The organism is Paraburkholderia fungorum, assembly GCF_046027605.1.
In the GTDB taxonomy this organism is placed as follows: Bacteria; Pseudomonadota; Gammaproteobacteria; order Burkholderiales; family Burkholderiaceae; genus Paraburkholderia; species Paraburkholderia fungorum_F.
The window spans coordinates 57,672-115,342 of the sequence record NZ_JAQQEF010000021.1 but is presented as its reverse complement, the minus strand read 5'-3'; the positions used below and the strand labels follow the sequence as shown (position 1 = coordinate 115,342).

Genomic DNA, 57,671 nt, shown 5'->3' with positions numbered 1-57,671 from the left:
CGCGCCTTCTCATCGGCGTGACGTGGATGCCTCGCTCTGGTACCTGGAACGCTTCATCGAAGACGGTACGGGTGCGTTCGCCGTGCACCTTTCGCCGCCAGTGCAAACGGAGTCAATCGACCATGCATGACCATAACGCAGCGCAACTGCTTGCCAAAGTTATGGACTGGCGCGATCTTGATGCCCCGCCGCTTTTTCTGCCAACGTTGCAGTTGCTCGCAGACTATAAATACGATCACTACCAGCGGTTTGGGCCGGGGCGTCGTTTTATCGAGAGCCTGGCACTTTGGCTCGACCAGTTCAGTCCTGAAGATCGCGAAGCGGCGCTTGAACTCGTGACTTGCAGGTTGGTGTACTTCTCAGACGCGGAATTCACTCATCTGGTCAGCACTGCATACCCCGACCTGATTGTTCAAGAGCGCATGCGTCTCGTCGCCGAAGAGCACGACATTTCCGCGCACCTTGTGGGGACGATTTCACGCCACCCTCGCTTCAACGAGCTTCGCCTCAAATCCCTCTATCTGGGGTTGAGCGACGGCGCTCGTACCAACGAGTTGCGGCGCGCGAGCGGTGGCGACATCACGAACGAACAGATATGGCAGGCTTATGAACTGAGCGATGAAAAGGCTGACGACATGCTCAAGGAATTGAAGGCCACTCTTACGGATTCCGGATTCAAGCTCGAGCAACCCCGTTTCAACTTGATCTGGCTACTTGATGATTTTTCTGGCAGTGGCAACACCTACATCCGGTACGACAGCGAAAAGCGAACTTTCAAAGGGAAAATCAAGAAGATATTCGAACGCCTTCATCGAGGCGATCTTGTGGACCCATCCCACTACGAAGTCTTTCTCCTCCTCTATACCGCTACTCGCCAGGCCATCGACCACATCGAATACTGGTCTGAACGCTTCACCTCAGAAAAGGGATATAAGCCGCTGCAGGTGCGGGTGCTATGTCCCATCGAGCCGGAAATCTCACTTAAGCGCGAGCCGGAGCCAAAAATCCGTGCGCTTCTGGAAAAAACCAACTACTACGACACTAGAGCGACCGATAAGCACATTGAAGTAGGCGGAACGTCTGACGCCCGCATGGGCTTCGCCGGTTGCGCGTTGCCCGTCGTGCTTTCGCACAACACCCCGAATAACTCAATCTACATGCTGTGGGGACCGGAGTCGTACAGGCCATTCGGTCTATTTCCTCGCGTCAGCCGGCATCGAGAATTCTGATGGCCTATCACACCAATCCATTCTTGGAACGCATGTCGGAGCGCACGACATCGGATCTTGACTTCGTTCAACTCTTCTCGCCGAAGATTTTGGAGAAGCTGGCCGAAGACGCCTTCAAGGGCGGCCTTCACATCTTCAGAAGTGCCCCCGGTGCAGGGAAAACCACGCTCCTGCGTGCATTCACGCCCACAGCGCTGCGCGCATTCTGGACAGCGCGACGCTCACCAGAGTTGGCTGAGTCTTTCCAGAAGCTGGTCTCGAGAGGGGTACTGGACGATCAAGATCGACCCCAGTTCCTTGGCGTGTTGCTCTCCTGTGCTTCAGGCTATGCAGACCTACCGCCAGGCGCAGATATCAAACAGGAGGGGTTATTTCGTGCGCTGCTCGACTGTCGGGTGGTCCTGAGAACGCTTCGTAGCGTCGGTGCACTGCTTGGCTTCAGCACACCCGAGCAGTTCGACACCATTCGGTTGGAGTATGCGGAACAGGCAAATGACCTGAAAGGTATTCCACGCCTCGCCAGCGCTCGGGAACTTGCCGATTGGGCAGAGCAGCATGAGCAGCGCGTCTATGCCCAGCTCGATGCCTTCGTTGGACAGAACACGGCGGACATGCCCTCCCACCTTCAGTTCGAGGGTGCTCTGTGGCTCCAGACAGTGCAATTTTTTGTCGATGGACGGCAAGTTGCATCAAAACGATTGCTGATGATCGACGATCTTCACAAGCTTCGTCGAAAGCAACGCGTGTTACTGATCGACGAGCTTGCCGTTCAGCGTTCAACCATCCCCATTTGGCTCGCCGAGCGATCCATTGCGCTCGGAGACGGTCTGCTCTCGCAGGGTGTTCGACAAGGCAGAGACATACACGAGTACACCTTGGAAGAAATGTGGAGTGGGCCAAAAGGCCCTCACCAGTTTGCAACATTTGCGCAAAGCATCTTGGATCGGCGGATGTTGATACAGAATGTCGTCGCATCCAACTCGTTCTCGCAGTGCCTGCGCGGAGAACTGGTTCTTGACGAAATTCGGACAGAGGTAGACAAAGGCATCCGGGCATTTCGCGACGATGTCCAACGGCACGAGAGCAATGTTCGATATAGCGAGTGGCTGGCGCGAGCAGAACAGCGCAGTGCTGAAGCCAGCATAGAGTCCCTAGTCGAACTCTATGTCACGCGTATCCTGCTTGCGCGAGACGAATCGAAACGTCAGATGACCTTGGACATGGCCCTGTCAGCGGAAGAGTTGGATGACCGCGACAACTCACAGGTTCGAGGTGCCGCAGAAATCTTCATGCACGACGAGTTGAAGATTCCGTATTACTTCGGCCTTGATCGATTGTGTGTGATGGCGAGTGCCAACGTCGAGGAGCTGCTTTCGCTGGCGGCAGCACTCTACATCGGCATGCAGAACAAGCAGGTGCTACGCAAGCCCGAGCCGACCCTTACCCCGGTCGAGCAAGAGAAGCTGCTAAAGGACGCTGCGAAGCGAAAACGGGAGTTCATTCCTAAAAGTCACACTGAGGGCTTGCGAGCACAGCGGCTTCTAGATTCCGTTGGAGTTTTCTGCCGCGAGAGAACATTCGCGCCTAATGCCCCGTATGCACCGGGTGTTACCGGCGTGCGCCTTTCACAGAGTGAGTTGAACAAACTCGGGTCGGCGACGAAAGCGCTGGCCGAGAAAAGTACGCTGCTGATTCGCGTTCTGGCCGAATGCGCTGCGGAGAATCTGTTGCTGGCTAAACCCAGTGCCGCTAGTACGTCCCGGGAAAGCGGTACGGTTTTCTATCTAAACAGAACGCTTTGCTCTCACTACGATCTGCCTTTACAGCAAGGCGGATGGCAGGATGTCACAGCGGCCGAGATGATAGATTGGATGGAGCGTGGCCTTGTCCCCAGCCGCCGCCGCCGTCTGGAGATGAACTGATGATGCTTTGGGATCACTATGTCTTTCGCAGAGGAAACGGTGTCCACGAAATGTGGGATCGGCTTTTCGTCAATCGCCCGGTGCGTCTGCTCTACATTGCGGGCCGCGGCTTTGACGTTCGCGCCCAATATGTTATGCAGGAGATGGTCAACAGCCTGAAAGCGTCCGGCCGAAATATCGAGAGTGCTCAGTTGCTACTGGTCGGCTTTACAGATTACGAACTCGAAGAGGACATCGCCCAACTCACCGAGGAAAATGCTGCGCGCCTGGAGTCGATCTTTGCGCCGCTCGGAGCAGTAAAGAACATCCCTATCGGCTCATCCTCGAATGGTGAAGACGACATTAGTGCAAGCACTGCACTCGGCATCGGAATTAGGGGGGTGCTCGAAGAAGTCACCGATCAAACTGACATCGTTCTCGACGTCAGTTCGCTGCCGCGGGTTGCCTACCTGGCGCTGCTAACCAGCCTGCTCAACAAGCTCGTTCCAAACAAAACCATCGTCAAGGATGGTCTGCATCCGCTGGCGGCGAACGGTGTCAATTTTCAGGTTCTTGTAGCGGAAGACGCCCGATTGGACGGGAACATTCGCGCAGAAGATCCAAGCAATGACCTTGTTCTGATCCCGGGGTTCACTGGTGCCATGCATGCAGAGAGCGTGCGAGATTGGCCGCTCGTTTGGTTTCCTATCTTGGGCGAGAACAGGGTAAGTCAGTTGCAAAAGCTGATGGCACTCGCTGAAATTCCTGACTCGGCGGAGATCTGCCCCGTGTTACCACACCCATCCCTGAATCCTCGGCGCGCCGATGACCTATTGGTGGAGTATGCGACGCCGCTGTTTGCAAGCCGCCGGACTCCGACGACCAACATCTTGCACGTACACGAGTCAAACCCGTTCGAGGCTTATCGCCAACTGGTGAAAGCAATGCAGCGGTACAAGGAAAGTATGAAAATCCTCGGCGGATGTCGGATTGTCGTGACCCCGCTTGGAAGCAAGTTGGTGACGCTAGGCGCGGGTCTGGCCTGTTTTGAGATGCGGCCAGCTGATCTTAACGCAAAATACGGCGTGGCCATCCCGCATGCCGAGCCCAAGCGATACATAGCGACGATTAGTGATCTCAAAGGATCGAAGCCGGAGATATCTGCGTTGCTCCTGACCGGCGAGGCCTATTCCTGATTTGTCGTCGGCCGCCGAGATCGGCGTTTCGACGTAGGGAGAGAATCCGACCAGTCGAGATACGAGGCAGCTAGCAAAGTGAAGCGCGATGCGCTGTATGCACGTGATTAGCACACCCTCTGAAAGCAGGCCGTTGGGAGCAGATCTAATGCTGTATATGTCTCGACGCAGATGGTGTAATTGACTTCGCAAGCATTGTCCGAGCTGTCCGCGGCGACAACGCTACGGTCCAATTTAGCAACCCTGCGACCGTTGCATGGAAGCATGAACGCTGGCAACGCTTCTGGCTACCAGTCGAACGAGGGTTTTCCCTGGAAAAAGTGTTCGCGCATCTAATTGTTGTGCGCTGATTCTCTAAATGCCCCTCCGAGCCTGATCCGATGACGCTCCGCGGGCATGTGCGCTAGGTGCGTAAGCTTTTGTTTTAAAAGGAAATTAAGTAACGTAATCGGGTTTTTTCTGCGCCGCAGGGTTCAGGGTTAAATGAACAAAGTTCAAAGTTAAGCGAATCTCGACAGGAAAGTTGGACCGATCTTGCCGTCCAAAGCCGGATCCCTTCTTGAATTTGTCACCACCCGTCCATATAATTAGCACTCGCTGCACGAGAGTGCTAACAACATCGCCGGCTGGCTCAGCCAGCCGGGTTTTCTCAGCGTTCTTCAGTCTCAATCAAGAGAGGAGTATGTATGAACCTTCGTCCTTTGCATGATCGCGTGATCGTCAAACGTCTGGATCAAGAAACCAAGACTGCGTCGGGCATCGTGATCCCCGAAGCCGCAGCAGAAAAGCCGGATCAAGGCGAAATTCTGGCAGTCGGCCCGGGCAAGCGTGACGACAAGGGTGCACAAATCGCGCTCGACGTGAAAGTTGGTGACCGCGTCCTGTTCGGCAAGTACGCAGGCCAGACCGTCAAGGTCGACGGCAACGAACTGCTGGTAATGCGCGAAGAAGACATCATGGCCGTGGTGCAGAAGTAAGCGCAAAGTCGCTACTTTTCCCGGTCATATCCCAGAGAATTCAAGGAGTTAGAAGATGGCAGCTAAAGACGTCGTATTCGGTGATTCCGCCCGTGCCAAGATGGTTGAAGGCGTGAACATCCTCGCGAACGCTGTGAAGGTCACGCTGGGCCCGAAGGGTCGCAACGTTGTCCTGGAACGCAGCTTCGGCGGCCCGACGGTCACGAAGGATGGTGTTTCGGTCGCGAAAGAGATCGAACTGAAAGACAAGCTCCAGAACATGGGCGCTCAAATGGTCAAGGAAGTCGCTTCCAAGACCAGCGACAACGCAGGTGACGGCACCACGACCGCAACGGTTCTGGCTCAGTCGATCGTCCGCGAAGGCATGAAGTACGTTGCATCGGGCATGAACCCGATGGACCTGAAGCGCGGTATCGACAAGGCTGTGACGGCCGCGATCGAAGAACTGCGCAAGATCAGCAAGCCGTGCACGACCAACAAGGAAATCGCTCAAGTTGGCGCGATTTCGGCAAACAGCGATTCGTCGATCGGCGATCGTATTGCTGAAGCAATGGACAAGGTCGGCAAGGAAGGCGTCATCACGGTTGAAGACGGCAAGTCGCTGCAAGACGAGCTGGACGTGGTTGAAGGTATGCAATTCGACCGCGGCTATCTGTCGCCGTATTTCATCAACAACCCCGACAAGCAAGTTGCCGTGCTCGAAAACCCGTTCGTGCTGCTGCACGACAAGAAGGTTTCGAACATCCGTGATCTGCTCCCGGTACTGGAACAAGTTGCCAAGGCTGGCCGTCCGCTGCTGATCATCGCAGAAGACGTCGAAGGCGAAGCACTGGCTACGCTGGTTGTGAACAACATCCGCGGCATCCTGAAGACGGTTGCTGTCAAGGCTCCGGGCTTCGGCGATCGTCGTAAGGCCATGCTGGAAGACATCGCGATCCTGACCGGCGGTCAAGTCATCGCTGAAGAAACCGGTCTGACGCTCGAAAAGGCAACGCTGGCTGAACTGGGCCAGGCGAAGCGCATCGAAGTGGCGAAGGAAAACACCACGATCATCGACGGCGCAGGCGAAGCTGCAACCATCGAAGCACGTGTGAAGCAAGTTCGCACGCAAATCGAAGAAGCTACGTCGGACTACGACCGTGAAAAGCTGCAAGAACGCGTGGCCAAGCTGGCCGGCGGTGTTGCAGTGATCAAGGTCGGCGCTGCGACCGAAGTCGAAATGAAGGAAAAGAAGGCACGTGTCGAAGACGCACTGCACGCAACGCGCGCAGCTGTGGAAGAAGGCATCGTGGCGGGCGGCGGCGTTGCACTGATCCGTGCACGTACGGCAATCGCTGGTCTGAAGGGCGCTAACGCCGATCAGGACGCAGGTATCAAGATCGTGCTGCGCGCGATGGAAGAGCCGCTGCGCCAGATCGTCACGAACGGTGGCGAAGAAGCCAGCGTCGTGGTGGCAGCTGTTGCTGCTGGCCAAGGCAACTACGGCTACAACGCAGCAACCGGCGAGTACGTCGACCTGGTTGACGCAGGTGTCGTGGACCCGACGAAGGTGACGCGCACGGCGCTGCAAAACGCAGCTTCGGTCGCTGGCCTGCTGTTGACCACCGACGCAGCTGTCTGCGAACTGCCGAAGGAAGATGCTCCGATGGGCGGCGGTATGCCCGGCGGCATGGGCGGCATGGGCATGGACATGTAATTTCGGTTGGGCCTCTCTTATTGGAGGCTCAGTTCGAAACACATGGGGGAGCGCGCCGCGAGGCGCGCTTTCCAAAAGAAAAAACCCGCAGAGATGCGGGTTTTTTTATGGGCGCCGTTTAGGGTGCTATTTACCTTACGCCCCAATTCTCAATGCCGGGCTTCGCCTGGCGCCGCGTCTTTGCCGGCAGTCGGCGGCGTTTCATCGTCGCTGCTGCGGGCCCAGAAGAAGCGGTCCGGCATATACGCGCCCATTCCTGGCCGGAACGCGTTGCGCACCGCCTGATACAGATACTCCTGCGCTTCACGCACGGCTTCCGCCGGCTCCTGACCATTCGCCAGCAACGCGGCAATCGCGGCGCCGAGCGTATCCGTGATGCCCATGATCCGATGGCTGCCGCGGTCCCACATATCCTGGCGCAGCTGGCCGTCTTCGCTGAACAGCGTATTGACGAGCCGGTGCGTGCCGGTTTCCGTCGACAGAATGTATTCGCAGCCTTGCGACAGCAGATGCGAGATCGCCGCGTCGAGGCTCGGCGCTTCGGCGTCGCCATCCGGCTGGGCGAGCGCGAGCAGGGTGGCCGAATCGGCAACCAGCAAGGTGGTTTGCGGCGCCAGCAGGTCGGCGATCGCTTCGCGCAGTTCGTCGGCGGCGAGCACGTGTTCGTCGTCGAGCGTGAAATCGGGGGCGAGGATCAGCGGGATGTCGTCGTAATCGGCGACGACCTCCGCAATCGCGCTCACTACTTCCGCGCGCGTGCAGGCGCCGACCTTGAACGCGGCGATCGGCATATCTTCGAGCAGCATTCGAGCTTGAGTCGCGACGACTTCAGGGTCGAGCCCGGTGACTTCGTCGCAGCTTGCCGAGTCACGCACGGTATAGCCCGTTAGCACGGAGACGCCATGGCAGCCCATGCTGGCAAGGGTCAACAGGTCGGCTTGCAGGCCGGAGCCACCGGTGGGATCGGAAAGGCCGAAGGTGAGGACGATCGGAGGCGTGTCGCTGGGCATGAAAATTTACAAAAAGGAGCTGTATTTAGGCGCAGAGGGTGCGCAATCGGCTCAATTATGCGGCCTAAACCATTATGAGGGCGGTTTTTCGCATTCTCCGGAGCGTGGCTGCAAGCAAGACCCGTGTCACTGGCAGTGGCGGGTCGGCATGTGCGGCCGCCATTGGCAAAAAAAGCGCCAGGCTCGCTGCGAGCGCGCGCGCGAGCGGATCAGCCACGCCGCGGCACGGCGCCGCAAGCACGGCGCAAACCGACGCAGCCCGCATCGCCCGAGGCCGCTGCACGTTGCGATTGGGCGTTTCTGATTGCTAGGCATTGGGGCGGCAACACGGTACCATCATGGCTCCCGTTTCCACGGACTCTACGACGCGACACAAGAATGGAATATCAAAGCTGGATGTGCCTGATTTGCGGCTGGATTTACGACGAAGAAGCCGGTTTGCCGGACGAAGGTATTGCGCCGGGCACCCGCTGGGAGGACGTTCCCATTAACTGGACCTGCCCGGAATGCGGCGCGCGCAAGGAAGACTTCGAGATGGTCCAGATCTAAGGTTCCTGGGGCAACGGGCGCGATCCGGCCGGTCGTCTGCCGGGTGCCTGCGGCGCGGCATTTCGCAGGCGGCGTCCGCCGTATCGAACGCTGCATGCGCCCGGAACGCAGCCCCAACGCGTCGACGCGGAACGTCCAGGTTGCGCCGTGTCGCAGCGGTAGTCTGTCATTGTCCTGTCGCTAGTTCGCGCGTTAGTCGATCAGTCTCTCGTGCGACCTTGAGCGGCGGCCCGTCAGCTTCCTGTCGCCTGCCCATGACTCTTCGATCCGCTGCACCCGATTCCTTCGACGCCTTGCCGAATCCGCGCGGCGGCGCCGTCCGTCCGGCGGAGTTGGCGCTGGCCGAGGCGCTATTAGCGTTCGAGCAGCACAGCGAGAGCGCCTCGGCGTTGCTGCGTGCGTCGCATGCATTGCGCGAGGCCGGCTGGCTGAGCGCGCAGCGCTTTGCGGACGCGCTGGTGCGGCTGTCGCCTTTGGCCGAGGGCGATCCGGTTGCCGGGGAGAGTGCCCGGCCCGTATTCGGCGCGGCTCTGCTTGATTTCCGCACAGCGCTCGAGCGCCACAATCTGCGCGAGCTGTCCTGCTCGCCCACGCTGTTCAATCACTACCGCGCGCTCTGCATCCATCTGTCGGAGCACACGCCCGGCACGACCGTCGCGTTCGAAGACCTCGCACTCAATGCTCGCCCGGTGCCCCCGGTGTCGCTGCATGGCCAATCCGCGGATCGACTGGCCCATTTGCGGGCGCGTTATGAACGCGCGCTGTTGCCGGTGTTGCGCTCGCAGCCCGATAGCAGCGGCGCCGCGCTCGCTTTCACGAACGCTGCGCTGGATGAACTGGACGCCGTTCTCACCGAACTCTCCGGGCCTGATCCCTACGATTTCTGGCGGCTCGCCAAAGCCTGTACCAAGGCGCTGCGCGTCAGCGGCCGCGCCACCGGAGAAGCCGACGCGCGGCGTTTCTATGCGCGCTGCAATCTCACCCTGGCGGATCACGCGCGCGGCATCGAGCGCGCGCCGCGTTCGCTGGTGCGCGCGACGCTGGCGCTCCTGTGGCGCGACTACGCGTTGTTCGGCGCGGCGGCGGAAGATGCCGATCAGGTCGAGGTGCTGCACGACTATGGTTTGACGGTCGATTGGCACGTCGCGGGCAACCAGGCATCGGAAATGCTTTGGGAAGCCGGCGCCGTGGAGGCGCAAGCGATCAGCGCGACACGCATCGCCCTGACGCGCGAACTCGGCGTGCTGACGGTCAATGCGCACGCCTATGAGGATTTCCTGCAAACCGCGGATGCCTCGATTTCGGCGTTGACTGACCATGCCCGCGCGGCCGATCAGCCCGAGAAAGCGGATCCGAGCGAAGCGTTGCAGGCGGGCGACGCGGCCTACCGGCTCGGCGCCGCCGCCTGCGCGCTGGGCCTCGGTCATATAGCGCTGGTTGCCGATGCGCTCGGGCTGGCGTGGCGCCGCCGCGCGCACGCCGGCGTATCGACGCCGGCGGTGCGCTCCCACGTGATCGTCGGCGCACCGGCGGCGAGTACGCTCGAGCAGGCGGCGGAAGCCTTGCGCGCGATGTTGCACAAAGTGGCGGCGGGCGTCTCGCCGGCGGGGAGCGGCGCCGCGCTGGCCGCATTGACGCGGTCGATCGAACAGGGCGGCCCCTGATCTCCCGCGGCATTGGCTGCATGCGGCTGCGTATGGCTGCAGGTGCCGTCCGCCGGTAAGCATCCTCATGCCGGCAGGACCGAGGATCAAGGGTACGAAGCCGGAGGCACGCGATATGCGTGTCGTAAAACACGCTCACCGGCACGGTGGCCAAGGCCTGCGTGCGTGATAGAGTGGAACTTGATTCGCCGTCGATGGCTCGCGGCGCACCTCATCGCGCACATCGCGGTCCCCGCGCTCAAAGCCCGCCATCCTGCATCGTCTTTGCTAAAATCCGAACTATGTCCAAGAGTACCGATCGCATCAATCTGACCAACCAGTTCCTGATCGCCATGCCGAACATGGCCGATCCCACGTTTTCAGGAACGGTGGTCTACCTTTGCGATCACAGTGAGCGCGGCGCGCTCGGCCTCGTGATCAACCGGCCGACCGATATCGACCTGGAAGCGCTCTTCAGTCGCATCGATCTCAAGCTCGAGATCGAACCCCTTCTTCATGTGCCCGTGTATTTCGGCGGCCCGGTGCAAACCGAGCGCGGCTTTGTGCTGCACGATCCGAAAGACGGCAATGCCTATACGTCGTCCATGTCGGTGCCGGGTGGGCTCGAGATGACCACCTCGAAAGACGTGCTCGAAGCCGTCGCGAGCGGCACCGGGCCGGAGCGCTTCCTGCTCACGCTCGGCCATGCCGGCTGGGGCGCGGGTCAGCTCGAAGAAGAGATTTCAAAGAACGGCTGGCTCACGGTTGAAGCCGACCCGAAGATCGTTTTCGACGTGCCCGCCGAAGAGCGCCTGGAAGCCGCGCTCGCGCTGCTCGGCATTTCACTGTCGATGCTGTCGGGCGAGGCAGGTCACGCATGAAAGGTGACGCATGAGCCTGCCGGCCGGACGTGAGGCGACGCTGCTTGCGTTCGACTATGGTGAAAAGCGGATCGGCGTGGCGGTGGGCAATTCGCTCACGCGCAGCGCACGGCCGCTCGTGATCGTGCAGAACCGCAGCCGCGAATACCGTTTCGAGGCGGTCGGCAAGCTGATCGCGGAGTGGAAGCCGAACGCGCTGGTCGTCGGCCTGCCACTGCATCCGGACGGTACGCCGCACGAGATGACTCAACTCGCGAAGCGCTTCGGCAATCAGCTGAATGGCCGCTTCAATCTGCCGGTAACGTGGATCGACGAGCGCTATTCGTCGGTCGAGGCGAAGGCGGAAATCCGCGCCGGCAACGGCCGCGCCGACATGCTCGACGCCGAAGCCGCCAGCATCATCCTCCAGCAATATCTAGACGGACTTTCCGACGATCATGAGTTCCAATGACGCCGAAGCGCTTTATCGCGCCGTGCTCGAACAGATACGCGAGGCTTATGGCGACGCGTTCAGCGCTGCCGATGGCCCCGTGCTGGCCGGCATCTACAGCGGCGGCGCGTGGCTCGCCGAGCGCCTCGCTCGCGATCTGAAAGCGCCGGGCTTCGGCGTGGTGAATGTCGCGCTGCATCGCGACGATTACGCGAAGAAAGGCCTGCACTCGCAGGCAAGCCCGACCTCGCTGCCGTTCTCCGTCGACCAGCGCCGCATCGTGTTAGTGGACGACGTGCTGTACACCGGCCGTACGGTTCGCGCGGCGTTGAATGAGCTCTACGACTACGGTCGTCCGGCGTCGGTGGAACTGGCCGTGCTCGCCGATCGCGGTGGCCGCGAGCTGCCGGTGGCGGCGCGCTTCGTTGGCGGCGTGGTGGACGTGCCGGCCGACGCGACGCTCGTGCTCGCCCGCGAAGAAGGGGGCGCCGAAGGCACTCCGCGTTTCACCTTTCATACTGAAGCCCGCGTCGATTGAACGCGGCTTTGCGCATCAAGCATCAAGCAAGAAGCAGGTACACCATGAACACCGCTACCCAGGCCTCCCAGGATTCTGCCGATAGCGCCGCTGAGCGCTTCCGTTACGGTTTCCTGAAGGGCAATCCGCAGCTCACGAAAAACGGCGAGCTCAAACATCTGTTGTCGATCGAGGGCTTGCCGAAGGCGATCGTCAATCACATTCTCGACACCGCTGATCAATTTGTCAGCGTGACCGATCGTGAAGTGAAGAAGGTGCCGCTGTTGCGCGGCAAGTCGGTGTTCAATCTGTTCTTCGAGAACTCGACACGTACTCGCACCACCTTCGAGATCGCCGCGACGCGTTTGTCGGCGGACGTGCTGAATCTGAACATCAATGCGTCGTCGACGAGCAAGGGCGAGTCGCTGCTCGACACGATCAACAATCTGTCGGCGATGCATGCCGATATGTTTGTCGTGCGCCATGCATCGAGCGGCGCGCCGTATCTGATCGCCCAGCACTGCGCGCCCCATGTGCACGTGATCAACGCCGGCGACGGCCGCCACGCACACCCGACCCAAGGTCTGCTCGACATGTACACGATCCGCCACTACAAGAAGGACTTCACGAATCTGCGCGTGGCGATCGTCGGCGACATTCTGCATTCGCGGGTCGCGCGTTCGGACATTCACGCGCTGACCACGCTCGGTGTGCCGGAAGTGCGCGCGATCGGTCCGCGCACGCTGTTGCCGGGCGGTCTCGAGCAAATGGGCGTGCGTGTCTTCCACAATCTCGACGAAGGCCTGAAAGACGTCGACGTGATCATCATGCTGCGTTTGCAGAACGAGCGGATGAGCGGCGCGTTGCTGCCGTCGGCGCAGGAGTATTTCAAGAGCTGGGGTTTGACGCCGGAGCGCCTTGCGCTCGCCCAACCCGACGCGATCGTGATGCACCCCGGACCGATGAACCGCGGCGTCGAAATCGATTCGCAAGTGGCCGATGGTCCGCAATCGGTGATTCTGAATCAGGTGACATTCGGTATTGCGGTGCGCATGGCGGTGATGGGAATCGTCGCGGGCAATCACGGCTAAACATTAAGGCAGCGCATGAAGATTCATATTCAAGGCGGCACGCTGATCGATCCGGCGGCGGGCACCGAACAGCAGCAGGACATGTTTATCGCAGCGGGCAAGGTTGTCGCGATCGGCAACGCGAATGCGCCTGCTGATTTCAATGCAGAAAAGACGATTGACGCCAAAGGCCTGCATATCGCGCCGGGCCTGGTCGACCTGTCCGCGCGCTTGCGCGAGCCGGGCTACGAACACAAGGCGACGCTCGAATCCGAAATGGCCGCGGCGCTCGCGGGCGGCGTGACGAGTCTCGTGTGTCCGCCGGATACCGATCCGACGCTCGATGAACCGGGCCTCGTCGAGATGCTCAAGTTCCGCGCGCGCAATCTGAACCAGGCGCATGTCTATCCGCTCGGCGCGTTGACGGTTGGTCTGAAAGGCCAGGTCATCACGGAGATGGTCGAGCTGACCGAAGCGGGCTGTATCGGTTTTTCACAAGCCGACGTGCCGGTGGTCGACACGCAGGTCCTGATGCGTGCGCTGCAGTACGCGAGGACCTACGACTACACCGTGTGGCTGCGTCCGGTCGATGCGTATCTCGGCCGTGGCGGCGTGGCCGCGAGCGGTGCGCTGGCGTCACGGCTTGGACTGTCGGGCGTGCCGGTGTCGGCTGAGACGATCGCGCTGCATACGATCTTCGAGCTGGTCCGGGTGACGGGGGCGCGGGTGCATCTGTCGCATGTCTCGTCGGCGGCGGGCATTGCGTTGATGCGCGCGGCCAAGGCCGAAGGCTTGCCGGTGTCGTGCGACGTCACCGTGAACCATGTGCACCTGATCGACCTCGACATCGGCTACTTCGACGCGCAATTCCGGCTCGATCCGCCGCTGCGTCAGCAGCGCGACCGCGAAGCGATCCGCGCGGGTCTCGTCGACGGTACGATCGACGCGATCTGCTCCGACCACACGCCGGTCGACGACGACGAAAAGCTCTTGCCGTTCGCCGAAGCCACGCCTGGCGCGACGGGCCTCGAGTTATTTCTGTCTCTGACGGTGAAATGGGCCGACGAAGCGGGCGTGCCGTTGGCCAAGGCGCTGAACCGCATCACCACGGCACCGGCTGAGGTGCTGAACCTTGAAACGGCCGGCCGCCTCGCCGTGGGTGCCGTCGCCGATCTCTGCGTGTTCGACCGCAACGCTTACTGGCGCGTCGAGCCGCGCGCACTCAAGAGCCAGGGGCACAACACGCCGTTCCTCGGCTATGAACTGCCGGCGCGCGTGCGGGCGACCATCGTGTCCGGTCACGTCGCCTTCGAACAGCGCTAATATTCGCGGCATCGCCCAGTTACGGAAAGCTCCGACAATGAAGCTCGCGTTACGCAAGGCCCGTCTCATCGCGCATCTGCTGCACGGCATGTGGACCGTCGCGACCCGTTTTCCGAAGGCCGGCGCAGAGGGGCGCCAGACGCTCAACCGCGAATGGTCGTTGAAAATGCTGCGTTTGTGCGGCATGCAACTCGTCGTGCATAACGGCAGCGCGCGGCTCGACCGCGGCGCGCTGGTGGTCGCCAATCACATCTCGTGGGTCGACATCTACGTGATCAATGCGTGGCGGCCTACGCCGTTCGTCTCCAAGGCCGAGATCCGGCAGTGGCCGGTGGTCGGCTGGCTGGCGCAGCAACTGGATACCGTGTTCATCCAGCGCGAGAAGCGCAGCGATGCGAAGCGGATCATGCACGAACTGTCCGAGCGCCTGAGCGCGGGCGAATTGATGTGTGTGTTTCCTGAAGGCACGACGTCAAACGGTCTGGCGCTGCTGCCGTTTCACGCGAATATGTTCCAGGCCGCCGTGTCGGCCTCGGCGCCGGTTCAGCCGCTGTGCATCATGTACGAAGACGCGCAGGGCCGGCAATCCACCGCGCCGGCGTATATCGACGATCTGACGCTGGCTGAATCGCTGAACATGCTGTTGCGCGGTGGCCCGCTGACGGCGCACGTGTATGTCGGCGCGCCGCTGGCGCCGGGCGCGGACAGGCGCACGCTGGCGGCGGAAGCGGAAGGGGTGATTGCCGCGGCATTGCGGGAGATGCAGACGGGAACGGCGAGCGCTGGTGCCGCGATCGCGGCATCGATCGCATCGGCGGCGTCGCTCAATGCGTTCGATCCCGTCGATGCCTCCAACGCGTCGCGCGCGCTGATCGAGCCGGCCGATCCGTCCGGCCGGTCGGCCTAGCGCCGAGGGCTTAGAGCTTAGGGCTTAGCGCGGATCTGGCGCGACGCGGCTTAGTTGCCGCCGCCTGGGGCGCGACAACTCTCACAGTCGACTTGTGTCAGCGTGCGCTCCGCGGGATTTTGCGCGAGACGCACGGCGGAGAGTTTTTCGCCCCATACGCACCCCGAATCGAGGCCGATCAGGTTGTCGCGCAACATCAAGCCGAGCGCGGCCCAATGGCCGAACACCACGGTGACGTCCGCGGTCTTGCGCGACGGCACGTCGAACCACGGCACGCTGCCCGGCGGCGCGGAATTCAGGCCGCCGCTGCTGCTGAAATCCATCGCACCTTGCGCATTGCAGAAGCGGATACGTGTCAATGCGCTGCACGTGAGGCGCAGCCGCTCGATGCCCTTGATGCCGGGCGTCCAGCGATTCGGCTCGTTGCCGTACAGTCCCGCGAGCGTCTCCTTCCAGTTCGGTGCGCGCAGCGCCCGCTGCAATTCCTCGGCGAGTTCCATGGTCAGGGCGGCGTCCCATTGCGGCAGCACACCTGCGTGCACCATCAGCATGCCGTTGTCGAAATGCGCGAGCGGACGGTGGCGGACCCATTCGAGCAGGTCGGCGGCATCCGGCGCGGCGAGAATGTCGTCGATCGTGTCGCCTTTTTTCGACTTGCGAATCCCCGCCGACACCGACAGCAGATGCAGATCGTGGTTGCCCAGCACCGGCACCGCGCGCTTGCCCAGCGCGATGATGTCGCGCAGCGTGGCGAGCGATTCGGACCCGCGGTTGATCAGGTCGCCCGCAAACCACAGCGGCGTGTCCGCGGGCGGCGCGGCCTTGGCCAGCAACTGCTGGAACGGCTTGCGGCAGCCTTGCAGGTCGCCGAAAGCGAGAGGTAGCGGGTGCGGCTGCGTCACAGCATGGGAAGCGGCACTTGAAGCGGCAGTAGGGGCGGCGGTGGAGGATGTCATCGAGAAATCGGTGCGGTTCGATACACGCGGTTACGAGCGAGACGTGCCGCGTTGGCGGTGCAACATGTTAGCGTGACATAATAGCCCGTTTGATGCACGAATATCGCGGGGGGCGCCGTCAGAAGCCGTTAGCAACGGTTACGGCAAAAGGCGCACGCGATATTGCAATACAACAGGATGACCCTCGTGAACGCAGAAAGCATGTCGTCTTCTCATGCGAAGCAACCGATCCGCACGCTCGTTACCGGGGCAAGTGGCTTCACCGGGCGCTATCTGGTCGACAATCTGCGCCGCCGCGGCCATACCGTGATCGAAACGGTGGGGCGCGACGAGCCTGAAACGCCGACGCGCCTCAGGCTCGACATCACCTCGCCCGACGCCTGCCGGCGCGTGATCGAAGCCGCGCGGCCCGACTACATTGTGCATCTCGCGGCGATCAGTTTCGTGGGCCATAACGATCCGCTCGACTTTTATCGCGTCAATGTGATCGGCACGCTGAATCTGCTGGAGGCCTGCGCGGCCGTTGGCCATACGCCGCGCAAGCTGTTGATCGCGAGCAGCGCGAACGTCTACGGCAATGTCACGAGCGACGCGATCGACGAAACCTTCCCGGTCACGCCCGTCAACCACTATGCAGCCAGCAAGGCGGCCATGGAAACGATGGTGCGGACCTGGTTCGACCGCCTGCCCATCCTGATCGTGCGGCCGTTCAACTACACCGGCCGTGGCCAGGCATCGAACTTCCTCGTGCCGAAGATCGTCGAGCATTTCGCGCGACGCGAACCGGCGATCGAGCTGGGCAATATCGACGTGGCCCGCGATTTCTCGGACGTGCGCTATGTGGCGAGCGCCTATGAGGCTTTGCTCGACTCAGCGGCTGCGGCGGAGACGGTCAATGTCTGTACCGGCACGCCATTCACACTGCGGGAGATTCTGTCGGCGGCGAGCGAGCTGACCGGGCATGAGCTGGAGATCCAGATCAATCCGGCATTCGTGCGCCAAACCGACGTGAAGATGCTGGCGGGCTCGCCGGCCAAGCTGCGCTCGCTGGTGCCGGAGGTCCAGGCGATTCCGTTCATGGATACACTGCGCTGGATGTTGGCGGCGTAGCAGCTGCAACCCACGGTATCTGCGGCTATCTACCGCTATCTTGTGCTGGACGGGCGCATGGCATGCGCCCGGGCCAGTCGTCAACGGGCGGGGCGCGGCCTCAGGCTTCCTAACTGCATGGCGCCACGGTCGAAACCCGACTATCCGCTTGCGGTGGGTTCGGCGTCCTTGCGCACGCGCCCTCTGGTGGCCGCGCTTGCGTCCAAATCACTTCCTCGAAAGTCAATAGAAACCAAACTTGTCAAGCTGTTTCAAGTTGTTAGGGTTCTAGTTTTTGCTCCGCGCGGCTTTATAATCAGGGCTTCATAAGATTGGCGTTTAAGCGCCCGCCTGCTGTGCGCGAGGCGGCGCTGGGCGTTGACAAGAATCGGACACCACAACGCAGGGCGTGCGGATCGGCGAACCGATTCCGATCTGCCGCCAACATCTAGAAGGGAATTTCATGATCCTGGTAACGGGCGGTGCCGGCTTTATCGGCGCCAATTTCGTGCTCGACTGGCTCGCTACGTCGGACGAAGCGGTGTTGAATGTGGACAAGCTGACCTACGCCGGCAATCTGGGCACGCTCAAGTCGCAACAGGCCAATCCGCGGCATGTCTTCGTGCGCGCCGATATCTGCGATCGCGCCGCGCTCGACGCGCTGTTCGCCGAGCACAAGCCGCGTGCCGTGCTGCACTTTGCCGCTGAAAGCCATGTCGACCGTTCGATTCACGGCCCCGCTGATTTCGTGCAGACCAACGTGGTCGGCACCTTCACGTTACTCGAAGCCACCCGTCAGTACTGGAATGCGCTCGGCGAGGCCGACAAGGCCGCGTTCCGCTTCCTGCACGTCTCGACCGACGAAGTATTCGGTTCGCTGTCCGCTACCGACCCACAGTTCTCCGAAACCACGCCGTACGCGCCGAATAGCCCCTATTCGGCCACCAAGGCCGGCTCCGACCATCTGGTGCGCGCTTACCATCACACGTATGGCCTGCCGGTGCTCACCACGAACTGCTCGAACAACTACGGCCCGTACCAGTTCCCCGAAAAGCTGATTCCGCTGATGATCGCCAACGCACTCGGCGGCAAGGCACTGCCGGTTTACGGCGACGGTCAGAACGTGCGCGACTGGTTGTATGTCGGCGACCATTGCAGCGCGATCCGCGAAGTGCTCGCGCGTGGCACGCCGGGCGAGACGTACAACATCGGCGGCTGGAACGAGAAGAAAAACCTCGACGTCGTGCATACGCTGTGCGATCTGCTCGATCAATTGCGCCCGAAGGCGGGCGCCTCGTACCGCGACCAGATCACTTACGTGAAGGATCGTCCCGGCCACGACCGCCGTTATGCGATCGACGCCCGCAAGCTCGAGCGCGAGCTCGGCTGGAAGCCGGCTGAGACGTTCGAGACCGGCCTCGCCAAAACGGTTCAGTGGTATCTGGACAATCAGGCGTGGTCGGACGAAGTTGCTTCGGGCGAGTATCGGAAGTGGGTTGAGACCAACTACGCGCAGCGCGCGTAAGGGCACGGCAATGGCGCGCAAAGGCATTATTCTCGCGGGCGGATCGGGCACGCGCCTGTATCCGATCACACACGTCGTCTCCAAGCAGTTGCTGCCGGTGTACGACAAACCGATGATCTATTACCCGCTGTCCACGCTGATGGTGGCGGGTATTCGCGACGTACTGATCATCTCCACGCCGCAGGACACGCCGCGTTTCGAAGCCATGCTCGGCGACGGCAGCCAGTGGGGCATGAATATTCAGTACGCGGTTCAGCCTTCGCCGGATGGTCTCGCGCAGGCGTTCATCATCGGCCGTGACTTTGTGGGCAATGATCCGTCGGCACTGATTCTCGGCGACAACATCTTCTACGGGCACGATCTCGCGAAGCAGCTGGAACGCGCCGATACCCGCACCGGTGGCGCGACGGTGTTCGCCTACCACGTGCACGACCCCGAACGCTATGGCGTCGTGGAGTTCGACCGGTCGTTCCGGGCGCTCTCCATCGAGGAGAAGCCCGTCAAGCCGCGTTCGAACTACGCCGTCACGGGCCTGTACTTCTACGACAGCCAAGTCTGCGACATTGCTGCCGACATCAAGCCGTCCCCGCGCGGCGAGTTGGAGATCACCGATGTGAACTCGCGGTATCTGTCGCTGCAGATGCTCAATGTCGAGATCATGGGCCGCGGCTACGCGTGGCTCGATACTGGCACGCACGAATCGCTAATTGAAGCAGCCACGTTCATCGCGACGCTGCAAAAGCGGCAAGGGCTCGTCGTGGCCTGTCCCGAAGAGATCGCGTATCGCCAGAACTGGATTGGCGACGAGCAATTGCTCGCGCTTGCCCAGCCGCTCGCGAAAAACGCCTACGGTCAATATCTACTCAATCTTCCGAAGGACCAAGTCGCATGGCCATCCAAGTAACCGCAACGGCATTGCCCGAAGTCAAGATCATCGAGCCGAAGGTGTTTGGCGACGCGCGCGGCTTTTTCTACGAGAGCTTCAACGCGCGCGAATTCTCTGAGCAGGTCGAGACCCGGGTTGAGTTCGTGCAGGACAACCATTCGCGTTCCGCGAAGGGCGTGTTGCGCGGGCTGCATTACCAGATTCAGCATCCGCAGGGCAAACTTGTGCGCGTGGTCGAAGGCGAAGTGTTCGATGTTGCTGTCGATATCCGCAAGAGTTCGCCGAATTTTGGCAAGTGGGTGGGGGTGAATCTGTCGGAGGAAAATCACCGTCAGTTGTGGGTGCCCCCGGGTTTCGCGCACGGCTTCGTCGTGCTGTCGGAATCGGCTCAGTTCCTCTACAAAACCACGGATTACTGGTATCAGGCTCACGAGCGCAGCATCCTGTGGGACGACGCGGACATCGGCATCGAATGGCCGATCGACTTCGAGCCGCTCCTCGCCGCTAAGGATGCCGCGGGCAAACGCCTGTCCGAAGCCGATTGCTTCGAGTGAGGACGTCATGAGGACATCCGAACAACGTACCATTCTGCTGACTGGCATCAACGGCCAGGTCGGCTTCGAACTGGCTTGCAGCCTACAGGGTCTCGGCAACCTGGTCACCCTCGATCGCAACGGCCTTAACTTGAGCGATCTCGACCAGATCCGCCGTGTCGTGCGTGAGATAAAGCCCGCGCTCATCGTGAATCCAGCTGCGTACACGGCCGTCGACAAGGCCGAGACCGACGTCGACGCAGCCATGCGGCTGAACGCCGAAGCGCCCGGCGTGTTCGCCGAAGAGGCGAAGAAGCTCAACGCCGCGCTGGTTCACTACTCGACGGACTACGTGTTCAACGGCAACAAGGACGGCGCCTATGCCGAAGACGATGCCGTCGATCCGCAGAACATCTACGGCAAGAGCAAGCTCGCGGGCGAGCAGGCGATCGCGGCATCGGGCTGCGACCATCTCATTTTCCGTACGAGCTGGGTGTACGGCACGCGCGGCAAGAACTTTCTCCTCACCATGCTGCGGCTCGGAGCGGAGAAGGACGAACTCAATGTGGTCGCGGACCAGATCGGCGCGCCGACGTGGTCGAACACGATTGCGACGTTGACCGCCGGCGTGCTGTCGCAGGCTCGCGCCGCCGAAGCGAGCGATGCTCGCGACTGGTGGCAGCGTCACACCGGCGTATATCACCTCACCGCATCTGGGGCGACGTCGTGGCATGGCTTCGCGGAAGAGATTTTCCGTCTGTCCGGTCTTGAAAAGAAGCCCAAGGTCAATCCGATTCCGGCATCGGCCTATCCGGTTCCCGCGGTTCGTCCTTCGAATTCACGCATGTCGAACGAGAAGCTGTTGAAGGCCTTCGGCCTGAAGGCGCCGGAGTGGGAGCGCGCGTTGCAGCTTTCCCTTGAGCGCTAACGTGGCATCGCCGAACGGTCCGCTCGTGGTGACGAAGATTTCCAGCCTGTCCACGTCTGCTGACGAAGGTCTGGGGACGCTCTCGCGTCTGCGCAATTCGCAGCGTGCGTCGACGCGACGTGGCTGAGGCGAGCGGAGTCGGCATCGTCGTCGTGTTCTATCACCCTGACGACGACTGCATCAGGCGCGCGAACCGCTTCGCCGAGTTTGGCCTGTGCGTTGCGGTCGATAACACGGAGATTCACCGCAGCGCGTCGGAGCTTGGGCTACACGACAGCGTGGTCTATCTGCCGAATGGAGGGAATCGTGGCATCGCCACGGGCATCAACCAGGGCGTCGCGCAGTTGCTCGAACGCGGCTGTTCGAGCGCGCTGATCTTTGATCAGGACAGCGAGCCTTCCTCCGAGTTGCTCGCTGGCTTGCCGGCGCTGCTCGAGCGTGAGGTGAATGCGGGGCGGCGCGTCGCGTTGATCGGCCCGGCTTACGATGACGCGCGGCTCGGCGGCACGGCGCCTTTCGTGCGGTTCCGGTTTCCCGCGCTCGAGCGGATCGAGCCGGCTGGGACCGAACTCATCTCGGTGGACTTCCTGATCTCGTCGGGATCGTGCATCAATCTGTTTGCATGGCATGACATTGGGCCGATGGACGACGCGCTCTTCATCGATTTCGTGGATCTCGAATGGTGCGTGCGGGCGCGAAACAGGGGATACGAGACGCTTGGCTCCCCGACCTTGCACCTCGCGCACTCTCTCGGCGGTGAGCCGATCCGCGTGCTGGGACGGGCGTATCCCAGTCATAGCCCGCTGCGTCATTACTATTTGTTTCGCAACGCGACGGCGCTAATTCTCCGCGGCTACATGCCGTTGGCGTGGAAATGGACCGAACTGGTGAAGCTGCCCGTTCGGCTCGTGATTTACGGTGGCTGGCTCGAACCGCGCGGGCAGCACCTCAAGATGGCGCTGCGCGGCATGTGGCACGGACTCACCGGCAAGCTGGGCGCGTTCGAACAACCCTGAACGCGCGCTGCTAAAGATGAACAATGAACTTCGTTGAAAGGTAGCAATGTTAAGACAAAGTACGGAAGACTTGATTAAGAGCCTCGGCTCCTGGCGGCTATGGACACTGCTGGGCTGGCTGGAAGTGCGCCAGCGCTACGCGCGCTCGCGCGTGGGTCCGTTCTGGCTAACAATCAGTATGGGCGTGATGATCGGCTCGCTCGGCTTGGTGTACGGGACGCTGTTCGGCCAGTCGATGGAAGATTACTTACCGTTCCTTGCCGTCAGTCTCGTGATGTGGGGCATGTTCGCGACGACGGTGACCGAAGGCGGACTGGCCTATATCAGCAGCGGCCAGTTCATCCGGCAGGCCTCGACGCCGAAGCTCATCTACGTCCTGCAAGTGGTGTGGCGCAATCTAGTCATTCTGGCGCACAACTTCGTGATCGTAGTGATTCTGCTCGCCGCATTTGGCGTGAAGAACTGGGAGACGCTGCCGCTATTCTTGCCGGCGCTCGTGCTCTACATTCTCAACGCAATGTGGATCGCGATGGTGGTCGGTCTGCTGTCCGCGCGCTTTCGCGATCTGCCGCAAATCATCAATGCGCTGATGCAGATCGCGTTCTATGTCACGCCGATCATCTTCCGCCCGAAGTCGCTGAGCCGCTTCACTTTCCTGATCGAGTGGAACCCCCTTGCCTATCTGATCGATCTGGTGCGCGCGCCGCTGATCGGGCAGTTTCCAAGCACTCAGACGTGGGGCATTTGCTTTGGCATGGCCGCCTTGGGCTGGCTGCTGGCGTTGTCGTTGACCGGCCGTTACCTTAAGCGTATCCCGTACTGGGTGTAAAAGAGAGCAGAACATGGCATTTATCGAACTCAAGGGCGCGACGCTCGACCTGCCTATTTACGATGTCCGTGGCCGCTCGCTGAAGAAAAAAGTGATGCGCATCGGCCGCAGGAACACCATCGCGGAAGACAACGACGGCGTGATTGTCGTGCGCGCGCTCGACAACGTCGATCTGCGCTTCGAGAAGGGCGATCGCGTGGGCCTTATCGGCCAGAACGGTGCGGGCAAATCTACGTTGTTGCGCACAATGGCGGGCATTTATGCGCCGACCTCCGGCACCCTCAGCAGCGACGGCAAGATCGTGCCGCTGCTCGACATCAGCCTCGGCATGGATGAAAACTCGACGGGCATGCAGAACATTCGCCTGCGCGGCCTGTTGCTCGGCATGTCGGATAGCGAGATTCGCGAGAAGCAACAGGCTATCGCGGAGTTCTGCGAACTTGGCGACTACCTCGACCTGCCGCTGCGGACTTATTCGAGCGGTATGCGTGTGCGTCTCGCGTTCGCGGTTTCCACCGCCGTCGACGCGGAGATCCTTCTGCTCGACGAAGTGATGGGCGTGGGCGACGCGTCGTTCATGCACAAGGCGGAGGAACGCCTCGCCGATCTGCACAGCCGCGCGGAAATCGTCGTGCTGGCAATGCACTCGAATCCAGAGATTCGCCGGGTCTGCAACAAGGTACTGTGGATGGAGCGCGGTCGTGTTCGTGCCTTCGGTCCGGTGGAAGAAGTGTTGCCGCAATACGAAGCGACGACGTAACCCCCGTCATACGAAGGGAAACGCCATGGGCGCCCGGCGGACCGTCGGGCCAAACCATCCGAGGGAGAGCGGGCCGCCCGTCTCGCCTGAACGATAACCGACCCGGACGCGCATCTCGTCGCGTTCGAGCTTCGAACGGCAACCAGGCGTGCTTTCCGAGATACTGCATGAATGATCACTCATTCCGGGTTCTGCTATTCGATACGAAGTACAGAAACCCGAATCACTATATTTGCCTCGCGCTCTTCAGCGCGCTGCAGCGGCACCCGGACGTCGCGTTCGTCGCGAAGGCCGAGCCGCTCGACGCGGTCGCCGTGGCGGCGAAGAATGAGTGCAATCTGTTCATCGCGTTCGACGGAGAGGAACTGGACGAGGTGCTGTGCCAGCGCATCGCTGCGGTGTGTGGACGTTCGATCCTGTGGGTCACTGAAGACCCCTACGAGCTGAAAGTCAATCTGCACCATGCGCGGTTGTTCGATCTCGTTTTCACGAACGATTCGTCGAGCGTCACCGCTTATGGCGCCAAGGGGCGCCACTTGCCGCTCGCGGGTGCGGTGGAGTTTCATTCGTTCCCATTGCACCCCGCCGATCGTCCTCTGCGCTACGATCTTTTTTTCGCGGGCACAGCCTGGCCGAATCGAAGCGCCTTCGTGCGTTCGATCCTTACCGGGATGCCAGGGGACTGGAAGTTCAAGCTCGCACTGCCGACCAATTCGTTTCTGCCGCCGCACGGCGTGGACTTGCCCGAAAGCACCCTGTCGTGGCGTACGCCGCCGACGGAATTCGCGCGCTTCGTGAATCGCAGCGCGATTACGCTACTGCTGCCGCGCGTGTTTTCGGCGTCCGCCGGTGGCCGCGAATATGCGGAGACGCCGCCGCCGCGTCTGTTCGAAGCGGCGCTAGCGGGCGGCGTGCAGATGGTGCACGAGTCGCTGCGCGAAGTCGCGCGATCCTTCGAGCCGGACAAGGAGATCATCCTTTTCTCGTCCACGGCGGACTTCATGACGAAAGCGACGCGCGTGATCGAGGACCGCGCGTATCGCGATTCGATTGCCGGGGCGGCACGCGAGCGCGCGCTCGCCGAGCACACTTACGACAGGCGCGTCGATGCGATCCTCGCTGAAGCGCGCGGCATCGCGCACAGCAAGCCGTGCGTCGACACGCAAAAGCCGCGTACGCTGATGTTCGTGGTGCATAACGTGATGAGTTTCGGCAATTTCGGCGGCATTGAAGTGTATCTCGAGCGCATTCGCACGAAGCTCGGCCCGGACTGGAAGGTGCTGTTCTATCTCCCGGGCGAAGGCGCGCAAGCGCGCGAGGCGCGCGTGCTTTCCGGCGATTACACTGAGATTCAACGCTACCGGGTGAACGAGGCATTCAATGCGGACGTGCTGACCTCGCCCGCACAGGAGCAGGCGTTTCGGCGCGCACTACTGGAGCAAGGCGTCGATCTGGTCCATTTCCATCACTTCATCGGGCATGTTCCGTCGCTCGTCTACGTGGCGTCCGGACTGGGCGTGCCGATCGCGTTCACCGCCCATGATTTTTTCCCCGTCTGCCACGAGTTCAACCTGCTTTCGTTCAAGCACGAGTTCTGCGGGGCGCCAGACGTTTCCATCTCCCAATGCGATGTCTGCCTGTGGCAGAAGCATCGCATCGCGCCCGGTTCCCAGGCGCGGCGGCGAGCCTTCTGGAACGATGTCATGCGCCGTTGCGACCTCATCGTCTTCAATACGGAATCGACGCGCAACATCTACGCAAAGATGCTGCCCGCGGTGCGGCAGCACGAGCGCGCCATCATCCTGCCGGTGCCAGTGCCGGATGGTCCGGTGCGCGTGCGGCAGCACGCATCGTCGACGAAGCTGAAAATTGCGATTCTTGGCAACGTGACACGGCAAAAGGGGGGCGAGCTGATCGGACGCGCGTTGCCGATGCTCGCCGATGCCCCCGTCGAGTTCCACGTGTTCGGCCGCATCGATTTTAGCTACGGGAATCTCGTGCGTGCGCAGAAGCTCGGCAACGTGATCGTGCATGGTTCATATTCCGCGGATGCGCTTCCCGATGCGCTCAAGGAATGCGACGCGTCGCTGCATCTGTCCATTTGGCCGGAGACGTATTGCCTGACCTTGTCGGAGGCGTGGCAACAGGGGCTCGTGCCGATCGTGAGCGATATCGGCGCGCTGGGCGAACGGGTTCAGCACGGGGTGAACGGCCTGAAGATCGCGCCGGCTAGCGAAGGCCAACTCGTGGACGTCGTGCGCCGTCTCATCGACGAGCCCGAATTGCTCGACACGCTGCGCGCGGGAATTTCCGAACAGTTGTATGCGAGCCTGTCGCCGCATGTTGAAGCGTTGCGCCACGCCTATAAAGCGCTGTTGCGCACGCCGCAGCCTGAGGTCTATGCGGGGGCGGAGATCAAGCATCCGCGCCTTGCTGACATGGGCATCGTTCTGCCGTCGACGAAATGGCACGTCGGTGTAAACGAACGGCCTGGCGTGAGCGAGTCGTCCGCGGCCCGGCTCATCTTTACGGCGCGCCGGCTCGCAAACGTTTATCGCTCGCACGGGCTGAAGCAGACGCTCAGGCTCGTCGTGAACCGCGTGCGGAGCCGCGTATGAATAGCGCCATGCGAGTGCTGGTCTGCGGCGCATCGCCGGACTCGGTGAACAACAACGCCGTCCTGCGCGGATATGTCGGCGAGGGCTTTCGTTCGCTAGCGCAGGTGAGCGCGGTGCGTATTTGCTCGCTCGAGAGCGCGGAGCAGACCGCGCGCGATTTCGAGCCGCATCTCATCCTGGTGTTCGGCTCGTGCATGCCTTCGACGTCGCACTATTTAGGGCTTAAGGAGGTGGCGCTCGATACCGGGGCGTGCCTCGCATTCTGGCTTCACGACGATCCTTATGAGTTTGACTTCTCATACAAGATTATCCCGCTCGCGGACGTCATCTTCTCGAACGATCGCTGGACGGCCACGCACTACGCGCATCTCCACGTTCATCATCTGCCGCTCGCGGCGGACCCGGCCGCGCACGTGCGCGAATGGAACCCGGACAAGGCGCGCGACGTGTTCTTCTGCGGCGTCGGATTTCCGAATCGCGTAGCGTTGTTGAGGGACTGTGCGCAGGCGCTGTCGTCGTTCAAGGTGGCGGTGGTGGGGTCGGAGTGGCCCTCGGACATGCCGTTCGCGCAGAACCAGCGCGTTCCGAATGCCGAGTTGCCCGACTGGTGTGCGAGTTCGCTCGTGACGCTTAATCTGGGGCGGCGCTTCAATCTCGCCAACAGCCGCTTCAATCTGGAGGCATCGACGCCCGGGCCGCGCACCTTCGAAGCCGCCGCGGCCGGCACCGTGCAGTGCTTTTTCGTGGAGGGCCTGGAAATCGAGAGCTACTACGAGGAAGGCAGCGAAATCCTGTTGTTCGATACGCCGCTCGAACTGCGCCAGCATGTCGAAATGATGCTCGACGACCGTCCGCGCGCGCAAGCGATCGCGACGGCTTCGAGAGAAAGGACCTTGCGCGACCATACTTATGCGAATCGAGCCGCGCGCATTCTGGAAATATTTGGCGGCATGAACCTCTTGACGCGCTGACGGCGCAATCGAAGTACGGCTGGTCTGTGGTGTATTCTCTAATGATCGAGCAGATACCCGCCGTCATTGACGCATCGCGTCATGGATCACTTGGGAGCATATACATGGAGGGAAATCACCTGCGGAAAGAACTGACAATCGACATGCTGACGGCAACCGAACTCGCGCCGTTGTTCTGGCGGCCCGCGAGACTCGGCGTGGTCAGCGCCTGGTGGGAGCACGTTCCGTTCGCTCACTGGCTGGTCGCGGCCATGCAGCCGAAATCGCTTGTCGAACTCGGAACGCATAATGGTGTGTCCTACTCCGCATTCTGCGAGGCCGTCTCGCGTCTCGGCCTCGATTCGCAGTGCCACGCAGTCGACACATGGCAGGGAGACGAACATGCCGGCTGGTACGGTGACAATATCTACGCGGAACTCAGAACATTTCACGACGCGCACTACGGTTCGTTTTCCACGCTACTGCGCATGACCTTCGACGAAGCGGCGACCTATTTCGAGGATGCCTCCATCGATCTGCTACATATCGACGGCCTTCACTCCTACGAAGCTGTGTTGCACGACTTCGAAACGTGGCTGCCGAAGATGTCGGAGCGGGGTGTCGTGCTCTTTCACGACATCAACGTCCGGGGCGGCGGCTTTGGCGTGTGGAAGCTCTGGAGCGAGCTGCAGCAGCGCTATGCGAGCTTCACGTTCGTTCATGGCCACGGTCTTGGTGTATTGGCGGTGGGCAGCGCGGTAGGCGACGCCATCGCTGGCCTGTGCTCGCTTGCCGGTCGGGAGCAGGCGAGCGTCATTCGCGAGCGCTTCGCGCTGATTGGCGAACGCTGGAACTTCGAATATCGTGATGCGGAGCGCACGCGTGAACTGGGCCGGCACGCGCAGACGATCGCTTCGCTCAACGATGAGGCAGCCGCGTTGCGCCATCAAATCAAGCAACACGTTGAGCACGCCGCGCAACTGCAGCGGGCTGTCGAGGAAGTCAAGGAATCGCATCGGGCACGCGATCTCCACATTCAGCGGCAAGACGGAGAACTGAATGCATTGCGCATACAAGGCGCCGATCTTGAAACGGCCCGCATGACGCTACACAACGGCTTGCAAGACCAGCTCCGGCGCGCGGACGTGCTGACAGCGCAGATCGAGGAACTAAGCGCGTCGCGCGCCAAGCTCATTGGGAACAACGAAACGTTGCGCGCGGAACTCGATGCGGCGAGACGAGGCGCTGTTGAGCGTATCGGGATGGATCTCGCCGACCGGCGCCACGAGCAAGGCGTGGAACCGCGCGACTCTCCGGTACAAATGTCCGAATTTCGCTCCGAACCAGCTCAAGAAGAGAAAACAAGCAGTACTTGAACGGTGTCGGATTAATTGGGGTGTCCCGGATTCGATATGATCGATCTCGTCACCCTTTGTCAAAACTAGTTTCCGAAAAATCACATATCAACGATGCGCAGGATCTGTATATTCTCCTTTTACGACGAGCATGGCATCGTCGACGACTACGTCATTTATTTCCTGGCCGAACTGAACAAGTTTGTCGGAAAGACAATCTTCTATTCGAATGGCCCTCTGACTCGCGATTCGGAAAATGCGCTGCGCGGGGTGGTCGACGAAGTCTTGGTTCGTCCGAACGAAGGCTTTGATGTGCTCGCTTACAAAGAAGGTCTGGAGAAAATCGAGTTCGGCCGCGACGGCGATTACGATGAAATCCTGATGGTGAACCATACCTGCTATGGCCCGATATATCCGTTCAGGGAACTCTTCGACGAAATGGATTCGCGCAAGTGTGATTTCTGGGGCATCACGGCGCATATGGAAATGACGCCGAATCCGCTCACCGGAACCGGCACGCTGCCTTATCATTTGAACGCGAATTTCATCGCCGTGCGGCGCACGATGTTTGAGTCGAAGAGTTTCCAGCAATACTGGAAACAGATGAGCGGGCGCATCTCGTACGAGGAAGCCATCCTCAGTCACGAAGCGCGCTTTACCGAGTATTTCACCAAGCTCGGCTACAACGCCGAAACCTATATCGACTCCAGGAAATATGGCACGCATTATCCGGCCATTCTCGATGTCGATGAAACCCTGATTGACCGCAGTCCGATCATTAAGCGCCGCGCTTTCTTCCACGATCCGCGTTTCCTCGAACGATATGCCGCGGACCTACCGCGCGCGCTGGGCGTGATAGAGAAAACCTCGGATTACGACCGCGGACTCATCTGGCGCAATATCGTGCGTTCCGCCGAGCTGCGCAACCTGAACACGAACGCCGCGCTCACCAGCGTGCTGCCCGACGTACGTCTCAAGAAGGGCGAACCGCTCCCGGACTATGGCCGCATTGCGGTATGCGTTCACGTCTACTACACGGAGATGCTGGAAGAGATCCTGTCACTTACGGACACCATCCCTGGCAAGTTTGATTTCATCGCGACCACCGAGACGCAAGCGAAGAAAGAGATCATCGAAAAGACGGTGACCGGGCGTGCGAACGTGAACCAGGTGATCGTGCGGATCGTCGAGCACAACCGTGGCCGCGACATGTCAGCGCTCTTCATTTCGTGTCGCGACCTGTTCCTCGACGACACCTACGACCTCGTGTGCCGTCTGCATACAAAGAAGTCGCCTCAGGTCGCCGCGGGCCGGGGCAATTTGTTCAAGCGCCACATGTTCGAGAACCTGCTCAACAGCCCGGGTTTCACGACCAACGTGCTCGACATGTTCCGTGACAACCCGTGGATAGGCGTGGCGATTCCGCCCGTCGTTCAGTTCTCGTACTGGACGCTTGGCCATGCGTGGTTCGTGAATCGTCCGAAGGCGGAAGAGGTCGCAAAGTTACTGGACCTCAAGGTGCACTTCGATCCGGATACGCCGATCGCCGCCTATGGCACGATGTTCTGGTTCCGCCCGAAGGCGCTTCGCAAGCTTTTCGCGCAAGAGTGGAAGTGGACCGACTTCAACGCGGAGCCGAATCATTTGGACGGCGGTCTCGCGCACGTGCTCGAACGTCTGATCTGCTATGTGGCACAGGATGCGCGTTACACCACGCAGCAAATTCTGAGCTCGCATCTGGCGGGCTGGAACTATGCGGTGCTCGAGTACAAGCTGCAGAAGCTCGCCGCTGCGTTGCCTAATTCAGACTTCGATTACCAGGTGCACATGCTGGAGCAGTGGAAGGCAGAGGGCTACCCGTCGCACGTGGTGGGCGGGACGTTGCAGAGCATGACGCCTACCTCGGTGCGCAAATCCTGGAGCGACCTGGTTTTAGCGATCAAGAGATCGATTCTTTTTCGATCGCCTACGCTGTTCAAGGTGCTCCAGCCGGTGTACCGGGCAGTAGCGCGGCGCAAGCCGCGCGCGTGACTCGGCGGTCCAGTCCCAAACCTTTTGATAAAACGATAAGACAACTATGCGAATCTGTCTCGTAACAGGCGGCGCCGGCTTCATCGGTTGTGCCATTTCACCGCTTCTCGTGAAGCGCTTCGATCGCGTCATTGCGTTGGACAACATGCATCCGCAGATTCACGTCACACCGGATCGGCCGAAGCAGTTGCATCCGGATGTCGAATTCATCGTCGGCGACGTCACCGAACGCGAAACGTGGGAAAAGCTGCTTCCCAACGTGAAGCCCGATGTTGTGATCCATCTAGCGGCTGAAACCGGCACCGGCCAGTCGCTCACCGAAGGCACGCGTCACGCCATGGTGAACGTCGTCGGCACTACACAGATGCTCGACGCCTTCGTGCGCCACGAGGCCATCCCGAAGCGCATCGTGCTGACGTCGAGCCGCGCGGTGTACGGCGAAGGCGCGTGGCAGGACGCGTCGGGCAAGATCAGCTATCCCGGCCAGCGCTCGGCCGAGCAACTGGAAAAAGGCATCTGGGACTTTCCGGGCCTGAAGTGTCTGCCGTTCGAGGCGACCCGCACCGAACCGCGTCCGACGAGCATCTATGGCGCGACAAAGCTCACTCAGGAGATGATGTTGAGCGCATGGGTGAAGTCGTTCGGCGTGGAACTCGGCGTGCTGCGTCTGCAGAACGTCTACGGGCCGGGTCAGTCGCTGAGCAATCCGTACACGGGCATCGTGTCCTTGTTCGCGCAGCTGGCGCGTTCAGGCAAGGTCATTCCGTTGTACGAAGACGGCGAGATTGTCCGCGACTTCGTTTTCATCGACGACGTGGCCGCCGCCATTCACACGATCGCGACGATTGATCCGCTGCCGTCGAGCACGGCTTACGACATCGGCTCAGGCGAAGCGACCACCATCCGCCAGCTGAGCGAACTGATCGGGAAGATCTACAACGCGCCCGCACCGGTCGTGAACGGCAAGTTCCGCAACGGCGACGTGCGCGCCGCGTCGGGTGACATAACGCGCAGCCGCAACGAACTCAAGTGGGAGCCGCAGTGGAGCGTGGAGCGGGGCGTCACCACGCTGTGCAAGTGGATCGACGAAACCATCGCGTCCTGATCTCGAGCGGCGGATAACCATCGATGAAGTTTCGACTCCAGTATCTCCGAGCTATCGCCGCGTTCCTCGTCGTGATATGGCACGCAAGCTACCACCTCTGGGCGGTTCGCGGCGACAACATCCTGCTGGCGAAGACGCCTGGCGTGGCCGGCGCGTTCGGCGTGACGCATTGATTTGAATCCCGGGGAAATCGTTCGATTGGTACGAGGCATTCATAGCTGCTAGACGGATGAAAAATGCGGTGGCGCCGTCTCTTGGAGCCTGAATTGAACTTGGCGCCATGGCGTTGTCGTTGGTGACGAAAAATCAGTCAGTTGTGGGGTTGGGCTTCGTCGAGGTGTTCGTGAATACGCCGCTTGACGTTTGCGAGGCGCGCGATCCGAAAGGCCACTACAAGCTGGCCTGGCGTGGTGAGTTGCGCGACTTCACCGGCATTGGCTCGGCATACGAAGTGTCTGATACGGACGATGTCGTTATCCCCACGCAAACTTTATCGATCGGCAAGTGCGTAGTTTTGCTTCTCGACTACGTGGAACGATTTCAGAAATGGGCCGTGCACGCATGAATACAGATTCCAACCAGAAGAGCGAGAAAACGCTCATCGTCGTCCTGGGCATGCACCGCAGCGGCACGAGCGTCCTTGCGCGTGCCATGGGAACGCTCGGCGGCGAGCTCGGCGAGCGTCTGATGCCGCCCGTCGTCGGCGTGAACGACAAGGGCTTCTTTGAAGACATGGACGTTAACGCGATCAACGTCGAGTTGCTGAAGGCTGCCGGTGCCGATTGGTACTCGATGATGCCGATCGACCTGGACTGCATCGGGGCATCGTTGCTGGACCGTCTCCAGACCAAAGCGATCACGGTCTTGCGCGAGAAATGCGCGGGCAATGACACGTTCGTTCTTAAGGATCCGCGCCTCACGCGCCTCGTGCCATTCTGGCGGCCGGTCTTTGCATGCCTGAACTTGCGCGTGGTCTATGTCGTTGCCGTGAGAAATCCGATTAGCGTCGCAAAGTCGCTGGCCAGGGTTCATCATTTCGCGGAAGAGAAGTCGTACATTTTATGGCTGGCTCACCTGGTGGCGGCGCTCGAAGATACCAGGGACCAGGAACGCATCTTCGTCGACTACGACCTGTTGATGGATGCGCCCGCGCGCGAGCTTTCCCGTGTGTCGGAGGCGGCGGGACTGCCGCAGCGCGTGGAGGGACTGGAAGAGTTCGAACGGGAATTCCTGGAGGACGGTTTGCGCAACAGCCGTTTCTCGGCTAATGACCTCGACGTCGTCAGATCGGCGCCGCCGCAGGTGAAGAGCGTGTTCATCGCTATGCAGCGTGCCGCCGTGGCGGAGATCGCCGCACATGGCCCCGAACTGGACTCCGCAGCTCAGGAGGGCAGGCGATATCTCGACTCGATCGCGCCGCTGCTGCGCTACGAATGGCGCCTTGTGCGACACGTCGAAGAGGTGACGCCTGCGCTCACAGACGCGAACGCACGGATACAGGTGCTGGAACTCGCGCTTCGCGACAGCGAGGCGCGTGCCGCTAGCGAGATCGCCGCAAGAGACCAAGTCGTGCTCGGACTGGGGCGAGCGGTCGCCGAGGGCCGGCGCATGATCCGGGAGCATGTGAATCACCTGGAAGCAAGTCAGCGTTACGCAAACGATCTTAAGGGGCAGGCGGAGCATTCCTCTGTCGCGCTCGAAGCGCTTGAGTCGAAAGCGGCGACGCAGGAAGCCGCGCTTCGGCGAGCGGGCGAGGACATCGCGCAAGTATTCGGCTCGACGTCGTGGCGCATCACTGCGCCGCTGAGGGCGCTCCGCCGCATGGGTTCTTCGCGAAACCGCTGAGCGTGGCGGAGGATGAACGATCTGCGCACCCGGCGCGCCCAGGTAGGTCACCACAACCGACGTTCTAGAGATGCGACCATGACGCAGGCGAATGCAGAGGCAGGCAAACCGGCAGTCGCCGTCATCATTCCGTTCTACAACGGATCGAGATGGATCGAGCGGGCCTTGTTAAGCGTTTTTCAGCAAACGGTGCCGGCAGATGAAGTAGTGGTCGTCAACGACGGATCAAGCGTCGAAGAGCAGGCGGCACTGCATGACATAGGCGCAAGGTACCCCATACGGATCATCGACAAACCAAATGGCGGGCAGGGTTCGGCGCGAAACGCGGGTGTAGATGTTTGCAGTTCGGAGTATTTGTGCTTTCTCGACCAGGATGATTTCTATCTGCCGGACCATATCGAGGTTCTGGTTCGCGACGTTCCGATGAACGCGCAGAATTTTGGCTTTGTCTATGGCGACTGTATGGAGGCGGATGGAGAAGGAAACATCATTCGGCCGAGCATGGTGAAAGAACACTCAGTCCATCCTAAACACTCCATCGTCGATCTCCTGCGGAGCGATATGTTCATTCTTCCGTCCGCATCCATGATCGACAGGAAAGCATATCAAGCCGTCGGCGGATTTGACGAACAGTTCACAGGATATGAAGACGACGATCTTTTCATGCGCCTCTTTATGGAAGGGTACACCCCTCGTTTCGTCGACCGGCCTGTCTACGTGTGGTGCATCCATCGCGAGAGCATGTCCCACTCGGTTTTAATGAGCCGTAGCCGCTTTCGTTACTTTAAGAAGTTAAAAGAAGCCTTTCCAGATGATCCTGATCGAGATCGGTATTATTTCAGGGACTGTCTTGTTCCGAGGTTTGGCCGCGCGTTCGTTCTAGATGCGATAAGAGCGGCGAAGGAGCGATCACCATACAGGTCTGAGATCAATACAATACTGCGCGACTACGCAGCCGTTGTTCGTGAAAACGAGTACGTTGGACACCGCTACAAGCTAGAACTCACAGTATTTACCACTCTAGCTAAGATCGTACCCAATGAATTGCTTGGGATCTTGAGGATCGCGGCGCGTCTTCCGCTGATTCGCAGGTTAATCATAAACGAGCGCTGACCAGGCATCTCACGGACGGCCGTCTTGTTTGCCCGGGCGGTTCTCCGCTATAGCCAGATGAGGCGCGAGAATCTGCCGCTTCGTCTCACGGTGCCCGAGTTGCTCGGTCTGACTGGCTTGATTAGTCGCACGCGGAGCGACGGCGCCCGGCGCGCCGATCAGTGACAGTTCAGCCTTGTACAAGCCGTTGATCGTTTCGGCCAGCGCGTTGTCCTAGCAGTCGCCCCGGCTACCGACCGTTGGTTCGATGCCGGCTATTCTTTCTGACGTTGCTTTCCCGCGATGGCCGCCGCGATTCCCGCTTGTCGATCCAGCGAATTCCGTGATCTGAGTCGAAACCGATATACTTGCGCCAGAAAAGTGCAAGGAATCGGCAAAATGACAATCTCAATCGGCGGCGCGTCAGCCCTTCAGGACCGGCCGCTATCTCAAGCGGCACCGGCGCACTCGCTCCCCGGCGGCCAGGTCATCACCAACATTCAGGCTGTCCGTGGAATCGCCTCGCTGATGGTGTTTTTGGGGCATAGCATTCTGCTGCACCCCGGGATGGGGTTTGACTGGCTCACGCCCTTTATGGGTCCGATCGCATCGAGCGGCGTCGATATATTTTTCGTAATCTCAGGCTTCATCATCGCGACAGTGGCGATGAAGTCGGGAAGCGATACCAGATACAGCCCGCGAGAGATCGCCTGGAACTTCACAGTCAAGCGCCTGACGCGTATCTATCCGGTCTTCTGGGTCGTAATGGCGCTTGCTTTGCCTCTCGCGCGATACGTCGAATTCTCGCCGAGTTGGATCGAACACTCGTCTAATCTTCGGCAACTTTTCCTTGTGACGCATGTGAACAGCCACATCATGGCGGCGTGGTCGCTCGGCTTCGAAGTTTATTTCTATGCGGTTGTGGCGCTGGCGCTGCTGCTCTGGCCGCGCGGCGTAATGTCGGTGCTGGCGGTATGGTCTATCGGAACCATTGCAATCATTCTGTATGGATCGTACTTCGGAGGATCGTGGGTCGGGGCCTATCCCGTCTCTCCGATGGTCCTCGAGTTCGTTTTTGGCATGCTCATTGCTTGGTTGATCAGCAGGCGTGTGTTCGGCTTTGCGGTAACCAGCGCGGTCCTAGGTGCGATCTGCTTCGTTGTGGGGCTTGAAGTATTGCGCCTGAATACGTGGTATTCGCTCGGGCCGTGGTGGCGCACGATATACAGTGGCGTTCCGAGTGCATTTCTGATTTATGGAATTGTGGCGCTGGAAATGAAGCGGGGCTGGAAGTTCGCTCCGTTCTGGTCGAAGTTCGGGGATGCCTCGTACTCGATCTATATCTGGCACCAGTTCCTGCTTTATTCGATGCTGACCATTTGCGAGAAGGCAGGCTTGCTCGGTCGCGTCCCAGGGCCGCTCCTGCTTGGAATCTGGATGGCGATTGCGCTGTGGGTCGGGTTCCTTAGCTACCGTTATATCGAGATCCCAATCCAGGACGCATTGAACGGGCGCCTGATCAAGCGCGCCTCGTAAATCAATAATATGGCGCCTGCTCGTCGAACGCTTCGCTCTGGCCGACTTCCCATGATCTGCTTTAGCAATGAAGGCGATAAAATAGCTACAGATTTTCTGCGACAGGCAGAAGAGTAGTCGCCGGTCCCCTTAAATACTCAGGCGAACGAGGCATGAACGCAGTCGAGATCGAAGCCGCGGTATCTGAGCTGGCCGAACAGCCCACCATCTTTCGCGCGTTGAACGCACCCTCAAACGGTATCGCGCGCGCCGGGGCCAGGATCCCGACTTGGTCTGACCGATTTCCGTACGTCAATGACGCCTGTTCGGCGGCAGCAAGGAGGTACCGCGCTTTTCCGCACTGGCCACACCTACCTGCTCCACGCTGGCCAACTCGACTGGCAGGTAATCAACCCGGATATTTTCGGTTCGATAATTCAGGCCGTGGCTGACGACGAGGAGCGCGGGGCGCTTGATATGCACTACACCAGCATGCCGAGTATTTCTGCCAGATATCATGAGTGTGACAAGGCAATTCATTCAGTACTGCATCGTTGGCGTCGTATCCAATGCGTCCGCCTACTGTCTCTTCCTGGTGATGATTGCGAGCGGGGTTGAAGCGAAGGTCGGCATGAGTATCGTCTACGTGCTGGCTGCCGCGTTCAGCTTCTGGGTAAATCGGAACTGGACCTTTGCCTTCACGGGCAATTGGGTGAGCAACACCGCACGTTTTCTGGGCGCTCAGTGCTCCGGGTACGGTCTCAACTTGCTCATTTTGTTGATATTCCACGATCGCTTGCATTGGCCGGCAGCCATCGTTCAGGCAACCGCTATTCTGATCGTCGCGATTTACATGTTTCTCATATCGAAAGCGTTTGTGTTTCGGCAAAGCAACCATCGAGGAGCAAAGTGAGAAAGTGCCTGTCGTGCGGTCATAGGTTTGATGCAACATCTGCGCACATTCCCTGTCCGGCCTGCCATGCGGGACAAGCGATAATCGATGGATTCGCGGCGTTCGCCCCCGACCTTGCGCGATCGGGGGAATCGTTCAAGCCGGAATACTTCGCCAAACTCGCCGATCAGGAAGCACAAAGCTTCTGGTTCCGGTATCGAAACAAGCTGATCGTGTGGGCAGTGCAGAGATACTGCAATGGTTTCAAGAGCCTCATCGAGTTGGGCTGTGGAACCGGGTATGTGTTGTCAGCGATCGCCGCAAACTGGCCTGGCCGCACGCTGAAAGGCAGCGACATTTTCGTGGCCGGACTGACCTTCGCCTCGCGCAGGCTCGAACAGGTGGAGTTTATGCAAATGGACGGCAGAGCGATCCCCTACGCGGATCACTTCGACGCGATCGGCGCATTCGACGTTCTCGAGCATATTGAAGAAGATGAATCAGTGCTCGCGCAAATGCGCACTGCCTTGAGGTCGAATGGGACTTTGCTTCTTTCCGTTCCTCAACATGCGTGGCTCTGGAGCCCGCTGGATGACTACGCCTGCCACGTTCGCCGGTACGATGCCAAAGAACTTCACGACAAAATCGAACGCGCGGGATTTCAAATCAAACTCAGCACGTCGTTCGTTTCCGCGCTTTTACCCGCCATGTTCGCTTCCCGTTACATGTCCCGTGGCAAGGCAGTCAGCGACATCGATATCACCAGCGAACTTCAACTCGCTCCCTGGCTGAACAAGCTGTTCGCTTTCATATGCGACATCGAGTTTGCGCTGATTCGCGCAGGCTTGCGCCTGCCGATAGGCGGCTCGCGACTCATCGTCGCCACGAGAGCGGACTGAATGAGCGGTCTTGGGACCTGAATTGCGAAACGCCCCCGGGAGCGTGACTCCATTTAACCGACAAGCGTCGATAAGACTTCGCCGATGTAGATCTGTTGTTCCTCAGACAGACCAATCCACATCGGCAGGCGAATGAGGCGGGCGGACAGGTCGTCCGTCACGGCAAGCTCGCCTGACGTCGTACAGAACTGCCTTCCCGCAGGCGCGGAATGCAGAGGGACATAGTGAAAGACAGCGTGGATGCCTGCGGACTTGAGCGAACGCAAAACGTCATCCCGGCTCAATTCCGGCGCCAGCAATACGTAGTAGAGGTGCGCGTTATGCGTGCAATCCTTGGGGATGATTGGACGGCGCAACGCGCCAGATAGCTCGAGCGGCTCGAGAATCCTGTGGTAGTTATTCCAGAGTGTCATGCGCATATTCGTGATGGAGGCCGCCTCCTCCAGTTGCGCCCACAAAAATGCGGCAGTCAGTTCACCCGGCAGAAAAGACGAGCCGATGCTTTGCCACGTGTATTTATCGATCTCTCCGCGAAAGAACTGACTACGATTGGTTCCTTTCTCACGGATGATTTCGGCGTTGAGCACGTTCGACTCGTCATTGACCAGCAGGGCGCCGCCCTCTCCCGAGATGACGTTCTTGGTCTCGTGAAAGCTAAAGCAGCCGAGATCGCCAAGGCTTCCAAGCGGCCTTCCTTTGTAGCTGGCCATGACGCCCTGCGCCGCATCCTCAACTACCGACAAGCCGTGAGTTTTCGCGATATTCAGAATGCTGTCCATCTCGCACGACACGCCCGCGTAGTGCACCACCACAATCGCTTTCGTGCGCGGCGAAATGGCCGCTTCAATCAGCGTTTCGTCCATATTGAGCGTGTCGGGACGGATATCGACGAACACGGGTTTCGCGCCGCGCAGCACGAAAGCATTCGCTGTCGAGACGAACGTGAACGAAGGAAGGATGATCTCGTCGCCGGGCTCGATGCCGATCAGCAAGGCGGCCATTTCCAACGCGGCGGTACATGAGTGTGTCAGGAGCGCTCTCACCGATCCCGTCTGTTTTTCAAGCCAGTCGTGGCACAAGCCGGTAAATGGCCCGTCGCCGGCAAGCCTGCCTTGCGAGTGCGCCTGCGCAATGTAACGCAGTTCGTGCCCCGTCATGTGTGGACGATTGAACGGAATGGAGGCGTTACCCGGAGGCATCCGGGGATAGAAGTTTTCAGGCATAAGGTTCGCGAATCACAGTTGAAGCAAACAGGCACATTCGGAGTCGGACGGTGGTTCGTCCACAAGAAGAAACATACGCCATGCAGATCTATTCACGTTGAAAACCAGCCATGCCAGCGGGCGGGTCTTCGTTGTTCGACGTCGAAAGTCCGCGTTCCGTTTTCTCGGAAACCAGAAAGGTCGGCCGTCCCATGGTGCGGAAATGAATCCTCGATACATATTCGCCGATCATCCCGAGTGCGAACAGCTGGACCCCGGCAAGAACCGATATTGCGGAAGCCAGAAAGGTAAAGCCCGGCACGCTTCCGCCGTGGATCAAGCGCACGAGACAAACATAGATGAGGAGCAAAAATCCTACAGCGGAGAACAGAATGCCCATCACGCTCGCGATCTGCAAAGGCAGCGCTGTGAAACCCGTGACCATGTTGAGGAGATGCGCGAGCAGCTTGCGGACGGTATAGCCGGAAGTGCCGCCCGCGCGCTGATCGTGCCTGACGACGACTGAGGTGAACCGTGTCGTGCCCCACGTGAGCATGACGTCGATGTTGACCGACGGTCCTTGATCTTCGCCAAACGCCTCGCGCAGGCGTGTCCTGAATGCCCGGAACGCGGAAGCATGGCGGGCGGAGTCGACGCCCATCGCGACCTGAAGCGCCCATTTCGACGCGCGGGACGCGAAACCCCGAAACAGACCATGGGGATTGTCGTGAGGGGAAAAGCCGTACACCACGTCGATGTCATCGGTCATCGCCGAGAGGAGCTTATGCAGTTCCTCCGGTGGATGCTGAAGGTCATCGTCCATCGTGACGATCACGTCCCCGCGCGCGGCCTTTATCCCGCACAACAGGGCGTTGTGCTGCCCGAAATTACGCGACAGCCGGAACGCGCGAACCCGATCGTCTTTTTGCGCCAGTTCGACAATGACGGGCCAGGACCGGTCACCGCCCGCGTCTTCGACGAAAACGATCTCATAGGCGATGGATAGATGCGCCAGCGCAGCAGTGATTCGCTCGTGTAACGGCACGAGCATGTCCTGCGCCCGATAGACGGGTATCACAATGGAAATCATCTGTTGCATATCCTCGACTCCATTCTGCGGTCATCTCGATCGTCGCGGACCACGGATGACGGATAATTGCTCAACGCGTCACGGGGCGACGGGAACATAAACGTGAATCGAAGGGTCCGGACTGGCAGACGGAAGTTCCTTGAAGTGTGTCTCAAGATACTGCTGCTCCAACGGATGCGTATTCTTGAACCGGAGATCGTCCCTTCCGTCGAGAGCCCCATCGACAACGACGACTACGGCCACCGGGGCCCGTTGCAAACGCCGTATTTCCGCTTCCTCGAACTGGCGATCGCGGTGGAATAACCCATAGAGATCCCAGACCGGCGACACCCTGTCGAGAAGCGGGTACGCCGAGGGCCACAGCGGCGTGACCCAGAGCGTCTTTCCTGGCGGCACAAACGTGCGATCGATATTCTGGAGAAAAAGAATGGCCTGCGCGGTATTGGGCTCGACCACCAGCGTATCGGCACCAACGGTAACACGCTGCCAGTTGCCGTTCCGCAGCGCCTCCAGTCGCGGCATCAGGGGTAACATTCCGATTGCGCTGGCGACCAACAACACCGGAATCATCCAACGTTTTATCGACTTTTTGCCCTCCGGCCAGCAAATCAGGCCGATCAGCATGGGAAACACCGAATGCGTCAGATGAGTCGTATCCGCCCGGGAAAACGCATAGTGCTCGTACGGTATCGCTGCGATGACCGCGGCGGCGAAGATGGCATGGGACTTCGAGATGGCGTCGCCGGAAAGACGGAGTAAGTGGACGACGCCAGCCAGCGAAAACAACGGCAGCGCAACGAATCCAAGCCCGATCGCGACCTGCTGCGCGACATCCAGAGGGGCAAGTGCGTCGAATTTCACCAGCCAGGGCCACGGCACTGGCAGAGGCAAATTTGTCGAGTTCGAATGGAGGTTGAGCAGCACCGATTGAGCAAACGCGGAGCCAAATCCGGGCACCACGATGAGTGCGAGGATTACCGGCAGGTATCCCGCACCGATGCCCAACACGCCCCACGCGGCTCGCGAAACGAGCGGAAACTGACGGCGGTGTTTGAGGCTGAGCAGCATGATCGTCAACAAGCACGCGATGACCCCGTACAACCCATGATTTCGGCCTATGACCGCACTCGCGCCGACATAGACACCGGCCCAGAAAAAGCGCGCGGCAGTAGGCTTTTCAACGAGCAGCGACAGCACCAGAACGATTGCAATCGATAGCACGATGTCGATCGTCTTGTGCTCGGGATACATCCACAAGGACGCGAGGAGTGCGACGCCGCACAACTGGATGAAGCTGACGCGGGTGCTCGAGCGCGCCACCGTCACGACGACGAGACACACTGCCACCGCCTCGACCAGATACATCCACGCGCGAAGAGTGACCATGCCGTGGTCGTGCACGGCGGCCATGAACATGGCGGCGAGCCAGTAACGGCCGGGATCATAGGCCATGAAGTCGCGCAGCGGAACGTCGCCGGCGAGCGTGCGCTCTGCGCCGTACCACAGGAACCCGCCATCAGCGATGTTGAAGTCGAAGTGTCGTTGCAACAGAAAGAGCGCGGTGACCCAGGCAGTCGAAAAAAGGAGAGCCGCCATTAAATGCGGCGATCTCAAAAGACGTGGTGCGATCAACTGTTACTCCAGTTCAAGACGACAGCGATTGCTCGTGCGGCAGTTATCGCCCCGCGCCGTGCATCGGGAAAATGCTCAGTGAGCATTGAACCATTTGTGGTAGGTGTGGACGCTTCTATAGGCGACGAAGCCCGATCGCTCGATGACCGATCTCGCTTGAACGTTCGAGCAATGCGTCGAGTATTCGATCGAAGCATAGCCTTTGTCGAGCGCCCAACTTTCGCATTGAGTCAGCAACGCGTCGAGAAGCCGCCGACCGCGCCAGTGACTTTCGACGGCGCAAAGGGGACAGTCGATCGTGGCGTCGTCGATGCGCCTGACCGCGGCGAAGGCGATTATCTCTCCCTTGTGCTCGACGACGAAAACCTCGTCCGCACTCATTTTGAGGCAGCAGTTCCGGGCCCAGGACGCGTACACCTCATTTGCATCGCGCTTGTCCAGGCGAACGTCGTTGTGATAATGCCCCGTGTACCCATTGAACGCTCGCCGTGCAAGCGCTTCAACCGACGACGCATCATCCGCGTTCGCAAGGCGCATTCTGAATGCCGGTGCGAGCGGTATGGCGTGGCGCGCCTCAATGGCTTTGCTGTGATACAGAAGCGTGTCCGCAAGCGAGGCTCCTCCTGCTTCCAGTTCATTTATCAGATCGCGCTCTTCGGCCGCGACGCGCGCGATGAGCAACTTCACTCCGGCGGCGATGCATAAATCGAACAACTGCACAACGGAGTCGCCTTGCTTAAGAATCATCTTGGCGACACTGATGCCAAAGCGATCGGTGTCCAACTCGGATAGATGCAGCTCCACCGGATCTCCGGACAGGGTGAAATAGCTGTTGATGTCTTGGTCCAGTGATTATACGTGCTGATAAAACGATTTCGAAACGTGGGCGAATTGAGTGGAGCGGCTTGAAATAAAGGACACCGGGAGGCTGCAGCGGACTTGTTTGAATACATCGAAAGGTTTTAACCCTGGTCGTCTTCATTCGTCGCGCGGGTTTCTATCGCCAGTTCAGTTCCTGCAAGACTCGATCACCACTCAACAGACGAAGGATGTCGCTGAATAACCCGAGACCTCTGGAAAGCGAAAAACAGAGGGGACCTCGTTTGCCCGCGGGTCAGACAATGCTGTGGTCCCAGTGCTCAATTTCTCGACCATAGGTGACATTGCGCTAGACTCCCGTAGGCGTAACAAACGGAAAGGCCGGTTGCCGAATTCCGGAATTTTGAGCAAACTGCGTGTTTGTTGCGGCCACACAACGAAGTGCCCTCTATAAGGCACGCATTTCCATACACATGAAAGCTACTAGCGCGCCGCATTCCGGGCCCGACGGGTTGTCCGTATCGGTGGTCGTCTACCAGCCTGATATCGATCAATTAACTTCAACGCTCGCCGGCCTTGGCGTCGCGTGCGATGCGTTGCATACGGAGCGGCCAGACTGGGCGGTGGCACTTTATCTGGTCGACAACGGCGGTCTGCCGGACGTCTCCGCAACGCTGGATCGGCTCCGGGCGCACGGCGTCATTTGTAAGATTATTACTGGCCACGGCAATGTGGGCTACGGCCGCGGCCACAACCTGGCGATCGAGGGCAGCAACAGCCGCTATCACCTGGTGTTGAACCCTGATATTGATCTCGCACCCGACGCTCTCAAGCAAGCTCTCGATTTCTTCGATGCGCACGCGGAAGCCGGTCTGATCACGCCTTGGATCGGCGACGAGCATGGGCAGCAACAGTTCCTGTGCCGGCGCTACCCGACGCTACTCGATCTGTTTGCGCGGGGTTTTTTACCGGCACGGCTGCGACGGTTGTTTGCGCGCCGCCTCGCTCGCTACGAGATGCGTGACCGGATCAACGCGCGCGACATCGTGTGGGACCCACCCATCGTCAGCGGCTGTTTCATGCTGTTCCGCACGACCGTGCTGAGACGGCTAGAGGGCTTCGATGCCCGTTATTTCCTTTACTTCGAGGACTACGATTTGAGTCTTCGTGCACATGACGTCACCCGGGTTGTCTACGCGCCCGCCGTGCGCGTGCGGCATCACGGCGGAGGCGCGGCGCGTAAAGGCTCCGCGCACATTCGCATGTTCATGGCGTCGGCGTACAAATTCTTCAACCGGTTTGGCTGGAAGTGGTTATGAGTCATGTGCTCGTCACGGGGGCCAACGGATTTGTCGGTCGTGCGCTATGCCGCGCATTGCTTGACGCTGGACACACGGTCACCGGCCTTGTCAGGCGTGAGGGGCAGCTTGGAAGCGAGGTAGGCGAATGGGTCGACGCAAGCGTCGATTTTGCCGGCGTCGACGCGACATGGCCTGCAGCATTGCAAGTGGACTGTGTCGTACACCTGGCGGCGCGAGTCCATGTGATGCGCGAAGAGTCTACCGATCCGGACGCAGCGTTTCGCGCGACCAACGTCGACGGCACGCTGCGCATTGCGCAGGCCGCACAGCGTCATGGAGTAAGGCGTTTTGTCTTTGTCAGCAGCATTAAGGCGCTGGCCGAGGGCGATTCTGGCCGTCCGTTACGCGAAGACGATCCGCCGATGCCGCAGGACGCATACGGGCGTTCGAAGCTCGCCGCCGAGGAGGCATTGTTAAGCTATGGCGAAGAGTTCGGCCTGGATGTCGTAATCGTGCGACCACCACTGGTCTACGGACCCCAGGTGCGCGCCAACTTCCTGCGTTTGATGGACGCGGTCTGGAGGGGGATGCCGTTACCACTAGCTTCAGTCGGCGCGCGGCGCAGCCTGATCTATGTGAAGAACCTTGCGGACGCCTTGATGCATTGCGCGATAGATCCGCGCGCAGCCCACGAATGTTTTCACGTCGCAGACGCCGCAGATCCGACAGTCGCCGAGTTGGTGCGTTCGCTCGCTGGACATCTGCAAAAGACTGCGCGCTTGTTGTCGGTGCCTCCTGGATTGTTGCAGCTCGCAGGCAGGCTGACAGGTCGCTCGGCGCACGTGGAACGGCTGGTCGGCGCTCTGCAACTCGACACCGCGCGCATACGCACGACGCTCGGTTGGCAACCGCCGTATTCCACCGACGAGGGGCTGGCCGAAACCGCCCGTTGGTATCGATCCACGCATTGAGGGCGCGCATGCTGATGTACCTTTCGACCTTGCCTACGTGGGTCGCAATAACCGCGGTCGCGTTTGGCGCGGCATGCGCATGCGCCGCCCTCCTGTGGGCGCTGCTCCGAACCGGGATTGCGTGGCGGCTTGCCACGGATGTCCCGAACGACCGCTCACTACATGTCGTACCCACACCGCGCGTCGGCGGCTGGGGCATCGTACCGGTGGCCGTAGCGGCGACGTTTGAGCTCGCGCCAAGCCTTTGGTATGCCGCTCTTGGCACCGCCTTTCTTGCAGCGATTTCGCAAATCGATGACCGGCGGGGATTGCCGGCGAGGGTCAGGTTCGCTGCGCATCTGATCTCCGTCATCGGGCTGGTAGCGCTTTTTCCCGCCGATGCCCCTTGGTGGGCACTGGCAGTTCTCGCCTTTTTGATGATATGGCTGGTTAATCTTTACAATTTTATGGACGGCGCGGACGGTCTGGCCGGCGGCATGGCGCTGTTCGGCTTCGCCGGTTACACGGCCGGAGCGCTGCTTAGCGACCATCCCATGCCGGAATTGGCGTGGTCGTCGGCGGCGATCTCGGGCGCCGCGCTCGGCTTCCTGTTATTCAATTTCCACCCAGCACGCATTTTTCTCGGTGACGCTGGATCGATCTCGCTGGGTTTTCTTGCTGGGGCGCTTGGTTACTGGGGTTGGCGCGGGGGAGTTTGGCCCGTCTCGTTCCCCATTCTGGTGTTCGCGCCGTTCATCGCCGATGCCTCGATTACGCTTGCTCGCAGGCTGCTGCGCGGCGAAAGATTTTGGCAAGCGCACCGCGAGCACTACTATCAACGTATGGTGCGTTCGGGAATTGGGCACACCAGAACAGCGTTGACGTGGTATGTACTTATGATGGCTGGCATAATACTTGCTGTTAGTGCTCTTGGCCGTTCAGTGATTTTTCAGTCGTGTGTGCTGGCCGTTTGGATCGTCGTCCTCTGTGCAGCAGGCGCTTTGGTCGATTTGCGCTGGCGTCGTTTCCAATCAACACTGTCCGATAACTGAGGTATGACGCTGATGCTAAGAAACAAGGCCGTCTGGCTGTCTTTTAGCGCTTTCCTTTTTGACCTATGCGCGGTTGCCGCTGCCTGGCTGATCGCGTACATCATCCGCTTCAACGGTGTGGTCCCGGACGACTTCCGGGCCGGGGCACTGCACTCGCTCCTCTGGGTCCTACCGACGTACGGCGTCATGTTCCGTATCTTCGGCTTGTACCGCGGCATGTGGGTCTTTGCGAGCTTGCCGGATCTCGTTCGTATATCGAAAGCAGTCGTCGCCGGGGCGCTCGTCGCCATGGTTGTTTCGGTGCTGGTCCAACCTGTGCCAATCGTGCCGCGCTCGGTACTGGTGGTGTCGCCGCTATTTCTGTTTCTCGCGATGGGCGGATCACGCGCACTGTACCGTGCCACCAAAGAGTTCTATTTGTATGGTGGGCTCGTTGCACAGGGTAAGCCGGTCGTCGTGTTGGGCGCCGGCAACGCGGGCGCAAGTCTCGCGCGTGAGCTGTCGCGTTCGAGCGAATGGCGTTTAGTCGGCCTCCTTGACGACGATGTTTCCAAGCACGGGCGCGAGATCTATGGCTACAAAGTGCTCGGTTCGATGAGCGAATTGCCGCAACTGGCTGAGACGCTGAAGACCGAATACGCAATCATTGCCATTCCGTCCGCCACGGTGGATGTGCAGCGGCGTGTCGCGACGCTTTGCGTGCGCGCCGGCGTACGTGCGCTTGTGCTGCCTGCGCTAACCGATGTCACGCAAGGCCAGGCGTTCCTGTCGCGCGTGCGGCAGATCGACCTCGAAGATTTGCTGGGCCGCGATCCGATCAATATCGATACACCCCATGTAGAAGCGCTGCTGCATGGCAGGATAGTGATGGTCACCGGGGCAGGCGGGTCTATCGGCTCCGAATTGTGCCGCCAGATTTTGCGCTTCCAGCCGGCTCAACTTATTGCTTATGACTTGTCTGAATTCGCGATTTATCGGCTTACTGAAGAATTGGGCGAGCGTTTTCCAGACGTGTCGGTGATTCCGGTCATCGGCGATGCCAAGGACTCGCTGCTGCTCGATCAGGTGATGTCGCGTCACACGCCGCACATCGTATTTCATGCGGCCGCCTATAAACACGTCCCGCTAATGGAAGAGCAGAACGCATGGCAGGCCGTGCGTAACAACGTGCTCGGCACCTATCGGGTGGGTCGCGCTGCGATTCGTCACGACGTGAAGCATTTCGTGCTGATTTCGACCGACAAGGCAGTTAATCCGACTAACGTCATGGGCGCGAGCAAGCGTTTGGCGGAAATGGCGTGTCAGGCTTTGCAGCAGACCAGCGCGCGTACACAGTTCGAGACAGTTCGGTTCGGAAACGTACTCGGCAGCGCCGGCAGTGTCATTCCCAAGTTCCAGCAGCAGATTGCGAAGGGCGGCCCTGTCACGGTGACGCACCCCGAGATCACGCGCTTCTTCATGACCATCCCGGAAGCGTCGCAGCTCGTGCTGCAAGCGTCGAGCATGGGGCATGGCGGCGAGATCTTTATCCTCGACATGGGCGAGCCAGTGAAGATCGTCGACCTGGCGCGCGATTTGATTCGGTTGTACGGCTTTAGCGAGGAGCAGATTCGGATCGTCTTTACGGGGCTGCGGCCTGGCGAAAAGCTCTACGAAGAACTGCTGGCTTGCGACGAAACGACGACACGCACACCGCATCCTAAGTTGCGGACCGCACGCGCGCGCGAAGTGTCGGATGATCTGTTGGACAAGTTGTTGCCGTGGCTTATGCAGCATCGCGTGTTAAGCGACGACGAAGTTCGCCGCGACCTGCGCCGCTGGGTGCCGGAATATCAACCAGCCACCGCACCGGTGTTGCGTAGTGTCGGCAGCGTTACCTCGGTCACGCGGGCTTCCTAGACCCGTATAGGTGGTCCAGTTGCTGTCATGCATTAAGAAAATCGCCATCTGAGCGCCTTTTTCCGTTACCGCTTCCCCTTCCTCACCACCATCCACCGCGGCGACTTGAACCGCACAATGCTCATATAAAGCCACACATAAGTCGCTGCAAACACCACCACGAAACAGAACAGATGCAGCGTATGCCGCCAGAACAAGGTCGCCGGTACGACTGCGATCAGACATAGCAACCACAGATACGGCGACGTCAGCGAGTTCCGCCTCGTCAATTCCCGTGCCGTTCTCGCCCCCACCGCCCAACGCATCAACCGCTTATAAACGAGCATATGCAGATGCACGCCATCGGGAATCCCCGGCGACATCCCGCGAATGAATTTCTTCCGATAGATCGAGAAGCAGGTCTCGAAGATCGGGTACATGAAGAGCAGCACCGGATACCACGCCGATACATCGCGGTTGCGCATCACCAGCATGATGGATAGCTCGGCGAGGATGAAGCCGATGAAATACGCGCCGCCGTCGCCGAGGAAAATCAACCCTGCCGGGAAATTCCAGATGAAGAAGCCGAGCACCGCGCCCATCATCATGAACGACGCCGACAGCACGATCGGATCGGACACCTGGAACGCCACGTAAGCGAGTGACGCGAACATCATGAACGCGACCATCGAGGCAAGGCCGTTGAAGCCGTCGATGATATTGATCGCGTTGGCGAGTGCCGCGACCGCCAGCACCGTGACCGCGCAGGAGATCACCGCGTAAGACAGCAGAAAGTCCAAAGGCGGCACGCTGATGCGTGTGACGGCGATATCCAGCAGGAAGTAGGCGAGAGCGGCGGCGGCCATCGTGCAAACAAGCCGCGCGAGGGGCGACACGCGCTTGGTCAGATCCTCGATCAATCCCGAGCCGAACGCCGGCATGCCGCACGCGATCAGCCCCAGGATGCCGCCCGACACCGCGGGATACGCATGATGCAACTGCATGGCGGACACGATCAGCCCGACCAGAATCCCGGTCCCGCCGATGCGCGGCACCGGGCGCGCATGGAATTTCTGCACGCCGGCCAGATCGGTATCGGTGGAGAATTTTTCATGCAAATGGGCATAGCGCACGATCAACAGCGTGATCAGCAGCGAAACGAGAAAACCGAGCGCAAAACTAAGCATGAAAGTGAGCCTGAGCGAAGACGCCGAATTATACAAACGAAACGCAGGGCGCCCCGAAAAGCGGCGCTCGCTCCGATGCCGCGAAAATCCCAGATAGTGACGCCTGAACTGCCCGCAAACCCGTGTCCGTTATGGATTTCACCTATGTAAGGAAGTCTCGCGAAGGCCGTTAACCTGGATGCGGCGAAGTATAAATTGCCGGCGAAAAGACGGTCGCCGGCATATCGCGGGGTTCGCCGCTGATCTATAGACGTTCCGGAGACCCAATGCTTAACAATCTCACCATTCGTGGCGGCTTGACGCTCGTGATCAGCGTATTCGTCGCTTTCCTGCTGATCGTAATCGGCGTCGGCTACGGCGCGCTCAAGCTCGCCAACAGCAGCCTCGACGAAACGCGGAATAGCGGCGTGGCACTGTCACATCTGAAGGCAAGCTCGGAAAAGCTGCTGCAAGTGCAGCTCGCGCTCGGCACCTATCAGACGCTCTTTAGCGTCGGCAAGCAAACCGACGATCTGTTGCCGGCCGCGCACAAGGTGCTGATCGAGTCGAACAAGGACTTCGCCAATTACATGGCCGCCCCGTTTGCGAGTGACGCCGAGAAGAAGCTCGCGCAGAACGTCGCGCAGGCGCGCACCGCGCTCGTCGATCAGGCCATCGAGCCCGAGTTCAAGGCTTTGACGGATTTCGACTTCAACACCTTCCGCAATATTCAAGGCGAAACGGCGAACAGCTTCTACGCGGCCTATTCGAAAGCCATCGACGGGCTCCAGCGCTTGCAGATGGACAGCCAACGCCAGCAGTCTGAGACCGCGACCCAGCGGTTCCAGATGGCGACGCTGCTGTTTGGGGCGATCGGCGCGGTTGCCATCGTGATTGGCGTGATGGCACGGATCGGCTTATCGGCGGCGGTGATCAAGCCGGTCAATGCGACCATCAAACACTTCGAGCGAATTGCTGCGGGAGATTTGACGATCTCAATCGGGAGCAGGTCGCGCAACGAGATGGGCCAGTTATTGAGCGCGCTGACGAAGATGCGCGATGGTCTCGTCGAGACGGTATCGAAGGTGCGCGGCAGCACGACGGCGATTACGCATGGCGCGAACGAGATTGCCTCAGGCAATGCCGACCTGTCGTCGCGCACCGAGCAGCAGGCGGCGGCGCTTCAGCAGACCGCGGCGAGCATGGAGCAACTCTCGGCAACAGTGAAGCAGAATGCCGACAATGCGAAGCAGGCAAACCGGTTGGCGCAGGGTGCCTTGGATACGGTGACGCGCGGTGGCGCTGTTGTGTCGCGCGTCACCGAGACAATGGACGGAATCACCGAGTCGTCGCGTAAGGTCGCCGAGATCATCGGCATGATCGAGGGCATCGCCTTTCAGACCAACATCCTCGCGTTGAACGCAGCCGTCGAGGCAGCCCGCGCGGGGGAGCAGGGGCGCGGCTTTGCTGTCGTCGCCTCGGAAGTGCGCAGCCTCGCGCAGCGCTCCGGCTCGGCGGCGAAGGAGATCAAGGAATTGATCGGCGAATCGGCGGCCAAGGTAGAACACGGGGCGTCGCTCGTGTCGGATGCGCAGAAGACGATTCACGAAGCCATGGAAGCGGTTCAACGCGTCACGGGCGTCATGAATGAGATCGAGGCGTCAGCGCTCGAACAGAGCGACGGGATCGAACAGGTCAACAAGGCGGTCTCCCAGATCGACGAAGTCACACAGCACAATGCGGCGCTCGTCGAAGAGGCCGCGGCGGCGGCCAAATCGCTGGAAGAGCATGCTGTCGCGTTGCGCGATGCAGTGGCTGTGTTTCGGGTGGCCGATTAGACCGCCCGGATCTCAATGACTCGTCCCCGAATACGGGTGCTAGGCCTTCTCCGCGCGCCCATATGTGTCTTCGAATCGCACGATGTCATCTTCGCCGAGATAGGCACCGGATTGCACTTCGATTAATTCTAGCGGGATCTTGCCTGGGTTCTTCAGACGGTGCGTGATTCCTAGTGGAATATAGGTCGATTGGTTCTCTGTCAGGATGATCTCGTTTGCACCGTTCGTAACGAGTGCTGTGCCCTTTACGACAATCCAGTGCTCGGCACGGTGATGATGCATCTGCAGGCTCAGTTGCGCGCCGGGGCGCACGACGATGCGTTTGACCTGGAAGCGGTCACCGCTATCGATGCCTTCGTATGAGCCCCAGGGGCGCGCCACACGACGATGTGTGACCGACTCGTGACGGCCCGCCGCATTAAGCTGAGCCACGATTTTCCTGACGTCCTGCACCTGGTCCCGATGGGCGACCAGTACGGCGTCAGCGGTCTCGACGATGACGACATTATCGAGGCCAATGGCGGCCACCAGTCGATGCTCCGCGCGCACATATGAGTTGGTCATCGCTTCGGTGAGGACGTCGCCGAGAAGCGAATTACCCTGGACATCGTGTTCTGCGATATCGGCAAGCGCAGTCCACGAGCCGATATCGTTCCAGCCGAGGTTCGTTGTGGCAATGACCGCAGCGCGCTTCGTTTTCTCCATCACGGCGTGGTCGATCGAAACGTTCGGGCAGGAGGCGAAGGCTTTGGCGTCGAGACGAGTGAAGTCGTTGTCGAGCTGCGCCCCGTTGAGTGCAAGTTCTGCCTGCGCGGCGATTTCTGGTTCGTAAAGGCGCAGTTCTTTCATGAAGGTCGAAGCCTGCAGCATGAACATGCCGCTGTTCCAGAAGTAGCCGCCTTCATCAAGGAAATGCTGCGCCGTGGCCTCGTCCGGTTTTTCGACAAAAGCGTCTACTGAGAATGCATGGATGTATTCGCCAAGCTGCGCGCCAGCACGGATGTAGCCATAGCCAGTGTGTGGCTCGGTTGGAGCAATACCGAAGGTGACCAGATAACCGTCTTTGGCGATCTGAGCGGCGGCTTCGACTGCCTCCACGAACGCTGCTTCGCCGGTAATCACATGATCCGACGGCAGAACGAGCAGGAGGGATTCCGCAGATTCGCGCATCGCTGCCAGCGCGGCAATTGCAATGGCAGGCGCGGTGTTACGGCTGACAGGCTCCAGGATGATCGATGCCGGTGCAATATCCACTTGTCGGAACTGTTCGGCGACCAGAAAGCGCTGTTCATTATTCGTGACGACGATGGGAGCCGCAACGTTCCTGATACCTCGCAGGCGCAATGCAGTTTGTTGAACCAAGGTGTTTTCGCCGGTCAACCTGAGATACTGCTTCGGGTATCCTCCCCGCGACATTGGCCAAAGTCGGGTACCGCTACCGCCGCAGAGAATCACTGGATGAATGTACATGAACTCACTCCCTGTCTAAGGCTTTTTGTATTCGTGCATATTAGCGCGGGCATCAAACGTGTCATTGGCTCACGGCATTGCTCATCGATATTTGCACGCCGGTGCGTCGCGATCCTGCCGCTTTTCCAGTACCTACCTGTGATCGGCAGTGCAGTCGACGGCGCCAGAATCCCTTCCAGGCGATTCCGGCGCCGCCGATGCGCGGCACCGGGCGCACATGGAATTTCTGCACACCGGCCAGATCGGTACCGGTGGAGAATTTTTCATGCAGATGCGCATGGCGCACGCTCAACAGCGTGATCGGCAGTGAAGCGAGAAAGCCGGGCGCAAGACCAAGCACGAAAGTGGGCCTGAGCGAAGACCCCGAATTATACAAATGAAACGCATACCGTCCCGAAAAGCAGCGCTCGCGGCAAGCGGGCGAAAAATCCCGGATGGTGACGCTTCAACTACCCGAAAAGGCCATGCCTGTCACGGATTCCACCCAGGTAGCGAGGTCTCGCGAGGGCCGTTAACCCGGTTGCAGAGAGGTGTAAGTTGCTGGCGAAAAGGCCCGTCGCTGGCGTATCGCGGGGTTCGCCGCCGATCAATGAGACGTTCCGGAGACCCAATGCTTAACAACATCACCATTCGTGGCGCCCTGACGCCAGTGATCAGCGTGTTCGTTGCTTTCCTGCAGACCGTGATTGGCGTCGGCTGAGGCGTGCTCAAGCTTGCCATTGGCAGCCTCGCGCAGCGCTCCGGCTCGGCGGCGAAGGAGATCAAGGAATTGATCGGCCAATCGGCGGCCAAGGTAGAACATGGGGCGTCGCTGGTGTCGGATGCGCAGAAGACGATTCACGAAGCCATGGACGCGGTTCAACGCGTCACGGGCGTCATGAATGAGATCGAGGCGTCAGCGCTCGAACAGAGCGACGGGATCGAACAGGTCAACAAGGCGGTCTCCCAGATCGACGAAGTCACACAGCACAATGCGGCGCTCGTCGAAGAGGCCGCGGCGGCGGCCAAATCGCTGGAAGAGCATGCTGTCGCGTTGCGCGATGCAGTGGCTGTGTTTCAGGTGACTGCCTGGAAGAGGAGAGGGGCTACCCTCTCAATGGCCGGCCAGATCAGGCGAAAAAACCCCGCCTTAGCGGGGTTCGTCGGCTAACGATCTTATTGTGTGGCGCCGGCACCGCCCGCTGCCATCGGGGTGGTATAAGCGGGCACCGACGACAGGGTCGTGCCAGTAACAGGGAAATTCGACTTTGAATTGCCGTTATTCTGCAGAGCCGATGACCCAGCTGCCGAATACAAGGTGCTGTTCTGGATAGTGCCGGTCTCGGTGCCGTTACCTACGAACTGGAAAGCAACAAAGCCCGGATTGACAATCTGGTTGCCGCTTACGTTCACGCCGGTAATGTTGTATGTCGACCCTTGAGAGTTGTAGACCGTCACAGTCCCTTGAGAAGCACCACCATGGAGAAAGGTATTGCCGGTGACGGTTACGTTAGATACACCCAAGGTGTTGTATTCAGATTCCGACGATATGTACATGTCGGCATATGAATCGGTGTTGTCCACGATGTTGCCGGTGTAGGTGATATTGTTGCCGCCCACCACTGACAGCCCGCGGCCCCAGACCTGACCGGTGATCGTGTTGTTCTTGATTGTGATGTTCTGGACGATCGGTCCGGACGCATAGCTGACGATCGATATGCCATCATCGCCCGAGCCGATGACCCGATTTCCGGTAATGAGGGTGCCGTTCGCGCCGTTCGTATTTGTGATGCCATCGGCCAGGGTGTTCTGCACAGTGTTGTTCTGGATCGTGCCGCCTTGGCCTCCGGCGTTAAAAATGCCACCGCTGGCAGAGCCTGTGATCGTGATGCCCTGAACGGTGAAGTTCTTGGCGCCGTCGATCCATATCGCGGCTGTCTCATACGGACTCAAACGGGTCGTGGCCGCGCTCGTAATCGCAAAGTTGGATAGCGACCCGCCGGTGCCAGTCAAATGAACAGCCTGGTTGTTGAAGTTGGTCGCCTTCAGGATCGAGGCTTTGCCGACGCCCGAGACTGCAATGCCGGCCACATTGAGCACGTTCGAATAGACGAACGTCCCTGCCGGAATGCTCACGCTACCGCCATTCGCCGCTGCGACAGTCAACGCCTTCTGGATAGCGTTCGTGCTGTCCGTTTTGCCGGTGGGGTCCGCGTTGTACGGTGACTGCGTAATCGAGATTGCACCCGAGGTCGGCGTTGCCGAGGACGCAGGCGTTGGTGACGCAGGCGTCGGTGACGATGCGGGCTTCGCTGGTTGGGCCGATCCCGGCCTGTGCAATCTATTCGCTGTAGCGGCGGGATCAGCACCATCGGAGCTGCCACCACCGCCGCATGCAGAAAGAAGGGAGCACGAAACAAGAAGGGAGGCCAACGTCGTAGCCGGTAAACTAAACTTCATAATACCTCTCAAAAATTAGACAAAGCCGCCCGGCGGCGGCGTATGGGTGAAGGGAATAAAACGGATGCTTGTGGCGAATTTCTCAGGCGATGCAGTCGGCCACAGGCGTGACGCCAGACTCCATAGCTTTCGCTAACGAGTGGCTCGTTCTCCAACTGCTTTTGCCCTATGTGAATTGAGCATTCCCGCCGCAGCGATGACATACGCTCCGCGCTGCATCGCGGCAAGCGTGTCCTTGAACGTCAGCAGACTGCCGAGTCCGAACTCGAAGCACATTTTTGCCAGGACCGCTAACACGGCACAGCCGTGGATCTACGCCTGCTTATCCGGCATCTGTGCGACGTTGGCACCAGTCTGAATCTGCACGCGTGGTGCAGTGCGCGCTTCGGCCAAGCGCACGATGACTTGATGTCCGCCCGCTACCTGAGTCGGTGACCGGAATTCCCGGTGCGCATCTTCGGGGGCTTCTCACGCGGAAGTGACCTTCCGGAAGGTTTTGTGAATTTATTCGTACTACGAAGTAATCGTATTGAAGGCATACTCATCCTTTGTCGTTGCCAAAAAGAAAGTACGGCAAGTACAGGTATGGCGTGCCTGCAAGTTCAATCACAGTCACTAAGGACTGCGATTTTTTAGTGAGCAATTCTGCCTACTGCGAATGCTACTAACCGTTATGGGGCACGCGGCGGTACTGCACCTGAGTTGCTCATTCCGGGCGCGCCGGCGCAACTCGTTCACCTATTTACCGCAGCAACCTGTCGTGAGCGCACACGCGACAAATAGCGCTACGCAACCGGTCGTGCGAACACGAGACTAGACCTCTCGCACTGCGTGCTTCGATGGAACGGCATCGAAGTGTGCGGTAGATCTTTCTACATCAGAGTCCACAGGCACGAATTATATTCGGAAAGAAACGTTTCAATCTTGAAACACGGCAGAATTGGCGGAAAAAAGCGATAGCTTCTTGCATCCAATCGTCAGAAGACAATCTATCCTTCTCTCGGCGAATAAATGAAATATTCATCTCGACTGAGTCAATTAGTGACAGAAGATATCTAGCCAAACGCCTCAGCGCGTAGAAACGACCGTTTTAAATTGTCTTATAAAAGGAATTCGTACGTTGTCTCGCGGCGTTTTTAAGGATGCTCACCCGCATTGGAGCTACGCTCGAAGTCATGGTTAACCCGCTCGTATAATAGTTTGTCATGCTTACTGAAAAGTACATTTCGACGCGGCACGCATCGGTCGACGCGTCGACGCGACGACACAATCCGTGTCATACCCTGGGCGTCTACAACAGGATTGATATTTCCGTAAAGAGCACAACTCATTGGAGCTCTGCGCGCGATCTCTTCAACGAACTGTCTGAAGGTTTGGGGCATGCTCTAGAGAAGGTTGGTCCAGAAGACGAGGAAGCGATTGCGCGCAGAACGGATGCTGCTCAAGGGGAAAAAAGCTGGCCGACGTCGTGCTTGAAGTGAGCGTGGTCCAGCAAACCAATGGTCGCCTTGAAGGCCTTGCTCGATGAAGGCGGAATCAATGCACTACGCGCCGTGCCGTTGAGCGGATATCCGAACTGGGACGATTGGGCGTATCGGTAGCGTCATGGATTGCGGTGTGGGGGATGCCTTCGCAAGGGCCTGCACATCCATTTCAAGCGTCGATTCTAGGGGGGCGGACTTTCTGTCGGTCGTGAAATGGCAAGATACTTAGGATGCCATATATAATGGTGGGCGCCTTAACGGGCTTGGACGGCGAACGGAAGGAATCGAGACCATCTCTACTGGCGAGGCTCCCAGGTTTTGCGCGCTCTCAAGGAAGAATGTGATGTTGACGATACCGAAACCGAAGAGTCGCGTATTACGATCCCGCGCCGTACGCGCGCTGTATCGTATGTGCCCTGTTGCGGTCCGCGCTAAACGCGTGATGGTGCAGGCCGGGTCCGAACCGAGCGAGCCACTCCGCCCGCGAACTCACGCTCCAGAACATCGAGCAATTGACGTGCAGACCGCTCCCACCGGAAGCCGCGAGCATGCTCCCTTCCGCGTTCGCGCCAGGTTTCGCGCAATGCGGCGTCATCCATCATCTGCCTCACCTTGTCGACGATGTCGTCGACCGAATGCGCATCACAGTACATCGCCGCATTGCCGCATACCTCCGGAAGTGCAGCTTCACGTGACACGATGACAGGACACCCACAAGACATCGCTTCAAGCGGCGGCAATCCGAAGCCCTCATATAACGAGGGAAACACAAAACAGGCTGCATTTTCATACAGAGCTCTCAATTCACCGTCCGATACGAATCCCGCGGCGATGATGTTTTGCGACAAGTCGTAACTCGCCTTCGCTCGTGGATTGAAGACCCGCAAATCGCATCCACCAACAACAACAAACTTCCAGTCATGGCGATCACTCAGGCGCTCCATTGCGGCAAGGATTCGTGGAAGGTTCTTTCCTACCGAGAGACTTCCGACAGCGAGTACGTAGCCATCGTTTTGCAGATTCAAGCGTGACAGAATCGCCGTGTCCGGTGCGATCTTTTCAAAGTGATCCACACCATTCCAGACCACCGAAATGCGTGATGCGTCGATGCCAAGACGCTCCATGATTCGTCTCTTTGAGAATTCCGACACCGTCACGATGTGTCTGGCGTTGCGCTTCAGGAGCGAAAACGCGACG

At 59.7% G+C, this 57,671-nt stretch carries 50 protein-coding genes and 4 pseudogenes (2 of these 54 cut by a window edge); 43 read left to right on the top strand and 11 right to left on the bottom strand.

Going from position 1 to position 57,671, the window contains the following annotated elements; translation table 11 throughout:
- The 6 genes from PQR53_RS28660 to groL form a co-directional block, all read left to right on the top strand.
- A protein-coding gene (locus PQR53_RS28660; RefSeq protein WP_408461608.1) for an HAD-IIB family hydrolase crosses the window boundary here: on the top strand, positions 1 to 130 show its final stretch. It extends 1,859 nt beyond the left edge of the window; 130 of the gene's 1,989 nt are visible here — the last part of the coding sequence; its start codon lies beyond the left edge, outside the window; its stop codon occupies positions 128 to 130.
- Positions 123 to 1,229: a phosphoribosyltransferase-like protein gene (locus PQR53_RS28655; protein ID WP_408461606.1), complete on the top strand. Its 1,107-nt coding sequence runs from the start codon at positions 123 to 125 to the stop codon at positions 1,227 to 1,229. The genes PQR53_RS28660 and PQR53_RS28655 overlap by 8 nt, the downstream gene beginning before the upstream one ends.
- Complete coding sequence (locus PQR53_RS28650) at positions 1,229 to 3,151, top strand: ORC-CDC6 family AAA ATPase (protein WP_408461604.1); 1,923 nt, start codon at positions 1,229 to 1,231, stop codon at positions 3,149 to 3,151. The genes PQR53_RS28655 and PQR53_RS28650 overlap by 1 nt, the downstream gene beginning before the upstream one ends.
- Complete coding sequence (locus PQR53_RS28645) at positions 3,151 to 4,326, top strand: hypothetical protein (RefSeq protein ID WP_408461602.1); 1,176 nt, start codon at positions 3,151 to 3,153, stop codon at positions 4,324 to 4,326. The genes PQR53_RS28650 and PQR53_RS28645 overlap by 1 nt, the downstream gene beginning before the upstream one ends.
- A 686-nt stretch (positions 4,327 to 5,012) precedes the next feature.
- On the top strand, positions 5,013 to 5,303 hold the full coding sequence (gene groES, locus PQR53_RS28640; protein ID WP_007178996.1) for a co-chaperone GroES: 291 nt from the start codon (positions 5,013 to 5,015) through the stop codon (positions 5,301 to 5,303).
- Positions 5,304 to 5,358: 55 nt separating this feature from the next.
- Positions 5,359 to 6,999 carry a chaperonin GroEL gene (gene groL / locus PQR53_RS28635; RefSeq protein ID WP_408368234.1) on the top strand — a complete coding sequence of 547 codons (1,641 nt, stop codon included), beginning with the start codon at positions 5,359 to 5,361 and terminating at the stop codon, positions 6,997 to 6,999.
- Between the two features lie 149 nt (positions 7,000 to 7,148).
- Here groL and PQR53_RS28630 read toward each other — a convergent pair whose 3' ends face one another.
- A complete protein-coding gene (locus PQR53_RS28630) occupies positions 7,149 to 8,009 on the bottom strand; it encodes a hydroxymethylpyrimidine/phosphomethylpyrimidine kinase (RefSeq protein ID WP_323044124.1) in 861 nt (286 codons plus the stop codon).
- A gap of 378 nt (positions 8,010 to 8,387) precedes the next feature.
- On the opposite strand from PQR53_RS28630, the gene PQR53_RS28625 reads away from it, so the two are divergent.
- The 8 genes from PQR53_RS28625 to PQR53_RS28590 all read left to right on the top strand — a co-directional run bounded on the left by PQR53_RS28625 (position 8,388) and on the right by PQR53_RS28590 (position 15,329).
- A complete protein-coding gene (locus PQR53_RS28625) occupies positions 8,388 to 8,558 on the top strand; it encodes a rubredoxin (RefSeq protein WP_006047743.1) in 171 nt (56 codons plus the stop codon).
- 254 nt (positions 8,559 to 8,812) lie between these two features.
- The gene (locus PQR53_RS28620) at positions 8,813 to 10,222 is read left to right on the top strand and encodes a FimL-related protein (protein WP_408461600.1); all 1,410 of its coding nucleotides are present in this window, start codon (positions 8,813 to 8,815) and stop codon (positions 10,220 to 10,222) included.
- Positions 10,223 to 10,503: 281 nt separating this feature from the next.
- The gene (locus tag PQR53_RS28615; RefSeq protein ID WP_042327851.1) at positions 10,504 to 11,082 is read left to right on the top strand and encodes a YqgE/AlgH family protein; all 579 of its coding nucleotides are present in this window, start codon (positions 10,504 to 10,506) and stop codon (positions 11,080 to 11,082) included.
- 10 nt (positions 11,083 to 11,092) lie between these two features.
- Positions 11,093 to 11,533, top strand: coding sequence for a Holliday junction resolvase RuvX (gene ruvX / locus PQR53_RS28610; protein WP_408461598.1), 441 nt, complete (start codon positions 11,093 to 11,095; stop codon positions 11,531 to 11,533).
- Positions 11,520 to 12,050 (top strand): bifunctional pyr operon transcriptional regulator/uracil phosphoribosyltransferase PyrR, encoded by a 531-nt coding sequence (gene pyrR, locus PQR53_RS28605; protein ID WP_408461596.1) that lies wholly within the window; start codon positions 11,520 to 11,522, stop codon positions 12,048 to 12,050. The genes ruvX and pyrR overlap by 14 nt, the downstream gene beginning before the upstream one ends.
- Positions 12,051 to 12,094: 44 nt before the next feature.
- The gene (locus PQR53_RS28600) at positions 12,095 to 13,120 is read left to right on the top strand and encodes an aspartate carbamoyltransferase catalytic subunit (protein WP_408461594.1); all 1,026 of its coding nucleotides are present in this window, start codon (positions 12,095 to 12,097) and stop codon (positions 13,118 to 13,120) included.
- Positions 13,121 to 13,135: 15 nt separating this feature from the next.
- The gene (locus PQR53_RS28595; RefSeq protein ID WP_408461591.1) at positions 13,136 to 14,422 is read left to right on the top strand and encodes a dihydroorotase; all 1,287 of its coding nucleotides are present in this window, start codon (positions 13,136 to 13,138) and stop codon (positions 14,420 to 14,422) included.
- 37 nt (positions 14,423 to 14,459) lie between these two features.
- Positions 14,460 to 15,329 carry a lysophospholipid acyltransferase family protein gene (locus PQR53_RS28590; RefSeq protein ID WP_408461589.1) on the top strand — a complete coding sequence of 290 codons (870 nt, stop codon included), beginning with the start codon at positions 14,460 to 14,462 and terminating at the stop codon, positions 15,327 to 15,329.
- A gap of 50 nt (positions 15,330 to 15,379) precedes the next feature.
- On the opposite strand, the gene PQR53_RS28585 is transcribed toward PQR53_RS28590, so the two are convergent.
- Positions 15,380 to 16,285: a symmetrical bis(5'-nucleosyl)-tetraphosphatase gene (locus PQR53_RS28585; RefSeq protein ID WP_408461586.1), complete on the bottom strand. Its 906-nt coding sequence runs from the start codon at positions 16,283 to 16,285 to the stop codon at positions 15,380 to 15,382.
- 201 nt (positions 16,286 to 16,486) lie between these two features.
- Between PQR53_RS28585 and PQR53_RS28580 the strand changes: the two genes are divergently transcribed.
- The 22 genes and pseudogenes from PQR53_RS28580 to PQR53_RS28475 all read left to right on the top strand — a co-directional run bounded on the left by PQR53_RS28580 (position 16,487) and on the right by PQR53_RS28475 (position 38,153).
- On the top strand, positions 16,487 to 17,395 hold the full coding sequence (locus PQR53_RS28580; RefSeq protein ID WP_408461583.1) for a GDP-mannose 4,6-dehydratase: 909 nt from the start codon (positions 16,487 to 16,489) through the stop codon (positions 17,393 to 17,395).
- A 442-nt stretch (positions 17,396 to 17,837) separates the two neighbouring features.
- Positions 17,838 to 18,899 carry a dTDP-glucose 4,6-dehydratase gene (rfbB, locus tag PQR53_RS28575; protein ID WP_408461580.1) on the top strand — a complete coding sequence of 354 codons (1,062 nt, stop codon included), beginning with the start codon at positions 17,838 to 17,840 and terminating at the stop codon, positions 18,897 to 18,899.
- A gap of 10 nt (positions 18,900 to 18,909) precedes the next feature.
- A complete protein-coding gene (rfbA, locus tag PQR53_RS28570) occupies positions 18,910 to 19,803 on the top strand; it encodes a glucose-1-phosphate thymidylyltransferase RfbA (protein WP_408461643.1) in 894 nt (297 codons plus the stop codon).
- A complete protein-coding gene (gene rfbC / locus PQR53_RS28565) occupies positions 19,788 to 20,339 on the top strand; it encodes a dTDP-4-dehydrorhamnose 3,5-epimerase (protein ID WP_408461577.1) in 552 nt (183 codons plus the stop codon). The genes rfbA and rfbC overlap by 16 nt, the downstream gene beginning before the upstream one ends.
- A gap of 7 nt (positions 20,340 to 20,346) precedes the next feature.
- Positions 20,347 to 21,246, top strand: a complete 900-nt coding sequence (gene rfbD, locus PQR53_RS28560) for a dTDP-4-dehydrorhamnose reductase (protein ID WP_408461574.1) — start codon at positions 20,347 to 20,349, stop codon at positions 21,244 to 21,246.
- A 1-nt stretch (position 21,247) separates the two neighbouring features.
- A complete protein-coding gene (locus PQR53_RS28555) occupies positions 21,248 to 21,373 on the top strand; it encodes a hypothetical protein (RefSeq protein ID WP_408461571.1) in 126 nt (41 codons plus the stop codon).
- A complete protein-coding gene (locus PQR53_RS28550) occupies positions 21,351 to 22,262 on the top strand; it encodes a glycosyltransferase family 2 protein (protein ID WP_408461568.1) in 912 nt (303 codons plus the stop codon). The genes PQR53_RS28555 and PQR53_RS28550 overlap by 23 nt, the downstream gene beginning before the upstream one ends.
- A gap of 46 nt (positions 22,263 to 22,308) precedes the next feature.
- Entirely contained in the window at positions 22,309 to 23,091 is a 783-nt protein-coding gene (locus PQR53_RS28545) for an ABC transporter permease (RefSeq protein ID WP_408461565.1), read from the top strand.
- A gap of 13 nt (positions 23,092 to 23,104) precedes the next feature.
- Positions 23,105 to 23,851, top strand: coding sequence for an ABC transporter ATP-binding protein (locus PQR53_RS28540; RefSeq protein WP_408461563.1), 747 nt, complete (start codon positions 23,105 to 23,107; stop codon positions 23,849 to 23,851).
- 167 nt (positions 23,852 to 24,018) lie between these two features.
- Positions 24,019 to 26,469 (top strand): glycosyltransferase family protein, encoded by a 2,451-nt coding sequence (locus tag PQR53_RS28535; protein WP_408461560.1) that lies wholly within the window; start codon positions 24,019 to 24,021, stop codon positions 26,467 to 26,469.
- Positions 26,466 to 27,440, top strand: a complete 975-nt coding sequence (locus tag PQR53_RS28530) for a CgeB family protein (RefSeq protein WP_408461557.1) — start codon at positions 26,466 to 26,468, stop codon at positions 27,438 to 27,440. The genes PQR53_RS28535 and PQR53_RS28530 overlap by 4 nt, the downstream gene beginning before the upstream one ends.
- 104 nt (positions 27,441 to 27,544) lie before the next feature.
- The gene (locus PQR53_RS28525) at positions 27,545 to 28,795 is read left to right on the top strand and encodes a class I SAM-dependent methyltransferase (protein ID WP_408461554.1); all 1,251 of its coding nucleotides are present in this window, start codon (positions 27,545 to 27,547) and stop codon (positions 28,793 to 28,795) included.
- Positions 28,796 to 28,888: 93 nt separating this feature from the next.
- The gene (locus PQR53_RS28520; protein WP_408461551.1) at positions 28,889 to 30,805 is read left to right on the top strand and encodes a rhamnan synthesis F family protein; all 1,917 of its coding nucleotides are present in this window, start codon (positions 28,889 to 28,891) and stop codon (positions 30,803 to 30,805) included.
- Positions 30,806 to 30,851: 46 nt separating this feature from the next.
- Complete coding sequence (locus PQR53_RS28515) at positions 30,852 to 31,910, top strand: NAD-dependent epimerase/dehydratase family protein (RefSeq protein WP_408461548.1); 1,059 nt, start codon at positions 30,852 to 30,854, stop codon at positions 31,908 to 31,910.
- Between the two features lie 23 nt (positions 31,911 to 31,933).
- Complete coding sequence (locus PQR53_RS28510) at positions 31,934 to 32,083, top strand: hypothetical protein (RefSeq protein ID WP_408461546.1); 150 nt, start codon at positions 31,934 to 31,936, stop codon at positions 32,081 to 32,083.
- A 107-nt stretch (positions 32,084 to 32,190) separates the two neighbouring features.
- Positions 32,191 to 32,475: an adenylyl-sulfate kinase gene (locus tag PQR53_RS28505; RefSeq protein ID WP_408461543.1), complete on the top strand. Its 285-nt coding sequence runs from the start codon at positions 32,191 to 32,193 to the stop codon at positions 32,473 to 32,475.
- Positions 32,457 to 33,755, top strand: a complete 1,299-nt coding sequence (locus tag PQR53_RS28500; RefSeq protein ID WP_408461540.1) for a sulfotransferase family protein — start codon at positions 32,457 to 32,459, stop codon at positions 33,753 to 33,755. Before PQR53_RS28505 ends, PQR53_RS28500 begins: the two co-directional genes overlap by 19 nt.
- A gap of 12 nt (positions 33,756 to 33,767) precedes the next feature.
- Complete coding sequence (locus tag PQR53_RS28495) at positions 33,768 to 34,868, top strand: glycosyltransferase family 2 protein (protein ID WP_408461537.1); 1,101 nt, start codon at positions 33,768 to 33,770, stop codon at positions 34,866 to 34,868.
- Between the two features lie 378 nt (positions 34,869 to 35,246).
- Positions 35,247 to 36,383, top strand: a complete 1,137-nt coding sequence (locus PQR53_RS28490; protein ID WP_408461534.1) for an acyltransferase family protein — start codon at positions 35,247 to 35,249, stop codon at positions 36,381 to 36,383.
- A gap of 203 nt (positions 36,384 to 36,586) precedes the next feature.
- Positions 36,587 to 36,866 (top strand): annotated as a pseudogene (locus tag PQR53_RS28485) (class I SAM-dependent DNA methyltransferase); the annotation flags it as partial.
- 19 nt (positions 36,867 to 36,885) lie between these two features.
- On the top strand, positions 36,886 to 37,275 hold the full coding sequence (locus PQR53_RS28480; RefSeq protein WP_408461531.1) for a GtrA family protein: 390 nt from the start codon (positions 36,886 to 36,888) through the stop codon (positions 37,273 to 37,275).
- A complete protein-coding gene (locus PQR53_RS28475) occupies positions 37,272 to 38,153 on the top strand; it encodes a methyltransferase domain-containing protein (RefSeq protein ID WP_408461528.1) in 882 nt (293 codons plus the stop codon). Before PQR53_RS28480 ends, PQR53_RS28475 begins: the two co-directional genes overlap by 4 nt.
- Before the next feature lie 53 nt (positions 38,154 to 38,206).
- Here PQR53_RS28475 and rffA read toward each other — a convergent pair whose 3' ends face one another.
- From rffA to PQR53_RS28455, 4 genes are all read right to left on the bottom strand, one after another.
- Positions 38,207 to 39,376, bottom strand: coding sequence for a dTDP-4-amino-4,6-dideoxygalactose transaminase (gene rffA, locus PQR53_RS28470; protein WP_408461525.1), 1,170 nt, complete (start codon positions 39,374 to 39,376; stop codon positions 38,207 to 38,209).
- An 88-nt stretch (positions 39,377 to 39,464) separates the two neighbouring features.
- Complete coding sequence (locus PQR53_RS28465; protein ID WP_408461522.1) at positions 39,465 to 40,454, bottom strand: glycosyltransferase family 2 protein; 990 nt, start codon at positions 40,452 to 40,454, stop codon at positions 39,465 to 39,467.
- A 69-nt stretch (positions 40,455 to 40,523) separates the two neighbouring features.
- Complete coding sequence (locus PQR53_RS28460) at positions 40,524 to 42,077, bottom strand: hypothetical protein (RefSeq protein WP_408461519.1); 1,554 nt, start codon at positions 42,075 to 42,077, stop codon at positions 40,524 to 40,526.
- Positions 42,078 to 42,152: 75 nt separating this feature from the next.
- Complete coding sequence (locus PQR53_RS28455) at positions 42,153 to 42,881, bottom strand: GNAT family N-acetyltransferase (RefSeq protein WP_408461517.1); 729 nt, start codon at positions 42,879 to 42,881, stop codon at positions 42,153 to 42,155.
- A gap of 114 nt (positions 42,882 to 42,995) precedes the next feature.
- Here PQR53_RS28455 and PQR53_RS28450 point away from each other — a divergent pair.
- The 5 genes and pseudogenes from PQR53_RS28450 to PQR53_RS28430 form a co-directional block, all read left to right on the top strand.
- Positions 42,996 to 43,140, top strand: a pseudogene (locus PQR53_RS28450) (IS3 family transposase); the annotation flags it as partial.
- Positions 43,141 to 43,369: 229 nt separating this feature from the next.
- Positions 43,370 to 44,215, top strand: a complete 846-nt coding sequence (locus PQR53_RS28445; RefSeq protein ID WP_408461640.1) for a glycosyltransferase family 2 protein — start codon at positions 43,370 to 43,372, stop codon at positions 44,213 to 44,215.
- Positions 44,212 to 45,168, top strand: a complete 957-nt coding sequence (locus PQR53_RS28440; protein ID WP_408461514.1) for a UDP-glucose 4-epimerase family protein — start codon at positions 44,212 to 44,214, stop codon at positions 45,166 to 45,168. Before PQR53_RS28445 ends, PQR53_RS28440 begins: the two co-directional genes overlap by 4 nt.
- Before the next feature lie 8 nt (positions 45,169 to 45,176).
- Positions 45,177 to 46,199, top strand: coding sequence for an MraY family glycosyltransferase (locus tag PQR53_RS28435; protein WP_408461511.1), 1,023 nt, complete (start codon positions 45,177 to 45,179; stop codon positions 46,197 to 46,199).
- Positions 46,200 to 46,211: 12 nt separating this feature from the next.
- Positions 46,212 to 48,098: a polysaccharide biosynthesis protein gene (locus PQR53_RS28430; RefSeq protein WP_408461638.1), complete on the top strand. Its 1,887-nt coding sequence runs from the start codon at positions 46,212 to 46,214 to the stop codon at positions 48,096 to 48,098.
- 65 nt (positions 48,099 to 48,163) lie between these two features.
- On the opposite strand, the gene PQR53_RS28425 is transcribed toward PQR53_RS28430, so the two are convergent.
- Complete coding sequence (locus PQR53_RS28425) at positions 48,164 to 49,264, bottom strand: MraY family glycosyltransferase (RefSeq protein WP_408461509.1); 1,101 nt, start codon at positions 49,262 to 49,264, stop codon at positions 48,164 to 48,166.
- Between the two features lie 266 nt (positions 49,265 to 49,530).
- On the opposite strand from PQR53_RS28425, the gene PQR53_RS28420 reads away from it, so the two are divergent.
- Positions 49,531 to 51,081 (top strand): methyl-accepting chemotaxis protein, encoded by a 1,551-nt coding sequence (locus PQR53_RS28420; protein ID WP_408461506.1) that lies wholly within the window; start codon positions 49,531 to 49,533, stop codon positions 51,079 to 51,081.
- Between the two features lie 39 nt (positions 51,082 to 51,120).
- Here PQR53_RS28420 and PQR53_RS28415 read toward each other — a convergent pair whose 3' ends face one another.
- Together PQR53_RS28415 and PQR53_RS28410 are read right to left on the bottom strand one after the other, a co-directional pair.
- Positions 51,121 to 52,551 (bottom strand): mannose-1-phosphate guanylyltransferase/mannose-6-phosphate isomerase, encoded by a 1,431-nt coding sequence (locus PQR53_RS28415; protein WP_408461504.1) that lies wholly within the window; start codon positions 52,549 to 52,551, stop codon positions 51,121 to 51,123.
- Positions 52,552 to 52,732: 181 nt separating this feature from the next.
- A pseudogene (locus PQR53_RS28410) lies at positions 52,733 to 52,891 on the bottom strand (glycosyl transferase); the annotation flags it as partial.
- A gap of 381 nt (positions 52,892 to 53,272) precedes the next feature.
- Here PQR53_RS28410 and PQR53_RS28405 point away from each other — a divergent pair.
- Positions 53,273 to 53,701: pseudogene (locus tag PQR53_RS28405) on the top strand (methyl-accepting chemotaxis protein); the annotation flags it as partial.
- A 5-nt stretch (positions 53,702 to 53,706) separates the two neighbouring features.
- On the opposite strand, the gene PQR53_RS28400 reads toward PQR53_RS28405, so the two are convergent.
- Together PQR53_RS28400 and PQR53_RS28395 are read right to left on the bottom strand one after the other, a co-directional pair.
- The gene (locus PQR53_RS28400; protein ID WP_408461502.1) at positions 53,707 to 54,666 is read right to left on the bottom strand and encodes a right-handed parallel beta-helix repeat-containing protein; all 960 of its coding nucleotides are present in this window, start codon (positions 54,664 to 54,666) and stop codon (positions 53,707 to 53,709) included.
- Between the two features lie 2,239 nt (positions 54,667 to 56,905).
- Positions 56,906 to 57,671, bottom strand: partial view of a glycosyltransferase family 4 protein gene (locus PQR53_RS28395; RefSeq protein WP_408461499.1) — the 3' portion only. It continues 470 nt past the right edge of the window; only the last 766 of its 1,236 coding nucleotides appear in the window; its start codon lies off the right edge, out of view; its stop codon occupies positions 56,906 to 56,908.

Coding starts and splice junctions, on each gene's coding strand:
- PQR53_RS28585 (WP_408461586.1), bottom strand. CDS start 16,285: ATGACATCCTCCACCGCCGCCCCTACTGCCGCTTCAAGTGCCGCTTCC.
- PQR53_RS28500 (WP_408461540.1), top strand. CDS start 32,457: ATGGGCCGTGCACGCATGAATACAGATTCCAACCAGAAGAGCGAGAAA.
- rfbA (WP_408461643.1), top strand. CDS start 18,910: ATGGCGCGCAAAGGCATTATTCTCGCGGGCGGATCGGGCACGCGCCTG.
- PQR53_RS28495 (WP_408461537.1), top strand. CDS start 33,768: ATGAACGATCTGCGCACCCGGCGCGCCCAGGTAGGTCACCACAACCGA.
- PQR53_RS28630 (WP_323044124.1), bottom strand. CDS start 8,009: ATGCCCAGCGACACGCCTCCGATCGTCCTCACCTTCGGCCTTTCCGAT.
- PQR53_RS28465 (WP_408461522.1), bottom strand. CDS start 40,454: ATGCAACAGATGATTTCCATTGTGATACCCGTCTATCGGGCGCAGGAC.
- groES (WP_007178996.1), top strand. CDS start 5,013: ATGAACCTTCGTCCTTTGCATGATCGCGTGATCGTCAAACGTCTGGAT.
- PQR53_RS28580 (WP_408461583.1), top strand. CDS start 16,487: ATGTCGTCTTCTCATGCGAAGCAACCGATCCGCACGCTCGTTACCGGG.
- PQR53_RS28490 (WP_408461534.1), top strand. CDS start 35,247: ATGACAATCTCAATCGGCGGCGCGTCAGCCCTTCAGGACCGGCCGCTA.
- PQR53_RS28425 (WP_408461509.1), bottom strand. CDS start 49,264: ATGCTTAGTTTTGCGCTCGGTTTTCTCGTTTCGCTGCTGATCACGCTG.
- PQR53_RS28505 (WP_408461543.1), top strand. CDS start 32,191: ATGGCGTTGTCGTTGGTGACGAAAAATCAGTCAGTTGTGGGGTTGGGC.
- PQR53_RS28600 (WP_408461594.1), top strand. CDS start 12,095: ATGAACACCGCTACCCAGGCCTCCCAGGATTCTGCCGATAGCGCCGCT.
- groL (WP_408368234.1), top strand. CDS start 5,359: ATGGCAGCTAAAGACGTCGTATTCGGTGATTCCGCCCGTGCCAAGATG.
- PQR53_RS28650 (WP_408461604.1), top strand. CDS start 1,229: ATGGCCTATCACACCAATCCATTCTTGGAACGCATGTCGGAGCGCACG.
- PQR53_RS28435 (WP_408461511.1), top strand. CDS start 45,177: ATGCTGATGTACCTTTCGACCTTGCCTACGTGGGTCGCAATAACCGCG.
- PQR53_RS28620 (WP_408461600.1), top strand. CDS start 8,813: ATGACTCTTCGATCCGCTGCACCCGATTCCTTCGACGCCTTGCCGAAT.
- ruvX (WP_408461598.1), top strand. CDS start 11,093: ATGAGCCTGCCGGCCGGACGTGAGGCGACGCTGCTTGCGTTCGACTAT.
- PQR53_RS28430 (WP_408461638.1), top strand. CDS start 46,212: ATGCTAAGAAACAAGGCCGTCTGGCTGTCTTTTAGCGCTTTCCTTTTT.
- PQR53_RS28545 (WP_408461565.1), top strand. CDS start 22,309: ATGTTAAGACAAAGTACGGAAGACTTGATTAAGAGCCTCGGCTCCTGG.
- PQR53_RS28595 (WP_408461591.1), top strand. CDS start 13,136: ATGAAGATTCATATTCAAGGCGGCACGCTGATCGATCCGGCGGCGGGC.
- PQR53_RS28510 (WP_408461546.1), top strand. CDS start 31,934: ATGAAGTTTCGACTCCAGTATCTCCGAGCTATCGCCGCGTTCCTCGTC.
- PQR53_RS28590 (WP_408461589.1), top strand. CDS start 14,460: ATGAAGCTCGCGTTACGCAAGGCCCGTCTCATCGCGCATCTGCTGCAC.
- rfbB (WP_408461580.1), top strand. CDS start 17,838: ATGATCCTGGTAACGGGCGGTGCCGGCTTTATCGGCGCCAATTTCGTG.
- PQR53_RS28515 (WP_408461548.1), top strand. CDS start 30,852: ATGCGAATCTGTCTCGTAACAGGCGGCGCCGGCTTCATCGGTTGTGCC.
- PQR53_RS28535 (WP_408461560.1), top strand. CDS start 24,019: ATGAATGATCACTCATTCCGGGTTCTGCTATTCGATACGAAGTACAGA.
- PQR53_RS28415 (WP_408461504.1), bottom strand. CDS start 52,551: ATGTACATTCATCCAGTGATTCTCTGCGGCGGTAGCGGTACCCGACTT.
- rffA (WP_408461525.1), bottom strand. CDS start 39,376: ATGCCTGAAAACTTCTATCCCCGGATGCCTCCGGGTAACGCCTCCATT.
- PQR53_RS28525 (WP_408461554.1), top strand. CDS start 27,545: ATGGAGGGAAATCACCTGCGGAAAGAACTGACAATCGACATGCTGACG.
- PQR53_RS28625 (WP_006047743.1), top strand. CDS start 8,388: ATGGAATATCAAAGCTGGATGTGCCTGATTTGCGGCTGGATTTACGAC.
- PQR53_RS28420 (WP_408461506.1), top strand. CDS start 49,531: ATGCTTAACAATCTCACCATTCGTGGCGGCTTGACGCTCGTGATCAGC.
- PQR53_RS28540 (WP_408461563.1), top strand. CDS start 23,105: ATGGCATTTATCGAACTCAAGGGCGCGACGCTCGACCTGCCTATTTAC.
- pyrR (WP_408461596.1), top strand. CDS start 11,520: ATGAGTTCCAATGACGCCGAAGCGCTTTATCGCGCCGTGCTCGAACAG.
- PQR53_RS28440 (WP_408461514.1), top strand. CDS start 44,212: ATGAGTCATGTGCTCGTCACGGGGGCCAACGGATTTGTCGGTCGTGCG.
- PQR53_RS28655 (WP_408461606.1), top strand. CDS start 123: ATGCATGACCATAACGCAGCGCAACTGCTTGCCAAAGTTATGGACTGG.
- PQR53_RS28520 (WP_408461551.1), top strand. CDS start 28,889: ATGCGCAGGATCTGTATATTCTCCTTTTACGACGAGCATGGCATCGTC.
- rfbD (WP_408461574.1), top strand. CDS start 20,347: ATGAGGACATCCGAACAACGTACCATTCTGCTGACTGGCATCAACGGC.
- PQR53_RS28445 (WP_408461640.1), top strand. CDS start 43,370: ATGAAAGCTACTAGCGCGCCGCATTCCGGGCCCGACGGGTTGTCCGTA.
- PQR53_RS28615 (WP_042327851.1), top strand. CDS start 10,504: ATGTCCAAGAGTACCGATCGCATCAATCTGACCAACCAGTTCCTGATC.
- PQR53_RS28645 (WP_408461602.1), top strand. CDS start 3,151: ATGATGCTTTGGGATCACTATGTCTTTCGCAGAGGAAACGGTGTCCAC.
- rfbC (WP_408461577.1), top strand. CDS start 19,788: ATGGCCATCCAAGTAACCGCAACGGCATTGCCCGAAGTCAAGATCATC.
- PQR53_RS28530 (WP_408461557.1), top strand. CDS start 26,466: ATGAATAGCGCCATGCGAGTGCTGGTCTGCGGCGCATCGCCGGACTCG.